At 66.1% G+C, this 56,144-nt stretch carries 53 protein-coding genes and 1 pseudogene (1 of these 54 running past the window's edge); 28 read left to right on the plus strand and 26 right to left on the minus strand.

What is annotated here, in order from left to right; all coding sequences use genetic code 11:
- Positions 1-35 precede the first annotated feature (35 nt).
- From H3O04_RS04505 to H3O04_RS04515, 3 genes are all read left to right on the plus strand, one after another.
- Positions 36-749 (plus strand): PadR family transcriptional regulator, encoded by a 714-nt coding sequence (locus H3O04_RS04505; protein WP_124477382.1) that lies wholly within the window; start codon positions 36-38, stop codon positions 747-749.
- A 38-nt stretch (positions 750-787) separates the two neighbouring features.
- Positions 788-1,609, plus strand: a complete 822-nt coding sequence (locus H3O04_RS04510; protein WP_011548733.1) for a siderophore-interacting protein — start codon at positions 788-790, stop codon at positions 1,607-1,609.
- Positions 1,610-1,758: 149 nt separating this feature from the next.
- Positions 1,759-1,992, plus strand: a complete 234-nt coding sequence (locus H3O04_RS04515) for a hypothetical protein (protein ID WP_011548734.1) — start codon at positions 1,759-1,761, stop codon at positions 1,990-1,992.
- A 35-nt stretch (positions 1,993-2,027) separates the two neighbouring features.
- On the opposite strand, the gene H3O04_RS04520 is transcribed toward H3O04_RS04515, so the two are convergent.
- Complete coding sequence (locus H3O04_RS04520) at positions 2,028-2,609, minus strand: undecaprenyl-diphosphatase (RefSeq protein WP_023478020.1); 582 nt, start codon at positions 2,607-2,609, stop codon at positions 2,028-2,030.
- Positions 2,610-3,041: 432 nt separating this feature from the next.
- Between H3O04_RS04520 and H3O04_RS04525 the strand changes: the two genes are divergently transcribed.
- The 4 genes from H3O04_RS04525 to H3O04_RS04540 are packed head-to-tail and all read left to right on the plus strand — an operon-like array spanning position 3,042 to position 6,359.
- Entirely contained in the window at positions 3,042-3,782 is a 741-nt protein-coding gene (locus tag H3O04_RS04525; RefSeq protein ID WP_011548736.1) for an acetoacetate decarboxylase, read from the plus strand.
- A gap of 52 nt (positions 3,783-3,834) precedes the next feature.
- A complete protein-coding gene (locus H3O04_RS04530; RefSeq protein ID WP_006480179.1) occupies positions 3,835-4,620 on the plus strand; it encodes a 3-hydroxybutyrate dehydrogenase in 786 nt (261 codons plus the stop codon).
- Complete coding sequence (locus H3O04_RS04535) at positions 4,617-5,834, plus strand: patatin-like phospholipase family protein (protein ID WP_023476140.1); 1,218 nt, start codon at positions 4,617-4,619, stop codon at positions 5,832-5,834. The genes H3O04_RS04530 and H3O04_RS04535 overlap by 4 nt, the downstream gene beginning before the upstream one ends.
- Before the next feature lie 60 nt (positions 5,835-5,894).
- Positions 5,895-6,359: a hypothetical protein gene (locus H3O04_RS04540; protein WP_124476349.1), complete on the plus strand. Its 465-nt coding sequence runs from the start codon at positions 5,895-5,897 to the stop codon at positions 6,357-6,359.
- Between the two features lie 32 nt (positions 6,360-6,391).
- On the opposite strand, the gene H3O04_RS04545 is transcribed toward H3O04_RS04540, so the two are convergent.
- Positions 6,392-7,276, minus strand: a complete 885-nt coding sequence (locus H3O04_RS04545) for a LysR family transcriptional regulator (RefSeq protein WP_027808505.1) — start codon at positions 7,274-7,276, stop codon at positions 6,392-6,394.
- A 121-nt stretch (positions 7,277-7,397) separates the two neighbouring features.
- Here H3O04_RS04545 and argC point away from each other — a divergent pair, with 121 nt between their 5' ends.
- Positions 7,398-8,339 (plus strand): N-acetyl-gamma-glutamyl-phosphate reductase, encoded by a 942-nt coding sequence (argC, locus tag H3O04_RS04550; protein WP_124592042.1) that lies wholly within the window; start codon positions 7,398-7,400, stop codon positions 8,337-8,339.
- Between the two features lie 64 nt (positions 8,340-8,403).
- Here the strand turns inward: argC and H3O04_RS04555 are convergent, their stop codons facing one another.
- Positions 8,404-9,327 carry a LysR substrate-binding domain-containing protein gene (locus tag H3O04_RS04555; RefSeq protein ID WP_011548741.1) on the minus strand — a complete coding sequence of 308 codons (924 nt, stop codon included), beginning with the start codon at positions 9,325-9,327 and terminating at the stop codon, positions 8,404-8,406.
- Positions 9,328-9,442: 115 nt separating this feature from the next.
- On the opposite strand from H3O04_RS04555, the gene H3O04_RS04560 reads away from it, so the two are divergent.
- Complete coding sequence (locus H3O04_RS04560; RefSeq protein WP_006480184.1) at positions 9,443-10,528, plus strand: tartrate dehydrogenase; 1,086 nt, start codon at positions 9,443-9,445, stop codon at positions 10,526-10,528.
- Between the two features lie 236 nt (positions 10,529-10,764).
- On the plus strand, positions 10,765-10,968 hold the full coding sequence (locus H3O04_RS04565) for a hypothetical protein (protein ID WP_185714687.1): 204 nt from the start codon (positions 10,765-10,767) through the stop codon (positions 10,966-10,968).
- A gap of 36 nt (positions 10,969-11,004) precedes the next feature.
- On the opposite strand, the gene H3O04_RS04570 is transcribed toward H3O04_RS04565, so the two are convergent.
- The 4 genes from H3O04_RS04570 to H3O04_RS04585 all read right to left on the minus strand — a co-directional run bounded on the left by H3O04_RS04570 (position 11,005) and on the right by H3O04_RS04585 (position 14,957).
- Positions 11,005-11,484, minus strand: coding sequence for a nuclear transport factor 2 family protein (locus H3O04_RS04570; RefSeq protein ID WP_023476144.1), 480 nt, complete (start codon positions 11,482-11,484; stop codon positions 11,005-11,007).
- A gap of 64 nt (positions 11,485-11,548) precedes the next feature.
- A complete protein-coding gene (locus H3O04_RS04575) occupies positions 11,549-12,154 on the minus strand; it encodes a TetR/AcrR family transcriptional regulator (RefSeq protein ID WP_202587231.1) in 606 nt (201 codons plus the stop codon).
- A gap of 561 nt (positions 12,155-12,715) precedes the next feature.
- Complete coding sequence (gene tdh, locus H3O04_RS04580) at positions 12,716-13,744, minus strand: L-threonine 3-dehydrogenase (protein WP_202587218.1); 1,029 nt, start codon at positions 13,742-13,744, stop codon at positions 12,716-12,718.
- Between the two features lie 13 nt (positions 13,745-13,757).
- Positions 13,758-14,957, minus strand: coding sequence for a glycine C-acetyltransferase (locus H3O04_RS04585; protein WP_023476145.1), 1,200 nt, complete (start codon positions 14,955-14,957; stop codon positions 13,758-13,760).
- Positions 14,958-15,115: 158 nt separating this feature from the next.
- On the opposite strand from H3O04_RS04585, the gene H3O04_RS04590 reads away from it, so the two are divergent.
- The 3 genes from H3O04_RS04590 to H3O04_RS04600 all read left to right on the plus strand — a co-directional run bounded on the left by H3O04_RS04590 (position 15,116) and on the right by H3O04_RS04600 (position 17,368).
- The gene (locus H3O04_RS04590; protein ID WP_012339069.1) at positions 15,116-15,727 is read left to right on the plus strand and encodes a helix-turn-helix domain-containing protein; all 612 of its coding nucleotides are present in this window, start codon (positions 15,116-15,118) and stop codon (positions 15,725-15,727) included.
- Between the two features lie 141 nt (positions 15,728-15,868).
- Positions 15,869-16,246, plus strand: a complete 378-nt coding sequence (locus H3O04_RS04595; protein WP_023476146.1) for a DUF2471 family protein — start codon at positions 15,869-15,871, stop codon at positions 16,244-16,246.
- 102 nt (positions 16,247-16,348) lie between these two features.
- The gene (locus tag H3O04_RS04600) at positions 16,349-17,368 is read left to right on the plus strand and encodes a tyrosine-type recombinase/integrase (protein ID WP_011548750.1); all 1,020 of its coding nucleotides are present in this window, start codon (positions 16,349-16,351) and stop codon (positions 17,366-17,368) included.
- A gap of 135 nt (positions 17,369-17,503) precedes the next feature.
- Here the strand turns inward: H3O04_RS04600 and H3O04_RS04605 are convergent, their stop codons facing one another.
- Positions 17,504-18,685 (minus strand): DNA-binding protein, encoded by a 1,182-nt coding sequence (locus tag H3O04_RS04605; RefSeq protein WP_124592039.1) that lies wholly within the window; start codon positions 18,683-18,685, stop codon positions 17,504-17,506.
- 1,826 nt (positions 18,686-20,511) lie between these two features.
- On the opposite strand from H3O04_RS04605, the gene H3O04_RS04610 reads away from it, so the two are divergent.
- Positions 20,512-21,879, plus strand: coding sequence for a replication initiation protein (locus H3O04_RS04610; protein WP_006480193.1), 1,368 nt, complete (start codon positions 20,512-20,514; stop codon positions 21,877-21,879).
- A gap of 92 nt (positions 21,880-21,971) precedes the next feature.
- On the opposite strand, the gene H3O04_RS04615 is transcribed toward H3O04_RS04610, so the two are convergent.
- Together H3O04_RS04615 and parA are read right to left on the minus strand one after the other, a co-directional pair.
- The gene (locus tag H3O04_RS04615) at positions 21,972-23,033 is read right to left on the minus strand and encodes a ParB/RepB/Spo0J family partition protein (protein WP_023476148.1); all 1,062 of its coding nucleotides are present in this window, start codon (positions 23,031-23,033) and stop codon (positions 21,972-21,974) included.
- A 23-nt stretch (positions 23,034-23,056) separates the two neighbouring features.
- The gene (parA, locus tag H3O04_RS04620) at positions 23,057-23,719 is read right to left on the minus strand and encodes a ParA family partition ATPase (protein ID WP_006480195.1); all 663 of its coding nucleotides are present in this window, start codon (positions 23,717-23,719) and stop codon (positions 23,057-23,059) included.
- Positions 23,720-24,705: 986 nt separating this feature from the next.
- Between parA and arsC the strand changes: the two genes are divergently transcribed.
- Positions 24,706-25,062 carry an arsenate reductase (glutaredoxin) gene (gene arsC / locus H3O04_RS04625; protein WP_027808888.1) on the plus strand — a complete coding sequence of 119 codons (357 nt, stop codon included), beginning with the start codon at positions 24,706-24,708 and terminating at the stop codon, positions 25,060-25,062.
- Positions 25,063-25,207: 145 nt separating this feature from the next.
- Here arsC and H3O04_RS04630 read toward each other — a convergent pair whose 3' ends face one another.
- Together H3O04_RS04630 and H3O04_RS04635 are read right to left on the minus strand one after the other, a co-directional pair.
- Positions 25,208-25,426, minus strand: coding sequence for a zf-HC2 domain-containing protein (locus H3O04_RS04630; RefSeq protein WP_124476343.1), 219 nt, complete (start codon positions 25,424-25,426; stop codon positions 25,208-25,210).
- A complete protein-coding gene (locus tag H3O04_RS04635) occupies positions 25,404-26,003 on the minus strand; it encodes an RNA polymerase factor sigma-70 (protein WP_023476151.1) in 600 nt (199 codons plus the stop codon). Before H3O04_RS04635 ends, H3O04_RS04630 begins: the two co-directional genes overlap by 23 nt.
- Before the next feature lie 368 nt (positions 26,004-26,371).
- On the opposite strand from H3O04_RS04635, the gene H3O04_RS04640 reads away from it, so the two are divergent.
- Positions 26,372-26,926, plus strand: a complete 555-nt coding sequence (locus H3O04_RS04640; RefSeq protein ID WP_006480199.1) for an NADPH-dependent FMN reductase — start codon at positions 26,372-26,374, stop codon at positions 26,924-26,926.
- A gap of 67 nt (positions 26,927-26,993) precedes the next feature.
- Here H3O04_RS04640 and H3O04_RS04645 read toward each other — a convergent pair whose 3' ends face one another.
- A complete protein-coding gene (locus H3O04_RS04645; protein WP_043887498.1) occupies positions 26,994-29,243 on the minus strand; it encodes a hybrid sensor histidine kinase/response regulator in 2,250 nt (749 codons plus the stop codon).
- A 471-nt stretch (positions 29,244-29,714) separates the two neighbouring features.
- On the opposite strand from H3O04_RS04645, the gene H3O04_RS04650 reads away from it, so the two are divergent.
- The 3 genes from H3O04_RS04650 to H3O04_RS04660 are packed head-to-tail and all read left to right on the plus strand — an operon-like array spanning position 29,715 to position 31,640.
- Positions 29,715-30,083: a response regulator gene (locus tag H3O04_RS04650; RefSeq protein WP_011548759.1), complete on the plus strand. Its 369-nt coding sequence runs from the start codon at positions 29,715-29,717 to the stop codon at positions 30,081-30,083.
- On the plus strand, positions 30,076-30,702 hold the full coding sequence (locus H3O04_RS04655) for a chemotaxis protein CheC (RefSeq protein ID WP_011548760.1): 627 nt from the start codon (positions 30,076-30,078) through the stop codon (positions 30,700-30,702). Before H3O04_RS04650 ends, H3O04_RS04655 begins: the two co-directional genes overlap by 8 nt.
- Positions 30,699-31,640 carry a GGDEF domain-containing protein gene (locus tag H3O04_RS04660; protein WP_200160590.1) on the plus strand — a complete coding sequence of 314 codons (942 nt, stop codon included), beginning with the start codon at positions 30,699-30,701 and terminating at the stop codon, positions 31,638-31,640. Before H3O04_RS04655 ends, H3O04_RS04660 begins: the two co-directional genes overlap by 4 nt.
- Positions 31,641-31,655: 15 nt before the next feature.
- Here the strand turns inward: H3O04_RS04660 and H3O04_RS04665 are convergent, their stop codons facing one another.
- Positions 31,656-32,540, minus strand: a complete 885-nt coding sequence (locus H3O04_RS04665; protein WP_074804902.1) for an alpha/beta fold hydrolase — start codon at positions 32,538-32,540, stop codon at positions 31,656-31,658.
- A 191-nt stretch (positions 32,541-32,731) separates the two neighbouring features.
- On the opposite strand from H3O04_RS04665, the gene H3O04_RS04670 reads away from it, so the two are divergent.
- From H3O04_RS04670 to H3O04_RS04690, 5 genes are all read left to right on the plus strand, one after another.
- Positions 32,732-33,064: a hypothetical protein gene (locus H3O04_RS04670; protein ID WP_006480205.1), complete on the plus strand. Its 333-nt coding sequence runs from the start codon at positions 32,732-32,734 to the stop codon at positions 33,062-33,064.
- Positions 33,065-33,322: 258 nt separating this feature from the next.
- A complete protein-coding gene (hpnD, locus tag H3O04_RS04675; protein ID WP_012339078.1) occupies positions 33,323-34,171 on the plus strand; it encodes a presqualene diphosphate synthase HpnD in 849 nt (282 codons plus the stop codon).
- A 13-nt stretch (positions 34,172-34,184) separates the two neighbouring features.
- Positions 34,185-35,438: a hydroxysqualene dehydroxylase HpnE gene (hpnE, locus tag H3O04_RS04680; RefSeq protein ID WP_124476342.1), complete on the plus strand. Its 1,254-nt coding sequence runs from the start codon at positions 34,185-34,187 to the stop codon at positions 35,436-35,438.
- 12 nt (positions 35,439-35,450) lie between these two features.
- Positions 35,451-37,424: a squalene--hopene cyclase gene (gene shc / locus H3O04_RS04685; RefSeq protein WP_011548765.1), complete on the plus strand. Its 1,974-nt coding sequence runs from the start codon at positions 35,451-35,453 to the stop codon at positions 37,422-37,424.
- Between the two features lie 3 nt (positions 37,425-37,427).
- The gene (locus H3O04_RS04690) at positions 37,428-38,135 is read left to right on the plus strand and encodes a phosphorylase (RefSeq protein WP_202587219.1); all 708 of its coding nucleotides are present in this window, start codon (positions 37,428-37,430) and stop codon (positions 38,133-38,135) included.
- A gap of 113 nt (positions 38,136-38,248) precedes the next feature.
- Here H3O04_RS04690 and H3O04_RS04695 read toward each other — a convergent pair whose 3' ends face one another.
- On the minus strand, positions 38,249-39,280 hold the full coding sequence (locus tag H3O04_RS04695; RefSeq protein ID WP_043887500.1) for an MlaA family lipoprotein: 1,032 nt from the start codon (positions 39,278-39,280) through the stop codon (positions 38,249-38,251).
- The gene (locus H3O04_RS04700; RefSeq protein ID WP_023476159.1) at positions 39,273-41,906 is read right to left on the minus strand and encodes an MMPL family transporter; all 2,634 of its coding nucleotides are present in this window, start codon (positions 41,904-41,906) and stop codon (positions 39,273-39,275) included. The genes H3O04_RS04695 and H3O04_RS04700 overlap by 8 nt, the downstream gene beginning before the upstream one ends.
- A gap of 326 nt (positions 41,907-42,232) precedes the next feature.
- Here H3O04_RS04700 and H3O04_RS04705 point away from each other — a divergent pair, with 326 nt between their 5' ends.
- Positions 42,233-42,829, plus strand: coding sequence for an MlaC/ttg2D family ABC transporter substrate-binding protein (locus H3O04_RS04705; RefSeq protein ID WP_006480212.1), 597 nt, complete (start codon positions 42,233-42,235; stop codon positions 42,827-42,829).
- 354 nt (positions 42,830-43,183) lie between these two features.
- Here H3O04_RS04705 and H3O04_RS04710 read toward each other — a convergent pair whose 3' ends face one another.
- The 6 genes and pseudogenes from H3O04_RS04710 to glcF all read right to left on the minus strand — a co-directional run.
- Positions 43,184-43,828 carry a response regulator gene (locus H3O04_RS04710; RefSeq protein WP_011548771.1) on the minus strand — a complete coding sequence of 215 codons (645 nt, stop codon included), beginning with the start codon at positions 43,826-43,828 and terminating at the stop codon, positions 43,184-43,186.
- A gap of 31 nt (positions 43,829-43,859) precedes the next feature.
- A complete protein-coding gene (locus H3O04_RS04715) occupies positions 43,860-45,242 on the minus strand; it encodes a cache domain-containing protein (protein WP_202587220.1) in 1,383 nt (460 codons plus the stop codon).
- A gap of 149 nt (positions 45,243-45,391) precedes the next feature.
- Positions 45,392-46,957, minus strand: coding sequence for a sensor domain-containing diguanylate cyclase (locus H3O04_RS04720; protein ID WP_043887504.1), 1,566 nt, complete (start codon positions 46,955-46,957; stop codon positions 45,392-45,394).
- A gap of 558 nt (positions 46,958-47,515) precedes the next feature.
- Positions 47,516-49,690: a malate synthase G gene (locus H3O04_RS04725; protein WP_202587221.1), complete on the minus strand. Its 2,175-nt coding sequence runs from the start codon at positions 49,688-49,690 to the stop codon at positions 47,516-47,518.
- 39 nt (positions 49,691-49,729) lie between these two features.
- Positions 49,730-50,134 (minus strand): GlcG/HbpS family heme-binding protein, encoded by a 405-nt coding sequence (locus H3O04_RS04730; protein ID WP_023476164.1) that lies wholly within the window; start codon positions 50,132-50,134, stop codon positions 49,730-49,732.
- 135 nt (positions 50,135-50,269) lie between these two features.
- Positions 50,270-50,436 (minus strand): annotated as a pseudogene (gene glcF, locus H3O04_RS36775) (glycolate oxidase subunit GlcF); the annotation flags it as partial.
- Between the two features lie 72 nt (positions 50,437-50,508).
- On the opposite strand from glcF, the gene H3O04_RS04740 reads away from it, so the two are divergent.
- The gene (locus tag H3O04_RS04740; RefSeq protein WP_023476165.1) at positions 50,509-51,963 is read left to right on the plus strand and encodes a DEAD/DEAH box helicase; all 1,455 of its coding nucleotides are present in this window, start codon (positions 50,509-50,511) and stop codon (positions 51,961-51,963) included.
- 173 nt (positions 51,964-52,136) lie between these two features.
- A complete protein-coding gene (locus H3O04_RS04745; protein WP_023476167.1) occupies positions 52,137-52,520 on the plus strand; it encodes a hypothetical protein in 384 nt (127 codons plus the stop codon).
- Positions 52,521-52,558: 38 nt separating this feature from the next.
- Here H3O04_RS04745 and H3O04_RS04750 read toward each other — a convergent pair whose 3' ends face one another.
- Positions 52,559-53,500, minus strand: a complete 942-nt coding sequence (locus H3O04_RS04750) for a LysR substrate-binding domain-containing protein (protein WP_023476168.1) — start codon at positions 53,498-53,500, stop codon at positions 52,559-52,561.
- An 82-nt stretch (positions 53,501-53,582) separates the two neighbouring features.
- Between H3O04_RS04750 and H3O04_RS04755 the strand changes: the two genes are divergently transcribed.
- Complete coding sequence (locus H3O04_RS04755; protein ID WP_202587222.1) at positions 53,583-53,981, plus strand: nuclear transport factor 2 family protein; 399 nt, start codon at positions 53,583-53,585, stop codon at positions 53,979-53,981.
- A 215-nt stretch (positions 53,982-54,196) separates the two neighbouring features.
- Here H3O04_RS04755 and H3O04_RS04760 read toward each other — a convergent pair whose 3' ends face one another.
- The 3 genes in view from H3O04_RS04760 to H3O04_RS04770 are tightly spaced (at most 54 nt apart) and all read right to left on the minus strand, a layout consistent with a single transcriptional unit that may run on beyond the window.
- Positions 54,197-55,048, minus strand: a complete 852-nt coding sequence (locus H3O04_RS04760; RefSeq protein WP_027806696.1) for a carbohydrate ABC transporter permease — start codon at positions 55,046-55,048, stop codon at positions 54,197-54,199.
- Between the two features lie 21 nt (positions 55,049-55,069).
- Positions 55,070-56,014, minus strand: coding sequence for an ABC transporter permease subunit (locus H3O04_RS04765; RefSeq protein ID WP_202587223.1), 945 nt, complete (start codon positions 56,012-56,014; stop codon positions 55,070-55,072).
- A gap of 54 nt (positions 56,015-56,068) precedes the next feature.
- Positions 56,069-56,144 carry the end of an ABC transporter substrate-binding protein gene (locus H3O04_RS04770; protein WP_202587224.1) on the minus strand. Its footprint extends 1,187 nt past the window's final position, so only the last 76 of its 1,263 coding nucleotides appear in the window; its start codon lies beyond the right edge, outside the window; its stop codon occupies positions 56,069-56,071.

A 56,144-nucleotide genomic window follows, 5' to 3' on the forward strand; every position in this document is an offset into this window, starting at 1 on the left:
CTTTAGATATGTTTTACGACATATAGGACACGATCATGCGACACAACCCCTCCCGCGGCCATGCCCGATGCGACGGTCATGGTGCGCATGCCGGCCCTGACTGGTTCGCCGGCGTCTTGCACGCGATCGGCCGCCATCGCCGCGGCCACGACCCGTTTGGCGGTAGCGGCCCGTTCGGCGGCCGGGGCGGACGCGGCGGCTTTGGCGATTTCGGCGACGACGGCATGCCGCGCGGCCGCCAGTTCAGCTCCGACGATCTCCAGCTGCTGCTGCTCGCACTGGTGGCCGAACAACCGAGCCACGGCTACGAACTGATCAAGGCGCTCGACACGCGCTCGAACGGCTTTTACAGCCCGAGCCCCGGCATGGTGTATCCGGCGCTCACGTACCTCGAGGAAGTCGGCTTCGTCGCATCGCAGGCGGAAGGCAACCGCAAGCGCTATGCGCTGACCGACGCCGGCCGCGCGCATCTCGACGCCCAGCGCGAACGCGTCGACACGCTGTTCGCGCGCCTCACGCACCTCGCCCGCAAGATGGAGTTCATGCGCCGCGCGTTCGCCGGGGAATCGGCGGGCAACGAAGCGCAGGACGAATCGCAGGCCGGCTGGTTGCCGGAATTCGTCGAGGCCCGTCTCGCGCTCAAGCGCGCGCTGCTGCACAAGAGCGCCGCCGATGCCGACGAACAGCGCCGCATCGCGGCCATCATGCGCCGCGCGACGGCCGAAATCGAAGGCGGCGCCGGCGCGTGATGCGCGCCGCCCCGTCACCACCCAAGGAGAACGGATTGATGCAGAACACATCCGAGCGCACCGTGACCCGCGTGCGCCACACCCTCAAGTTCCGCCTGCTGCAGGTGCTGCGCGTGCATGCCGTGACGCCGCATCTGCTGCGCGTCACGCTCGGCGGCCCCGATCTCGCGGATTTCGAATCCGCATCGTTCGACGATCACGTGAAGGTCTTTTTCCCGCCGCCCGGCGCGGAACGCCCCGCGCTGCCGACGCTCGGCGCGAACGGCCCCGAGTTTCCGGCAGGCGAACCGAAGCCGGTCGCGCGCGACTTCACGCCGCGCCGCTTCGACCGCGCCGCCCGCGAACTCGATCTGGAATTCGTGCTGAACCATCCGGGCCCGGCATCGCAGTGGGCCGCGCAGGCACGCGTCGGCCAATGGCTCGGCATCGGCGGCCCGCGCGGTTCGTTCGTCGTCCCGACCGGTTTCGACTGGCATCTGCTGATCGGCGACGATACGGCGCTGCCGGCCGTCGCGCGGCGCCTCGAGGAATTGCCGGCCGGCGCGCGCGCGGCAGTCGTGCTGGAAGTCGCGGATCGCACCGCGCAGATCTCGTTCGATACGCGCGCCGACGTGCATGAAATCTGGCGCTTTCGCGCCGAAGCCGACGCGGCGGACGGCGACGTGCTGCTGAATGCCGTGCGCGATCTGCCTTTGCCGTCGTCCGGCGACGGCTACGTGTGGGCGGCCGGCGAAGCGCTGTCGATGCGCGCGGTGCGCCAGCACCTGACCGGCGAGCGCGGCGTCGACAAGTCGCGCATCCGCGCGGCGGCCTACTGGAAGCGCGGCGCGGCGGCCGTGCACGAAACGCTGGAAGACTGACCGGGAGCGCCCGCTCGACCGGCGGCCGAAACAATCGTGGCGCCGGCGCAGCGGCGGGCTTGGCACCGGCATCGCGGCTGGTATATATGTACGTCTGCGACGCCGCTGTCGGGCGACAGCCGCCGCAGCCCGTCCAGGAGCGCCCGGTCATGACAAAAGCAAGCCACGCTTCGCCTTTCCTTCGCCATCTGAAGATCGCCGGTTATTGCGGCCTCGCCGCGGTCGTCCTCGCGCTGTTCGTCGCGATGTGCGCGATCCTGAAGGAAAGCGCCCTCGACCGCGATGCCGCGCGGCATCCGGCCGATACGCCCGAACTGCACGACGCGAGCGACGGCCCGTCCGCCTCGGCCGAATCGGCCCGCACACCCGGCTCGCCCGGCTGACGGCGTCCCTGCCGCTGCGTTCCGCCTCGTTCCGCTTACGGCGCCTGCCGGCGTCCCATCACGACCGCATGCACCCAATCGCCGAGCCGTTCGAGCAGCGCGGTCACGCGTTGCCCGTACAGGTGCGCGGCCAGCGCGCCCACCGTGCCGACCAGCACGCCGCCCGCCATGTCGAACGGCCAGTGCACGCCCGCATAGATGCGCCCCCATGCGATCGCCACGGCCATCGCGGCCATCACGAAACCGGTGACCCGCGTCGTGCCGCCGAGCAGCAGGCCGACCGCCATGCTCCACGCGAACGTCATGTGATCGCTCGGAAACGAACTGTCCGGCGCGTGCGGAATCAGCTGCGTGCCGACGCCGGCCATGAACGGGCGCGGCGAGAACCAGACATGCCCGAGTACCTGCGCGAGCACGAGCGCCACGCAGACGCCGACGCCGGCTTCGATCGCCTGGCGCCGTGCGGGGCGCGCGCCGAAGATCCAGGTCAGCAGCAGCATCGCGGGCAGCGCATAGACGAGCCAGTCGGCGGCGAAGATCGCGAGGCGGGCGACGCCCGGGTGCGGTGCACCCCCGGCGTTGATGGCGGAAAAGAGGGCGAGATTGAGGTTCTGCATGAATCCGGTTGCGTGGGGCGTAAAAGATCGGCCGGTTACCCGGCAGTCGAACGATGCCAGGGCGTGGCCGCTTAAGCGGTGCTTAATGCGGCCGCCGCCCGGGCGAGGCCCGCGCGGCGAACGCACTTAGAGCCTGCACTGCAACACAAGTTCACACAATTGTCATATTCCCGCACGACCGTCTCCCGTAAAAGCTCACCACCTTTCCCGTAAAGACTCACCCGTTTCACATGAGGGCGTCATCGACGCCTGCGACCATCGCCCGGGCCGGCACGCCGTCCAGACCGTTTGTCTCATTCATCTCAATATTTACGCCGCAAATTATTCGAAATCGGCAACAATTAATTCCAGATGCGGCATCGCACAACGGCAACGCACAGGCATACGATTACGTCCACTCATCCACGAAGCGATCAACAACAAGGAGTCCGCATGAAACCCAGCGATGTCCGATCGAAAGCGTTTGCGATGCCGTTGACCAGCCCTGCATTCCCGATGGGCCCGTACCGTTTCGTCGATCGTGAGTTTCTGATCATCACGTACCGCACCGATCCGGACCGCCTCCGTGAAATCGTCCCCGAGCCGCTGCAGGTCACCGAGCCGCTCGTCCACTACGAATTCATCCGCATGGCCGATTCGACCGGCTTCGGCGATTACACCGAAAGCGGCCAGGTGATCCCCGTCGAATACGAAGGCCAGCCGGGCGGCTATACGCTCGCGATGTATCTCGACGATCACCCGCCGATCGCCGGCGGCCGCGAGCTGTGGGGCTTCCCGAAGAAGCTCGCGTCGCCCACGCTGCACGTGAACACCGATCACATCCTGGGCACGCTCGACTACGGCAAGGTGCGCGTCGCGACCGGCACGATGGGCTACAAGCACAAGGAACTCGACATCGACGAGCAGACGAAGCGGCTCGCCGGCCCCAATTTCCTGCTGAAGATCATCCCGCACGTCGACGGCACCGCACGCGTCTGCGAACTGGTGCGCTATTACATGCAGGACATCAAGATGAAGGGCGCGTGGACGGGCCCCGCATCGCTCGAGCTGGCGCCGCACGCGCTCGCGCCGGTGGCCGATCTGCCGGTGCTCGAAATCGTCGAAGCGCGCCACCTCGTCGCGGATTTGACGCTGGGCCTCGGCGAAGTCGTCTACGATTACCTGGCCCAGTAACACGTCCGCAGTCCTTTCTCCCTGTCAATCCTTTCACCACGGGAATTCGAACATGAGCAACCTGAATGGCAAGACCGCAGTCGTCACGGGCGCCGCGAGCGGCATCGGCAAGGAAATCGCACTCGAGTTGGCCAAGGCAGGCGCGGCCGTCGCGATCGCCGACCTGAACCAGGACGGCGCGAACGCGGTCGCCGACGAGATCAACAAGGCAGGCGGCAAGGCGATCGGCGTCGCGATGGACGTGACCAACGAGGACGCCGTGAACAGCGGCATCGACAAGGTGGCCGAAGCGTTCGGCTCGGTCGACATCCTCGTGTCGAACGCCGGCATCCAGATCGTCAACCCGATCGAGAACTATTCGTTCTCCGACTGGAAGAAGATGCAGGCGATCCACGTGGACGGCGCGTTCCTGACGACGAAGGCCGCGCTCAAGCACATGTACAAGGACGATCGCGGCGGCGTCGTGATCTACATGGGTTCGGTGCACTCGCACGAAGCGTCGCCGCTGAAGTCGGCGTACGTGACGGCCAAGCATGGCCTGCTGGGCCTCGCCCGCGTGCTGGCGAAGGAAGGCGCGAAGCACAACGTGCGCTCGCACGTCGTGTGTCCGGGCTTCGTGCGCACGCCGCTGGTCGACAAGCAGATTCCGGAGCAGGCGAAGGAGCTCGGCATCAGCGAAGAGGAAGTGATCAAGAAGGTGATGCTCGGCAACACGGTCGACGGCGTGTTCACGACGGTGCAGGACGTCGCGCAGACGGTGCTGTTCCTGTCGGCGTTCCCGAGCGCCGCGCTCACGGGCCAGTCGTTCATCGTTAGCCACGGCTGGTTCATGCAATGAAGCCGCACGCCCGCACCGAAAAGCAGGCCGTGGATGCGGCGGACCTGCACCACGAAGCCGGCGCGCCGGCCGCTGCGCGGTCGCTGCCGTACGAAACGATCGCGCTCGTCCTGCAGGGCGGCGGCGCGCTCGGCGCGTACCAGGCCGGCGTGTTCGAAGGGCTGCACGAGGCGGGCATTCCGCTCGACTGGATCGCGGGCATCTCGATCGGCGCGCTCAACACCGCGCTGATCGCCGGCAATGCGCCCGAGCATCGCGTCGAGCGCCTGCGTGAGTTCTGGGAAACGATCTGCCAGCCGGCGTTCTTTCCCGCGATTCCGGCCGCGTTCGAATTCGCGCTGTTCAACAGCATCGACCAGGTGCGCACGTTCTTCACCGCGTCGCAGGCCGCGAGCGCGATGATGCAGGGCCAGCAAGGGTTCTTCGTGCCGCGCTTCCCGCCGCCGCTGCCGGGCGTGGCCGATCATCCGCAAAAGATCAGCTGGTACGACACGTCGGCGCTGCGCACGACGCTGCTCAAGCTGTGCGATTTCGACCGGATCAATTCGGGCGAGACGCGCGTGTCGGTCGGCGCGGTCAACGTCGGCACCGGCAACTTCGTGTACTTCGACAACTCGCGCATCCGTCTCGCGCCCGAGCATTTCATGGCGTCCGGTGCGTTGCCGCCCGCGTTCCCGCCCGTCGAGATCGACGGCGAGTATTACTGGGACGGCGGTGTCGTGTCGAACACGCCGCTGATGGAAGTGCTGCGCGCCCGGCCGCGCAGCGACACGCTCGCGTTTCAGGTCGATCTGTGGAGCGCGCGCGGGCCGCTGCCGCGCACGATGGCCGACGTGGCCGAGCGCACGAAGGACGTGCAGTATTCGAGCCGCACGCGTTTCGTGACCGACACGCTGCAGCGCGAACAGCGCTACCGCAACGTGCTGCGCCACGTGCTCGAACAGGTGCCGGAAGAGCAACGCAAGAACGACCCGTGGTGCGTCGAAGCCGAAGCGATGTCGAGCGGGAAGAAGTACAACATCCAGCACCTGATCTATCAGCAGAAGGCGTACGAGCATCACTACAAGGACTATCAGTTCGGTCTGTCGACGATGCGCGACCACTGGTCCGCGGGTCTCGACGACATCCGCAAGACGCTCGCGGTGAAGGACGGCCTCGCGCTGCCCACCAACGACGCGGGCTTCGTCACGCACGACATTCACCGCCGCCGGTAATGCCGTGTGCAACGGGCCGGTGCGCTGCCTGCGCCGGCCCGTCCTCCTTTCCGATTCGACATGCCGATTTTCATTGCGCTATTCGCGCTCATCGCCCTCGGATGGGGCGCCGTTCACCTGTTTCACGTCATCGCCGCGCAGTTCGGCCAGCCGGTCGCGATCGCGGCCGCCGTGCTCGCCGCCGCACTCCTGATCGCACTGATCGCGTGGTGGCTCAAGCGCCGCCGCGACATCGCACCCAACACGAAGGAAGCAGGCTGGACGCATATCGTGCATCTCGCGTGGGGCGAGTTGCGCGTGTCCACGACGCAAGGGTTGCTGTGGCTGTCGCATGACAGCGCGGACGGCCGCTATACGCTGTCGCAGCTCGACGGCTGCGAGGCCGCGTCGATCGACGGCCGCTGGCATCTCGTCGTGCGCGTGCGCGACGCCGTGCGCGGCGAATGGAAGCTGCCGATGATGGACAAGCGCGATGCGCAGCGCTGGGCGCGCGTGCTCACGCTGGCGAAGGGCAACCGGCTCTGAACGCGCGTGCGGGCCAGCCGCACGACGGCCCGCTATCGCGCGCCGAGCGCCCGCAGCGCATCGAGCACGTGCTGCGTCGCCCGTTCGACCGGGCCGGCCCGATGGGCGATCCCCAGTTCGCGCCACAGCGCCGGACGTAGCGGCCGCATGACGATGCGCGCATCCGGCAGCGGGGCGCCCGCCTCGTGCGGCAGCAGCGTCGCGCCGTACCCCGCGGCGACCAGGCTCTTGATCGCATCGTTGTAGTTGAGTTCGATCCGCGGCACGGGCCGGTGACCGCCGAGCGCGAACCATTCGGTCGTGAGCCGCGACAGGCGCGTCGTCGCATCGTTGAGAATCAGCGGCCGCGCGGCCAGATACGCCGGCGTCACACGGGCCGGAAGCGGCCAGTCTGCGGGCAGGAAAGCCATCACCGGGTCGCGGCGCCACGGGCGGATCGACAGCCCCGCGACCGGCGCTTGCGGCAGCGCGACCAGCCCGACGTCGAGCGTGCCTTGCGCAATGCGCGCCAGCGTGTCCTGCGACGTGAGCACCGCGATCTGCACGTCGATATCCGGATGCTGCGCGCGCAGTCCGGCCACCGCCTGCGGCAGCAGATGCGCGATCGCGCCGGTCGACGCGCCGAGACGCACGCGCCCGGTCAACCCCTGCACCTGCCGCTGCACGTCGTCCAGCGTCGATTCGACTTCCGCCAGCAGACGCCGCGCCCGCTCCACCAGCACTTCACCGATCACCGACGGGCGCACATTGCCGCGCGTGCGCGACAGCAGCGGCGCGCCGACGCGGCTTTCCAGCTCGGCGACATGCAGGCTGACGGTCGGCGGCGCGAGATGAAGCCATTGCGCCGCCGCCACGAAGGAGCCCTGGTCCGCGATCGCGACCAGCGTACGCAGGCGGTCCAGACTGATCTCGCGCATCACACACCTCTCGTTCAGGAAAGCTGAATCAGACGATCAGCAAATTCAACTTTTCCTATTCTAGGCGTTCGGTGGACGATACGGTTTCCCACGACGACCGAACGCGACGAGCACGACCATCATGAGTTTCCCCACTGTCTTCATCGACGGCGACCAGGGCACGACCGGGTTGCAGATTCACGCGCGTCTGCGCGACCGCACCGACGTGCGGCTGCTCACGCTTCCCGCCGCCGAACGCAAGGACGCGGCGCGGCGCGCCGATGCACTTAATGCATGCGATATCGCGATCCTGTGCCTGCCCGATGCGGCCGCGCGCGAAGCGGTCGACTTCATCCGGAACCCGGCGGTACGCGTGATCGACGCGAGTTCGGCCCATCGCACGCAGCCCGACTGGGTCTACGGCTTTCCCGAGATGGCCGACGGACACGCGTACAACATTGCGCATGCGAAACGCGTGACCAATCCCGGCTGCTATCCGACGGGCGCGATCGGCCTGCTTCGCCCGCTGCTGCAGGCCGGGCTGCTGCCGCGCGACTACCCGGTGAGCATCCATGCGGTGTCCGGTTATTCGGGTGGCGGGAGAGCCGCCGTCGACGCATTCGAATCCGGCGACGCCGCGGCACGCGCGTTGCCGCTGCAGGTCTACGGCCTCGCGCTCGAGCACAAGCACGTGCCCGAGATCCGGCAGCATGCGGGGCTCGCGCACCGCCCATTCTTCGTGCCGGCCTACGGTGCCTATCGGCAAGGCATCGTGCTCACCATTCCGATCGAGCTGCGCCTGCTTCCGGCTGGCGTGACGGGTGAGCGGCTGCATGCGTGTCTCGCGCACCACTACGCGGACGCCCGTCACGTCGACGTGATGCCGCTCGCGGACGCACGCGCGGCAACGCATCTCGATCCGCAAGCGCTGAACGGCACCAATGATCTGCGGCTCGGCGTGTTCGTCAACGCGAACGGCGGGCAGGTGCTGCTGTCCGCCGTGTTCGACAATCTCGGCAAAGGGGCATCCGGCGCCGCCGTGCAGAATCTCGACCTGATGCTCGGCGCGCGACACGCGGCGTGACGCTCCGCAGGCATCGTCGACGATGCCTGCGCACGCCCCCGTAAAAGCTCACCTTTAGCCGGTTTCAGGCCGTATCGTCACCCGCCGCGGCATTCAGGCCGGCCAGCGTCTCCACCAGAAAATCCACGCACACGCGTACCTTCGCCGACGCCGCGACGCGTTCCGGGTACACGGCCCAGATGTTCGCGGGCTGCGTCGCGTCCGGCAGCACGCGACACAGTTCGCCGCGTTCGATCAGCGGCCCGGCCTCCCAGATCGAGCGCAGCACGATGCCGCGTCCGGCCAGCGCCCATTGCACGGCCACCTCGCCATGGTTCGTCGACAGCGCGCCGCCAACCTTCACCGTGACCGTTTCCCCGCGCACGTTCAGCCGCCATACGCCGAACGGATGATCGCGCTCCTTGATCGCGAGACAGTCGTGCGATGTGAGATCGGCGAGCGAGCGCGGCGTGCCGCGTCGGGCGAGATAGTCGGGCGACGCGCACAGCACGCGATGGTTCGTGGCAAGGCGGCGCGCGATCAGATGATCGGCGATCTCGTCGCCGATGCGCACGTCGAGGTCGTAGCCTTCGCCCGCCACGTCGACGAGCCGGTCGAACAGATCGAGCCGCACATTCAGTTGCGGATAGCGCGCGCTGAAGTCGAGCAGCGCCGGCGCGACGACGTGCCGGCCGAAGCCGAAGCTGCTCGACATGCGCAGCGTGCCGCGCGGCACCGTGCGCGTGGTCGACACGTCCTCGACGAGATGATCGACGTCGTCGAGAATCTTTTCGGCGCGCGCGAACACGCGTTCGCCGGCGTCGGTAACCGTCATGCGGCGTGTCGAGCGATGCAGCAGGCGCGTGCCGAGCTGCGCCTCGAGCATCGCGACGCGCTTGCTGACGTACGCGGGCGACACGGCGAGCTGCTCGGCGGCCGCGCTGAAGCTCGCGAGGCGGACGACCAGGCTGAACACGCGCAGGTCGTCGAGGTTCGGCGATTTATTCACGATTCGTGGAAAGTCGATTAACTTTTGAGCGATTTTAATCCATATGGAAACAAATAGAATGACATGACGGGCCCCTGCCTTCCCGGCAGCCGGCCAACCAGCCAAGGAGATTTGCATGACCGACAGGACTTACAGGATTGCCGTGATTCCCGGCGACGGCATCGGCCGCGAAGTGATGCCCGAGGGCCTGCGCGCGCTCGCCGCCGTGACCGCGCGCTTCGGCGTGCGCTTCGACTTCGTCGAGATCGACTGGGCGAGCTGCGACTACTACGCGCAGCACGGCACGATGATGCCGGACGACTGGAAGGCGCAGCTGTCGGGCATGGACGCGATCCTGTTCGGCGCGGTCGGCTGGCCGGCGACGGTGCCCGATCACATTTCGCTGTGGGGCTCGCTGCTGAAATTCCGCCGCGAATTCGACCAGTACATCAACCTGCGGCCCGCGCGCCTGTTCGACGGCGTGCCGTCGCCGCTCGCCGGCCGCCGCCCGGGCGACATCGATTTCATGATCGTGCGCGAGAACACCGAGGGCGAATATTCGTCGGTCGGCGGCACGATGTTCGAAGGCACCGAGCGCGAAGTCGTGATGCAGCAGTCGATCTTCACGCGGCACGGCACCGAGCGTGTGCTGAAATTCGCGTTCGAGCTCGCGCAGCGGCGCGCGAAGCGCGTCACCGTCGCGACCAAGAGCAACGGCATCGCGATCAGCATGCCGTGGTGGGATGCGCGCGCGGCCGAGATGGCCGAACGCTATCCGGAGATCGCGGTCGACAAGCAGCACATCGACATCCTGTGCGCGCGCTTCGTGCTGCAGCCGGACCGCTTCGACGTCGTCGTCGCGTCCAACCTGTTCGGCGACATCCTGTCGGATCTCGGGCCGGCCTGTACGGGCACGATCGGCATCGCGCCGTCGGCGAACCTGAACCCCGACCGCACGTTCCCGTCGCTGTTCGAACCCGTGCACGGTTCCGCGCCCGACATCGCGGGGCAATACATCGCGAATCCGGTCGCGATGATCTGGTCGGCGGCGATGATGCTCGACTTCCTCGGCAACGGCACGGGCCGCGAACGCGAAGCGCACGATGCGATCGTCGCCGCGATCGAGGACGTGCTGCGCACGGGGCCGCGTACCCGCGATCTCGGCGGCAATGCGGGCACGCAGGAAGTGGGCGAGGCGATCGCCGCGCGGATCGCAGGGTGAAAGGTGAGGGTCGTGCCCGGCGCTGGCGCCGGGCGGCCCTTCGTGAATCGGTCTGCGGTGAACGATACACGATGCGGTTGCGCACGTGTGCCGACTTTGACGATGCGGCGGCGGTGAACATCGAGCGGTGAGCAACGCCCTATCGCAACGCGCACTGCTTGCGCGATTTTTCGTTGAAAGTCGAAAGATGATTCGATCGGTGAGTTGCACGTCGCGCTCACACACACCGATCGGCAATGCACGATCGCTTCGATGCGATCGGTGAGATGCATCACGCAGGAAAGCACACCGCTGCGCGTCCACATCTGCGCCGCTTTACCCGTGCGATGTCGCGTCGATCCGTTCAACGCACCCAGTTCGACGCGACATTTCACCTCGTCCCGAAAAATCTCACCTTCAGCAGGCAGCTCCCGAATTTCCTCACCATTGAACCTGAGTGATGCGTTCGCCGATCCGTTGAACGCGTGCGCGCATCATCACAGCCCGAGATCGGACAGCCCCGGATGATCGTCCGGACGACGGCCGAGCGGCCAGTGATAAAGACGGTCCGCCTCGCGAATCGGCAGATCATTGATGCTCGCGTGGCGATGCGCCATCAGGCCGTTTTCGTCGAACTCCCAGTTCTCGTTGCCGTATGAACGGAACCAGTTGCCCGCATCGTCGTGCCATTCGTACGCAAAGCGCACCGCGATGCGATTGCCGCCGAACGCCCACAGCTCCTTGATCAGCCGGTAGTCGAGTTCGCGCGCCCACTTCCGCTGCAGCAGCCCGACGATCTCGTCGCGGCCCGTCACGAATTCCGCGCGATTGCGCCAGTGGCTTTGCGGCGTATAGGCGAGCGACACGCGTTGCGGGTCGCGCGTGTTCCACGCGTCCTCGGCGGCGCGCACTTTCTGGCGCGCCGTGTCGAGCGTGAAGGGCGGAACGGGCGGACGAACTTCAGGGGAAGCGGACATGGGTTGCTCCTGTTCAGGGTTCTGGCCGCGAATGCACGCAGCCGGTTCGGATTCGCTGCGTCGGCTACCGCGAGGCGGTATCGAGCAGCAGTTCAGCCGTCGCGCGCGCATCGCGCGCGGCGTTTGCATCGCCACTGACGAGCGCCACGCCGATCGCGCCGTCGATCAATACGAGCCACTGACGCGCGAGGCGCGCAAGCCCGCGGCGCTCGATGCCGGTTTCGTCGGCATAGGCGTCGAGGCGCTCGCGCACGAATGCCAGCAGGCGCGCCTTGTGCATGCGGGCGACGACGCGCACGGGATCGTCGGCGTCGGGTATCTCGCCCGACGCGTTCAGGAATGCGCAACCGTGGAAGCCGGGCTGCCCGAACCAGTCGCGCAGCACATCGAACATGCCGAGCAGTTGCGCGCGCGGCGCCTTGCCGCGTGCCAGCGTGCCGTCGACGAACCAGCGCATCCAGCGCTCGTCGCGCCGTTCGAGCGCGGCGACCACCAGTGCTTCTTTCGATTCGAAATGCGAATAAAAGCTCTTTCGCGCCGCGCCGGATCGCTTGACGATCGCGTCGACACCGGTCGCATGGATGCCGCCGGAATAGATCAGCGCTTCGGCCGCGTCGAGCAGCCGGTCGCGAACGCCCGGTTCGCCGGAGGAGTCGAGAAGTGTGTTCATGGGGTTTACGGTAGAACGATCGTTCTCCGCCGTCAATACCCCGATGGAGAGACCCTGCCGGTGGGAAGGCTGAATCGTGCCTGGAGCGCCGGCTCGCCTCGTTGGGTCGTCAGCTCGATCCGCGCTGATTGAATGGTGAACGGACCAAGTAATGGTCTGCGCACCAATCAACGCCGATCGATGTCGATCGCATCGCCTATCAGTGAGGCGTAACGCTGTGTGCGGCTCACGGTTGATGTCCCGATTCAGCGCGATGTCGCATACGGCGGCAAGCAAACGCTCGCCTGCCAGGCGAAGCAGGGAAGTGCGTGGAAGAAGGGAAAAGCAGGCGCCGAATGGCGTGACGAGAAGAAGCGAAGTGGCTACCGACCGGTGAAGCGAACGTGAAATCGCCATTCACCGATGCGGGATCGCGCGGCGATTCGGCACGCACACACAGCTCCCGAATAATCTCACCTCAAGCGCTGAATCACGCGTTCCGACGCGCAACGATGTGCGTGCAAACGAAAACGGGGCAGGCGGCGATCGCGCCGCACTGCCCCATCTCGACACTCACTCGACTCAGGCCGTCCAGTCGAGAATCACCTTGCCGCTTTCGCCGGACAGCATCGCGGCGAAGCCTTGCTCGTAATCATCGGCCGCGAAGCGATGCGTGATGATCGGCGACAGGTCGAGGCCGCTCTGCAGCATCGCGACCATCTTGTACCAGGTCTCGAACATCTCGCGGCCGTAGATGCCCTTGATCTCGAGCCCCTTGAAGATCACCTGGTTCCAGTCGATCGCCGTCTGCGCGGGCGGGATGCCGAGCAGCGCGACCTTGCCGCCGTGGTTCATCGCCTCGAGCAGGCTCGTGAACGCGCTCGGCACGCCCGACATCTCGAGCCCGACGTCGAAGCCTTCGGTCATGTGCAGGTCGGCCATCACGTCGCGCAGCGACTCGCGCGCGACGTTGACCGCGCGCGTCGCGCCCATCTTGCGTGCGAGTTCCAGCCGATAGTCGTTGATGTCGGTGATGACGACGTTGCGCGCGCCGACGTGCTTCGCGATCGCGACGGCCATGATGCCGATCGGGCCCGCGCCGGTGATCAGCACGTCTTCGCCGACGAGGTTGAACGACAGCGCCGTATGCGTCGCGTTGCCGAACGGATCGAAGATCGACGCGAGATCGTCGGAGATCTCCGGCGGGATCTTGAACGCGTTGAACGCCGGAATCGCCAGGTATTCGGCGAATGCGCCTTCGCGGTTCACGCCGACGCCCACCGTGTTGCGGCACAGATGCCGGCGCCCGGCGCGACAGTTTCGGCAGAAACCGCACGTGATGTGACCTTCGCCGGACACACGATCGCTGATCGCGAAGCCGCGCACTTCCTGCCCCATCTCGACGATCTCGCCGACGTATTCATGGCCGACGTGCATCGGCACCGGAATCGTCTTCTGCGCCCAGTCGTCCCACTTCCAGATATGGATGTCGGTGCCGCAGATCGCCGTGCGGCGGATCTTGATCAGCACGTCGTTGTGGCCGACTTCGGGACGCTTCACGCGCGTAAGCGTGAGGCCGGGGCCGCGTTCGAGCTTTGCCAGTGCTTTCATGGTCGCGCCTCCGTCAGATGATGCCGAGCGACTTGCCGACGCGCACGAATGCGGCGACCGTCTGGTCGATCTGTTCGGGCGTATGCGCGGCGCTCATCTGCGTGCGGATGCGCGCACGGCCGCGCGGCACGACGGGGAACGAGAAGCCGATCACGTAGACCCCTTCGCCGAGCAGTTTGTCGGCCATGTTCGTCGCGAGCTGCGCGTCGCCGAGCATCACCGGGATGATCGGATGCGCGCCGGGCACGAGCGTGAAGCCGGCTTCGGTCATCTGCTTGCGGAACCGCGCGCCGTTCTCGCGCACGCGCTCGCGCAGCTTCGCGCCTTCGTCGCTGCCGAGCAGCTCCAGCACCTTCAGCGACGCCGCGGCGATGCTCGGCGTGAGCGTGTTCGAGAACAGATACGGACGCGAGCGCTGGCGCAGCAGCTCGATCACCTCGCGACGCGCGGCGACATAGCCGCCCGAGGCACCCCCGAGCGCCTTGCCGAGCGTGCCCGTGATGATGTCCACGCGACCTTCGACGCCGCAGTGCTCGGGCGTGCCGCGGCCGTGCGTGCCGATGAAGCCGACCGCATGCGAATCGTCGACCATCACGAGCGCGCCGTAGCGATCGGCGAGATCGCAGATGCCTTTGAGATCGGCGATGATGCCGTCCATCGAAAACACGCCGTCGGTCGCGATCAGCTTGTGGCGCGCGCCCGCGGCGTCGGCTTCCTTGAGCTTCGCCTCGAGGTCGGACAGATCGTTGTTCTTGTAGCGAAAACGCTTCGCCTTGCACAGGCGAATGCCGTCGATGATGCTCGCGTGATTCAGTTCGTCGCTGATCACCGCGTCGTTCTCGTCGAGCAATGTTTCGAACAGCCCGCCGTTCGCGTCGAAGCAGCTCGAATAGAGGATGCTGTCCTCGGTGCCGAGAAACGTGGCCAGCGCGCTTTCCAGTTGCTTGTGGACGGTTTGCGTGCCGCAGATGAAGCGCACCGATGCCATGCCGAAGCCGTCCTGGTCGAGGCCGGCCTTCGCCGCGTCGATCAGGCGCGGATCGTTCGCCAGACCCAGATAGTTGTTCGCGCAGAAATTGAGCACGCCGGCACCGCCGGCGAGCCGCACGGCTGCCGCCTGGGGACTCGCGATCTCGCGCTCGGTCTTGTAAAAACCGTCCGCGCGGATCTGGTCGAGCGTCCCGCGCACCTGGGCGAGAAAGGCATCACGCATCGCAAAGCTCCTGACAGGGTTTCGCATTCCGCAGCGCACCGCTCGTGGCGGCGCGACGGCCTGCTACTGTTATAGTCGGTCGTTCGGTTGACCGCATTTATCCGATATTCCGAACTAGAATTCGAAATATCGAACAACTCTAAGCGAACGGAATCCAAATGGCAAGTTCCTCCGGATCGCGGCGCCCGGCCGCCGATGCCGCCCCGCAGCCGCCGGCCGCGACCCCGCCGCGTGTGGGCGAGCAGATCCAGCGCCTGCGCAACGAGCGCAAGCTGACGCTCGATGACTTGTCGCGCGCAGCCGGCGTATCGAAATCGATGCTCTCCGAGATCGAACGCGACAAGGCCAACCCGACCATCGCCGTGGCATGGCGGCTGACGAACGCGCTCGGCATCACGCTCGACGAATTGTTCTCGCAGCCGAAGACGCCCGAGACGATCCGCGTGGACGGCCCGCACGACATTCCGACGCTCGCCGGCCACGACGGCCGGTACCAGTTGCGCGTATGGGGCCCGATCGACCTCGCCGGCAAGTTCGAGTGGTACGAGCTGACGCTGCCGGGCGGCGGCGCACTGGTATCGAACGCGCACGAACCGGGCACGCGCGAGCACCTCACCGTGCTGCAGGGCGCAATGGAAATCGAGGCCGCCGCGGCGAGCAGACGCCTGAAGGCAGGTGACACCGCGCGTTACCCGGCCGATGAGCCGCATGCAATCCGCAACCCCGGCAAGGCAGAAGCGCGGGCCTTGTTGATCGTGATCCATCGCTGACGGCACGGGTAGTCGGCCAAAAGGTCAGTTGCAGGCCAGTTGCGGAAAGCACTGTATGTTTGTACAGTATACGGACATTCCGCCATGCATGGGCCGGAGCCGGCGCACCGAGGCGCCCGCTCCGGTCGACAGGAGCCTGCAATGACAGAAGAACAAGATTTGGCCGCGCTCAGCTTCAAGGCTGCCGCGCATGACCTCGAATTGATCGTTCGCCATATCGCCGGGCGCTACATCCGTCAGCGCGTGCCGCTGACGTGGCGCCTGCTGCACGCAATCGAAGCCGAGGCGCTCGCCGATCTCGGCTTTGCGAGCCGGCACGACGCCGGCATGCGTCAACTGTTCGAACGGCCGTCGGACATGACGTTTCCCGAGACCGACGATCCGATCGACTTCGGGCGCTCGAACGCGCTGCCCGCGGTCTTTTCATTCGCCGTTCTCGCGTACGAAGCCGCGGCAACGACACACGATACCGTGCGTCCGTCGCGCCCTCACCGCCCGTCCAAGGCGTGGGGCGACTGACGGCTCAACCGCGGCCGCCGCGCAGGGCGGCCGCTTCACCCTTTTGCTGCCCGAGACGTTGCGGAAAGGGCTACCATATACGCAACTAACGGAATTAATACCATGTCCCTTCCCGCCTCTCCCGACACCGCCGCCCCGCCGGAAGAAAAGGACCTGTTCGACCGCGATGCGTCCGACTGGGTTCTTTCGCCCGAAGCCGCGTTCGACGCATGGCTGGCAATGCAGGACTATCGTCGCTCGTCGGCCGATGTCTATCGCGCGCAATGGGGCGCGTTTCTCGCGTGGATGCGCGCGCATCAAAAGAACCTGGCGACGGTCGATACACCGACCATCGCGAACTTCGTCGGCGAGTTGCCGATCAAGAAAACGCAGCGAATGCGCTATCTGCGGCTGATCGAGCGCGTGCTCGACCATATTCGCCGCACCGAATATGCATCGACCAATCCGGCCCGCTTCATTGCTCAGGATGGCGAAGCGACCTGGCGCAAGGCCCGCGACAACGAACCGACCGGTTTCCTCACACCGGCGGAACGCGCGACGTTGCTCGCGTATCTGTTTTCGCCGATCGGCGTGTCGGGTTCCGCGTACTGGAAGGAGCGTCGCGACCGCGCACTCGTCGCCGCATTTCTCGGCGCCGGCATCAAAACCGGCGAAGCGCGCGCGCTTACGATTAGTTGCATCAATACGAGCAACACGTCGCTGCGGATCGAATCGACGCATCCGGATTACGCACGCGAAACTCATCTGGCCTCGTTCGCGATCGCGTTGCTGGAAGCCTGGCTCACCGAACGCAAACGCCAGGAGATTCCGGGGGAGCTCGTCTTCCCCGCGTCGCACGCCGGACGGCCGATGCACAAGGCGACGATGCTGCGCGCGATCGACGCGATCGTCGAATCGGCCGGGCTCACGTCGTCGCGCACTGCACGCACCAGCCCGCAAACCTTGCGCAATACCTACGCGGCGGAACTGTTCGAGCACGACGTGCCGCCCGAGCGGGTCGGCAAATGGCTCGGCTTCATGCGGCCGATCTCGTCGAATCGCCTGCATCGCGCGTGGAAAAACTGGCGCGACGGGCTGGCCGACAGCAACGGTGACGCGTCCGACCGCGACGAAACTCACTGATCAGGAAACGGCTGCTCGCGCGACGCGATCCGTGAGCAGCCTTGCGTGGCGCAGCCTCACCGTTTCACAGCTCCCGAAAAACCTCACCTCAAGCTTCCCGAATCATCTCACCTGTGCGCATCGCCGGCTTCCCGGTCAGGTTTGCGCAAAACGGGCGACGGCTTCGAAGCGGGACGGCCACGCGCCCGAAGCGTGCTCGCACTCAGGGCACGCGACTTCAAAACCCTCGTCGCCATGTGACAGCTCCGGTTCGCCGTCGCAATGCGGGCACCGCGTCGGCGCCGGAATCTCCTGATCCAGCGAGGTGCCGATTGCGGCATACGCGTCCGCGTCCAGTTGTCCGGCATCGGCCAGGCGCCGCAGCAGCGCGGCGATTTCCGGATTCATCCCGCGGTTCGCGCGCAACGAATTCACGTCGCGCGTGGCGCGTTCCAGTTCGTCGCTCTGGCTGCGCAACTGTTCCTCGAGCCGATCAGCACGCGCCTTGGCAGAACTCAACTGCTGCAGGAAATCGAATTCCTTGCGCTGAACGTCGCGCAACCCGCTCTGGTAGGTCGACGCCATGCTGCGCAATGAGTCCAGTTCGACCAGCATCGGCTTGACGCGGCGTTCGGCTTCGGCCACCGCATCCTTGATTTGCTGCGCGTAGTGCTCGGTGCGCTGTTGCAATTCGGCTTGCAAAGCATCGATGCGGTCGCGCAGCGCGGCGTTCTGTGCCTGTTCGGCATCGATGCGGCCGGCGGCCGCGGCCAGCTCCTTTTCGAGTCGGGCGACTGTGGTGAGCAAGGTTGCTTCGCTTGCCGAACCGTGGGTCGTTTGCGACGCGAGCTGAACTTCGAGTTCGGTCACCCGCGCCTGCAATTGCTCGTTTCTCGCTTCACCGCGCGCGAGCGCACCTTCAAGCGTTTCCTGGCGGATGGTCGCGTCGCGCAAGCGCTGTTCGGCGTCGGCCATGTCGGCGCGAACCTGTTCGCGGTCGGCGTCGAGGCTGTCGCGCGCCGCTTTCAATGCCTCTTCATAGAGTGCGCCGAGCAACGCGCCGGCTTTTTCCTCGACGGCTTTCGGGATCGCCGCGCCGTCGAGCCGGATCTTGGAGGCGGAACGGATGCGTTCCCAGAAATGGTCGATGTCTTTCGGGATGTCGCTGGCGCTGCCGGTCTGGGTGAGATCGCGGACGTTGGCGGCCGACGGCCGAATGCCGAGATCGAAAAACAGCCGCTTGCATGCGTGCAGCGACAATTCCTGGCGCCGCGCACCGCTTGCACGCAGCGATTCCAGTTCTTCCCGAATGACTTGACGCATTTCGTCCAGGGTCATGACCACGCTCACAGACAATGAATTGTGGCAATCATAACGAAATACGTATTACTTGATACTTTTTTCGAGGGTCTGTTGTGAATTTACGTCGTTTTGCACAGAAACCGGATCAGGGAGCCGATCTTGCCGAAGGTGAGCCGGAATTCCGTGAAACAAAGCGAAGAAAGTTAGCCAAGTCCTTGTCGCATAAGTATTTTTCAGCGGACCCCGAATTTTGGCCTTTGTTTCACATGACAGCGGAGCTGTTTGCCCGTGGGTGTTCTGGGGTTGAGGTGTCTGTGGAAAACTCGTCAGCCCGATGTCTTGAGAGTATTAGAAGTAAACACCCTTGAACCCTTAGTTAAAAACGTTAACGCCACGGCACAGCCTTATGGTGCAAGGCTCTCCGGCCGACAAGGTGAAGTTTTACGGGAGCCAAGGTGATCTTCTGCGGGAGCTGACGTGATGGGGTTCAGGGAGCTGCGTGAGCCGTTGCAGGAAGGGTCGTGAGCGGATTCGGGATCACAGTAAAACACACGTTTTCCTAAAGGTGAGGGTTTTCGGGGCCACACAGCCGCAGAAGCCGCGCTGTGCCTGACTTCACAGTTTTCTGCCTGTGCAGACATAGGTGAGAATTTGCAGGACCTGCTTCGCGCCCCGATTCTGCCCATCTTTTGGGCAGATTTGGCGAAAGGTGAGGTTCCACGGGACTCCACGGGAATTTGCCGTGAGGATTTCCGGGAAGTGGACGCCATTTTGCACAGCAAAAGTGCTCTCCTGGGCCTGTGATGCCCCAAAGGTGAGACTTTTCGGGAGGGAAATCCGGGTTTTCCTGCCCCGTTCGCCTTAAGGTGAGCTTTTTCGGGGCATGGATCACAGGCTCCGACTTGGCTTACAGGTGAGGTTTTCCGGGAGACGTATTTGCTGAAAAAATGGTCAAAGGTGAGGCTTTTCGGGACCTGTGACTGGCGGAATTCGTCCAAAAAGCCCGCCAGGACTGGAAGAAATCTCGTTTTTGCTGTGCCACTTTTTGGCACAGGTGAGAATTTTCGGGGGGCGACATACGGTTGTCGTATGAAGGATACCCGTCGAAAGGTGAGGCTTTTCGGGGGGCTCCTGGCGATGCACAGCCAAATGCCTTCTGTGCATAAGTATCGGAAGAGATTGGGATTTTTGATACCGCGGCGGTTACGGTGAGATTTTTCAGGAGCCATTTCCGTACCCGTTGCAGTGCCGCATTTTTGGGTTGAGGTGAGTGTTTTCGGGAGGCATTGGCAGCCGGTCGCCCGTGTGTCGGGCCTTCGTCGGCACCCGGACGAATCAACATGCTGTGCTTGAGGTGAGCATTTTCGGGACCGGATACGATTGGCGCGCTGTACAATGCGCGCCCGGTCCGGCCAAATAGGCACCGATCGGGTCGCGCGTGCCGGTTTCGACCGCGCTTTTCCATGTGTCGAAGCCAAATCGATATCTCGGCGAGCCGCGCCTGTACATGCATACAGGCCGATCGGCACAGTCGGAAAAAGGTACGGTGAAGTGCAATCGCGGCCCTGTGTCGAACTCACGTCTGCGCAGTCGCAAAATTACGACAAATCGAAAGGTGAGCCGATACGGGAGCCAATTTCGCACGTGTCGTGCACAGGTGAAATTCTGTGAATCGGCGCATGCCGCGGCACGTCTGGAAGAGCCCGGAACACCGCACTGGCGGACCGGTGAGCATTTTCGGGAGCGGTTCGGGTGAGTGCCGTTTTGCCGGCGCGCTTCACCGGCTATGGTGAGCATGTCGCTCTGGACGCACATCACCGCAGGCGCTATCCTTCCGGGAAACTTCTCCTCCGACCCGACGTATGGCCACGACGAAGCGCGCCAAGAAAACCGATGTGGATGTGGTGAGTGCCAGTTCAGCCGAATTGCGAAAGGCCGTCGAGGCGATCGCCATTCAGCCGAAGAGCGGCAAGATCACGCTCCTCACTCGCAAGCTGTTCAATGTCCTGCTGGCCGTCGCGCAGCAAGCCGACGACTCGGGCGATACATATCGCGCGCTGCTGTCGGACATCGTCGCGAACTCTGCTTTCGATTCGAACGACACCGCATTGGTGAAGGAACACCTGCGCCGCATGGTGTCGGTGCAGGTCGAATGGAGCACGGGGACGTCGAGTCAGAAGCCGGGCCGCAAGTGGGGGATTTCCACGCTGATCGCCGATGCGGAAATTCTCGAGGACCCGACCACCCGCCGCGTGTGGGTCGAATTCTCGTTCGCGCCGAAGATCAAGAAGAAGCTGCTCGACCCGGTCCAGTATGCGCGGCTGAGCCTGCAGTTTCAGAGCCAGTTGCGCAGCAGCGCCGGTCTCGCGCTGTACGAGATCTGCGTGCGCTACCTGACGAACCCGAGTCATCTGACGATGCGCGAGCCGTGGGAATGGTGGCGGCCGATCCTGTCAGGCACGCCCGACACGGAAGCCGGCGACGAAGCGAAGCGCGAGTACAAGTACTTCAAGCGCGACTACCTGCGTCCCGCGATCGCGGAAGTCAACGCGGTCACCAACATCTTCGTCGAGCTGATCGAGCACCGCGAAGGGCGTCGGGTGGCCGAGATCCAGTTCCGCGTGACCGAGCGCAAGCAGCCGATGCTCGCGCTCGACGAGCACCCGAACGTGTTCGACAGCACGCTGGTCGACCGGATGGTGAAGCTCGGGATCCCGCTGAAGGAAGCGCAGACGCTCTATGCGGACAGCGAGGAAAACCGGATTCGCGCCGCGTTGCAGATGACCGAGCAGCGGATGCGCAGCACGACGCTGCCGCCGGTGCGGAGCGCGCCGGCGCTGTTCAAGGACGCGCTGAAGAAGGGTTATGCGCCGCCGGTGGAGTCGGTCGACGCGCTGCCGGCCGGCACGCCTTCCGCGAAGGTTGCGGCTGCGCAGCCGGACGATCTGAAGGCGCGCCTGCTGAGCGAGTTCGCAGCGTTCCGCCGCAAGGAAGCGAAGGTGCTGTACGAAGAGCAGGGCGACGCGGAGCGCGAAGTGGCGCGCGAGTCGTTCGAGTCCGAGGCGTTGCCGACGATGGGCTCGCATCTGCGCGACGACTGGCGCAAGCGCGGCCTCGATTCCAAGCTGGCCGAGACGGCCTTTTTCGACTGGCTGGCCCAGAAGACCTGGGGCGAGCCGACGGATGGCGACCTGTTGTCGTTCACGCTGAACCAGTCGCGGGCCGCTTGAGGCCCGCTCAGGCCCGCTGACGGGCCACCGCCGGTCCCCACCCCCGATCGGGCAGGGCCGGCGGCCTCACCAGGCCTTGCCGGCCGTTTCCCTTACTCCGACAACAGCATTCGCTCGAGCTGCTCGAGGATCGCGTCGCGCTTGTCCTTCGGGAGGCCACGCAGGCGCAGTTCGATGCGGTCTTCGCCATACGACTTCAGGTCGCCGACCGACTTGCCGCCAAGCTTGATCTCGAGACGCTGCGCATAGCGCTGACGGCCCGCGGCCTTCGGCGTCTCCTGCGCCGCGACGCGGCCCTTGACGATGTCCGACACCTGGCGCGTGCTGAGATCGTCCGACACGATCTTGTTGATCAGCCGCAGCGTGGCCTCGGTGCCGCGCGCATTGTGATAGCGGCCGACCTGATACGCCATGTTCGACCCGAAGCGATCGGGACGCGCGACCATTTCCTGCATGATCGCTTCCGGCAACTTGCCGATCGACAGCGCGACGGCCACCGTCGACTCGTCGAGGCCGAGATGCTCGGAGAGCTCCTTCTGGCTCTGGAAATGCTTGTCGTCGAGGAAGCGGCGCCACACGACTGCGTTGTCGAACACCGTCTGCGAATCGCGCTGAACGTTGAGGTCGTAGCCGAGCTTGTAGCTCTGGATGCCGATCGGCACGTCGATCACGATCGCCTTGACCGACTCCTTGTTCGCTTCCTTCAGCGCCCGCACGCGGCGGCCACCGTCGCTGACGAAATACGTGCCCGGATTGTCGTAATCCGGAATTACGTGGATCGCCTGCTGCTGCCCCTGCTTCGCAAGGTTGACCGCGAGTTCGGCAATCGACGATTTCAGATAGAAGTGCCGCGGGTTGAACGGGCTGTGCTTGATGGACTTCAGCGGCAGTTCGATCACCTGCCCGGGCGCATAGCGATTCTCGAGACGCCACGCGCGGTATTGCGGCGATTCGTCGATGGACGGATCGATCGCGAATTCCGGAGCAGGCGGCGGTGCGATGTCCTTCTTCGCGGATTTGGTCGGCACCGGGGTCGGCGTCTCGGACTTGACGATGCCGTCGATCGCATTGAGCCGATCAAGCGCGGTGCGCTTCTCGCTCGTCGTGATATCCGGGCGCGCTTGGAATCCTTTGGCGAATTGGGAGGGTTTCATGTGACTCCTTTATGCGCATAAAGTCAGGGCAGCATGGCGACGATTTCGTCGGCACATGCGCGAATTTCGGCGGCGGCCAGCTTGCCGCCGCGATCGTTCATTTGCAGCACGGTCTGACCGAGCGCCATCGCCTGCTTGTACGCTTCCCGAGTCGGGATCTGCGTCTTCAGCAGCGGGAAGCCGAGTTCTTCGAGTGCACGCTTGAGCTCGCGGGTCAGCATGCGCTTCTCTTCGGTCTTGTTCAGCAGGAAGACCGCGCGGAGGTCTTCGTTCATCACCTGCGCCTGCTGAATCAGTTTGACCAGCCCGACGCTCGACCAGTAATCGGCCGGCGACGACGATGTCGGGATCACGGCAATCGATGCGGCCAGCAGGACGACGCCGGACACTTTTTCGGTGATCGACGGCGGGCAGTCCACGACGATGATGTCGTAGTCGTTGATGAACTTCTTGATCTCGCGATGGATCTGGCCGTCGGCTTCGGCAAGATTGACGACCGGAAACGGGATGCCGTTGTCGCTGTCGCCGGATGCGCTCGACCAGTGAACCAGCGTGTTTTGACGGTCTGCGTCGATGACGAGGACGCGCTTCCCTTTTTCATGGAACGCGGCGCCGAGATGCATGGCAATCGTGCTTTTGCCGACGCCACCTTTTTGTTGAGTGACTGCAATGATTTCCGCGGCCAATTTTCACTCCTGTTTTGGTCGTTGGAATTCTACAGGACGATATTTGAATTTCAATGAAATTGTCGTTCAACAACTACGCGTTGGCCATTCGGACTATCGGTTTATGCGCATAAACGGGATGGTGGAGATTGGATTGCTGGTTGGGACGGCGTGTGGGAGATGGCGAGACTGATGTAGAGCGGTCGATGCAGTGCTCGATGGTGGATCTCTCGTGCTCCAACGCCGGGGCGGTTCGTCGCGGCGATGTCTCGGTGTGCTGCCCTCTCGCTGGACGCGGCGAGTGGCCGAGGAGCCGGAAGTTTGTGCGCATAAAGTCCGCGGCGATCGGGGTGATCGACTTCGTGGCTGGAGCGCTCGGGATACGCCACAGAGAAGTGTGTTCTGCTGGCCGGAGGCAGACGCACGGCCACGAGGCACGTCGTTGAACGTGTATGCATCGAGGCAACGTTCCGTTTGCCCACAGCGTTTATGCGCATAAACCGGACGCAACGATGGCCTGCAGTGGAGGGCAAGGCAGAGACCTGGCCTACGTCAGGCGCGCAATGATGTTGGGACGATAGCCTATCGATACGACCGTCGTCCGGTGCCGTATCCCTGTCGACATACGTCTACGCCTGGAGCCGCATCTCACCTCGCCTGACAATCACAGGCTTTATGCGCATAAACCGACCCCAAGTGTCCCGCGATCCCCGCTCTCTTTTCGCCGCCCGAGACAGCCCTCACGAGACATTAGGCGGGCTAATCGCAAGTCCCTGTCTCCATGAAGCCATTGCCTGCCCGCACTTTATGCGCATAAACAACCACTCGCTCAGGTGTGTCCCACGACATCAAACACTCGCCGTCTCGCGATCACGACGCATCACTAAACCGAATCGCGCCAGCGACCCACTGCCACGAGGAAAGCCACACGATCTCAGCTGCCCCGCCCGCCGAGCCTCCCACGCAGACTGGCTACAATACAGGGCTCCACCATCCAGGCTTGAATGATGATCACGATCTACCACAACCCCCGATGCTCGAAGTCCCGCGAGACGCTTGCGTTGGTCGAGTCGCTGAATACGGCCGGCGCGCCGCTGAACGTCGTCGAGTATCTGAAGACGCCGCCGACAGTCGAGGAGCTCGAAACGCTGCATCGGCAACTCGGCCGTCCGGTCCGCGACATGCTGCGCGACGGCGAGGAGCCGTACAAGACACTGAACCTTGCCCGTGCGGACCTGACCGACGCTGAAGCCTACGCGGCGATCGTCGCTCATCCGATCCTGCTGCAACGCCCCATCGTCGTGTACCGCGGCAAGGCGGCTATCGGTCGTCCGCCCGAGTCGGTGAAGGCGTTGTTCGAATAATTCTTGCCCGGCGTATTTTTCTTATTGCATCAACGCGGCCTGGCCCAGCCCTGCACACGTAAACAACGGCAATCCAGACCGACGCGACCGTCAGGCTGCCCGCGCCGCCACCCGCCCCCGGAACGATATGTCGCCACCGCGGCGTCTAGCTTTTACCGGAAGACGCCCCATCATCATCGTCCGGCTCCCGCCCCGCCGCCGCCTTCGCGGCCATCCGCAACAGCGAGATCTGCCCACGATAGGCGCGGCATCCACTGCAGGTCGGCAGATGCACGCGCACCTGCAGGCGCTCGTGCAGCGTCAGATGCCGATCGAGCGCATCCGACAGCAGGCGTGTCACGTCAGTACATTTCCCCGGCAGCATCTTCGGTCGTCAGTCCTTTTTCGCTCAGACAGGTTCGCAGGCGCGTGCGCGCCCGGTACAGCAGCACGCTGCAATGATTCGTCGTCAGCGTCAATTCGTTGCAGATGTCCGCGATCTCGACATCGAGGAATTCGCGCATCATGAACACGCGTCCGATCTGCTCCGGCAAATGGTCGAGGCACACCTGGAACAGCGTCCAGAACTGCTGTTGCTGCAACAGCGTGTCGGGCTTCGGCCACGGTCGCGGTTTCGCATGCGCGGCCCAGTGTCCGTTGTCCTTGAACAATTCGCGATCGAGTATCGATTCGCCGTCGAGTTCCGCATCGAGCGCGGTCAGGCTCACCATCCGCTGCCGTGCGCGCAGCACGTCGATCAGCTTGTTGCGCAGGATGCCGAACACCCAAGTCTTGTGGGCCGACAGCCCGGCGAACTCGCCGGCATGCGACCACGCGGCAGTCAGCGCTTCCTGCACGGCGTCTTCGGCCGCGTCGGCATCGCGGAGCTGGAGTCGTGCGAAGCGCAGCAGGTCGTGCCGCAGTTGCGCGAGATAGGCGGGGTCGTCGTGTGCGGACAGCATGGGTGAATGGCGGTGTCTCGAAGCGATCGCGCGTGCATCACGGAGCGGACGCATCGCGGTGCGTGCAGCTTACTGGGCGCGGTCTCCGCCTGCAACGCAATGTTCCGTCACGAATTCGCGGAACCGGCTGCCGTGCTGCGCTATGCTTGCCGAACCCCGTCTCGCGCGTCGCCGGCGATGCGCGTCGGGTAATCTGTAACGTCAGAACATAACGGTCGAGTTATCCACAATTTCTGTGGAAAACCTTGTGGAAAGTCGGCCGGACGGCCCCGTGGGACGGCTCGCGGGCTGGCTTGCCTATAAACAGACCTTTGTCGCCCATTCGGAAGCAATCGATCCGATTCCTCACTCACCGGAAGGAGAATGCCATGTCCTATCGTATTGCGGTCGTCGTCGGCAGCCTGCGTCGCGCTTCGACCAACCGCGCGCTCGCGCACGCCGTGATCTCGCTCGCCCCCGCCGATTTTTCGTTCGAGTTCGTCGAGATCGGCGAGCTGCCGCTGTACAGCCAGGACTACGACGCGGATTTCCCGGAAGTCGCGAAACGCTTCAAGCAGTCGATCGAAGCCGCCGACGCGCTGCTGTTCGTCACGCCCGAGTACAACCGGTCGATTCCCGGCGTCCTGAAGAATGCGCTCGACTGGGGCTCGCGCCCGTGGGGTTCCAACTCGTGGTCGGGCAAGCCGGGCGCGGTGCTCGGCACGTCGCCGGGCGCGGTGGGTACCGCGCTCGCGCAGCAGCACCTGCGCAACGTGCTCGCGTACCTCGACGTGAAGACGCTTGGTCAGCCCGAGATGTTCATCAAGCACGACCCGGCGCGCATCGACGATCAGGGGCAGATCGTCAGCGAGGACACCCGCAAGTTCCTGCAGGGCTTCGTCGATCGCTACGCGAGCTGGGTGCGCTTGCTGAAATCGGCCTGACCTCGTTGGCCTGACCGCCGCCGCGCGCGCTCACGCCGTCGCGGCGGCGCCCCCAACCAAGAGCGGATCACGCACCGGCGTGTCGTGCGTCGCGCGCTTCGCGGATGCCCTGCAGGATCTCGTCGAGCAGCGCGATGTCGAACGGCTTCGACAGCACGCGGACGTTGACGGTGCGCGTACGGTCGAGCTCCTCCGCATAACCCGTGACGAGAATCACGGGCAGCTTCCCCGGCCGCTTTTCGACCGCTTCTGCCAGGTCGATGCCGTTCAGGCGGCCCGGCATGTGGATATCCGAAATCACGAGATCGAACGCGTCGTTCGCGGCGGCGCCTTCGATCAGGCGCAACGCGTCGTCGGCGGTGGGCGCATAGGTCACGCGATGACCGAGCAGCGACAGCAGCGCTTCCGTGCCGGCCGCGACTTCGTCGTTGTCCTCGACCAGCAGTACGTGCAGACCGGCGAGCGCGCCGTTGCCCGCGTCGTGCGCGACGGCTGCCGGCCGCGCGACGACGTCCTCGGCCCGCGCGCGCGGCAGGTACAGACGCACCGACGTCCCCGCGCCGACCGCGCTGTCGATCGTCGCGAGGCCGCCCGAGCGTTCGCAGAACGCGAATACCTGCGGCAGGCCGAGCCCCGTCCCCATCCCCTGCGCCTTCGTCGTGAACAGCGGCTCGAACGCACGGGCGAGCACGTCGGGCGCCATGCCCGAACCCGTGTCGTCGAGCGAGATCTGCACGAAGTCGCCGGTGAGCGGGAAGCCGTCCTCGCGGCGCAGCGTGACGTTGCGTGCGCCGACCGTGAAGCGTCCGCCGGTCGCCATCGCGTCGCGCGCGTTGACCGCGAGGTTGATCACCGCGAGCTCGAGCTCCGCGACATCGACGCGAATCGGCCAGACGCCCGGCTCGATCGCGACGACCAGCGACGACTTCGACCCGAGCGACGTCTTCAGCAGTTCGCGGCACGTGCCGACCCATTGCCCGATGTCGATCGTCTCGTTGTGCAGCGGCTGCTTGCGCGCGACGCCGAGCAGCTGACGCGTGAGCGACTGGCCGTTCTTCAACGCGCGCTCGATCGCGCCGAGCTCCTTGTCGAGATGCTGGACCCCGCGTCGCCGCGCGATCTGCACGTTGCTCGAGATGATCATCAGCAGGTTGTTGAAGTCGTGCGCGACGCTGCCGACGAGATTGCCGAGCGCCTGCATCTTGCGCGACTGCCGGTACGCCGATTCGATCGAGCGCCGCATCGACGCTTCGGCCTGCCAGCGGTCCCACGCTTCCTCTTCCGCCTTCAGCCGCTTGAGCGACAGCCAGATCACGGACCACAGCGCGACCGACGGCGCGAACATCGAGATGAACAGCACGCTCAGGTGTTCGTACCATTCATGCCAGATCGCCGACGTGCGGTACGCGCAGGTCACGTAGACGGGATAGCTGCCGACCTGGCGATACGCGACGATCTCGCTGCTCGCGCCGTCGTGGCCCACGCGCACCACGCCCGCGCGCGGATCGTTGCGCGGGTTGCCGAACGTGACCGAGCGATCGGTGTGCGCGAGCGACGGCGGCGGCGGATACGACGCGATCACCGCGCCGTCCGAGCGCGCGAGCGCCATCGTCATCGGCGTGCTCGCGCCGCCGAGCAGGTCGCGGTAGAACGCATTGAAATACGACGACTTCAGCGCGATCGACACCATGCCGGCGAACGAACCGTCGCTATGGCGTCGCGCGACGCCGGTGTTGAAGACGGGAATGTTCTCGAGCTTGAGCGGCCCCATCATCAGCCGCGAGATGTGTTCGATGACCTTGCCGTCGCGGATGCCGGCGAAATCGTCGCGGTTCGCGATCGACGCATAGGGCGCCGGATAGTAGAGGCTGTTGGCGAGCAGCATCCCGCTTGCGCCGAAGATCGACACGGCGGCCACCTGCGGATAGCCGCCGCCGATCGTGTTCAGCGCTTCGTGGATGTCGGACTCCTTGCTGCGCACGGTCGCGTCGTCCATGTCCTGCACGAGGTCGACGATGCGCGCATCGAGCGTTTCGCTCAGGTCGAACACCTTGAGCGCGTGTTCCTCGGCGACCCGCACCGTGCGCATCGTCACGTCGCTCGCGGCGGCCTCGCGCGCCTTCAGGTCGTTGTACGCCATCACCACCACGTAGATGCACGGCAGCACGATCGCCGCGACGAGCAGCACGATCAGCGTCACGCGGCGCACCGCGAAATCGTGCTCGGGTGCGCCGGACGCGTAGCTGCCGTCATCCTGCCAGTCGTCGGCGGGAGAAGGGGCAGGGGCGCGGGAGTCGGCAGGCCGTTCGGACGTCATCGAGGAAAGCGGGTGAGGCAGAGGTGTCTGCCATCATAAACGAGTTGCGGCGGTCCGCCGTGCGGTGCCGTACGGGCGCAAACCTGTCGTATATGACAGAGGTAAACCGTCAGATTGAAAACGCGACGAATCCGGCAGCGCAAACGTACACAAGGAAAAATTTTGCGTGCTTATCTCGAAAATGGTCGCGGCTGTTTTCGGAATCACGCGCGATCGGACCGATTCTGTTCGAAATGGTGAAAATGGCGAGTTGCATCGCCTCCGGTTTACTCCGAGAATCGCGCCTTGCTTTCCCTATGACAGATACATGCGCCCGTCGGCGATTGCCGCGCGGTGCGTCGCGCGCACCTGCGTCGCGGCGCGCGTGCCTGGTCGCAAGGCGGTTGGCCGCGCCCGAAACGCAAGGCACTAAAGAAGAGCGCCGCGCGGTCGTTAACGCGAGAGAGACCATTCCGTATACCGCATCGCCCCATGCCTTTGCCGATTGTAATTGCCGACGATTCGCTGCTCGCTCGCAAACTTCTGACAAAGGCGCTGCCGGGAGACTGGGACGTTGACGTCGCGTATGCAGCGAATGGTCGCGAGGCCTTGGCGCTCTATCGTGACGGCAAAGCTTCCGTGATGTTTCTGGACCTGACGATGCCCGACATGAGCGGATATCAGGTCCTGGAAACACTGCGCCACGAAGATCTGAACACGTTCGTGATCGTGGTATCCGCCGATATCCAGCCGCAGGCGCAAGCACGCGTGCGTGAATTGGGCGCGATCGCATTCGTTGCCAAGCCCGTGACGTCGGAGGCATTGCTGCCCATTCTCAAGGAGTATGGGTTGTATGCCTGAATCGGTGTTCACGGCGGAGCAACGCGACGCGTTGCAGGAAATCGCCAACCTTGCAATGGGCCGCGCCGCCGCGCGGCTGGCGTTGTTGCTCGGGCATTTCATCGAGTTGTCGGTGCCGCGCGTGCGCGTCGTGAAAGCGGCCGACGCGGGCGACGCGCTGCGCGAGATGACGGGCATCCACGACAACGTGACCGCCGTGCGCCAGGGCTTCCGTTCCGACATCAAGGGCGAGGCGATCGTGCTGTGCCGCACGGCGGGTGTCGCGCGGCTCATGTCGGTCGTCGACCGCACGTTCGGCGACGGCGTGTACGGCGGGATGGCGACGCCGGACGAGATCGTGTTCGACGTCGCGAACGTGCTGATGGGCGCCTGCGTCGCGTCGATCCTCGACGAACTCGGCCGCAAGCCCGTGTTCTTTCCGCCGGGGCTGCTCGGTGCGAACGTGTCGTTCGACGACGTCTTCCAGCCGAACGAACTGGGGTGGAGCGTCGCGCTGCTGCTCGAGGTGAACTTCGGGCTCGAGGACCACACGTTCCGCGCGCATTTCGTGATGCTGATGGCCGAGGATTCGATCCGGCTGATGGGCGACGCGCTCGACGCGTTGCTGTCCGCGCTATGACGGCCGCCGCCCCGTCGCTGAGCGACCTCGTGATCGAGCGGGTCGGCTTCGGCCTGTTCGTGCTCGACCGATCGATGACCGTCCTGATGTGGAATCGCTTCATGCAGGACCACAGCGGCATCCCGGCCGCCGACGTGATCGGCCGCAACATCTTCGACCGCTTTCCGGACCTGCCGCGCGCGTGGCTGTCGCGCAAGCTCGAGAGCGTGTTCCAGCTTGGCAGCTTCGCGTTCAGCTCGTGGGAGCAGCGGCCCTACCTGTTCCGCTTCGAGCATGACCGGCCGATCACGGGCGGCGTCGACTACATGCAGCAGGACTGCACGTTCATGCCGCTCACGCGCGGCCGCGACGTCGAGGCCGTGTGCGTGACGATCTCGGACGTCACGCACGTGAGCGTGATGCAACGAGAGCGCGAGGAAGCGGTCGCGAAGCTGCGCGAACACGCGAACCGCGACGGGCTGACCGGCATCGCGAACCGGCGCTTCTTCGAGGCGCGGCTCGGCGACGAATTCGCGCGCTGGCAGCGCTACGGCGGCGACCTGTCGGTGCTGCTGTTCGACCTCGACCACTTCAAGACGATCAACGACCGCTTCGGGCATGCGGCGGGCGACGCCGTGCTGCGCGAGACCGCGCGCCGCGTCGCGTCGATCGTGCGCGCGCAGGATACGTTCGGGCGTTTCGGCGGCGAGGAATTCGCGCTGCTGCTGCCGTGCACGAATCTCGACGAGGCGATGCGGGTGGCCGACAAGGTGCGCGAGGCGATCGGCAGCATGCCGGTCGATGCGGAGGGCGTCAGCGTGCCGGTCACGGCGAGCGTCGGCGGCACCTGCGCGAAAGCCGGCGCGCTGACCTGCGACGTACTCGTCAACGAGGCCGACGCCGCGCTCTATCGTGCGAAGCGGCTCGGGCGCGATCGGTCGGTCGCGTACGCTGACTGACCGCGCCCGCCCCCCTCAGCTTTTCGCGATGTCGGCGAGCACGCCGGCCAGCACGGCCGGCTGCGACACGAACGGCGAATGGCTGCTGTCGAGCTGGTGTACGTGGGTCGGGTTGCCGGGCGCGAATGCGTCGGCTTCGTCGATGAAGCGCTGCTGCAGCGCGGGCAGGATCACGCGATCCTGCAGGCACTTGACGTAGTGACGGTCGATCGCACCCCAGCGGGCGGCGGTCGTCGGGATCGCGGTCGCGAACGGCGCGGCCGGCACGTCGCAGCTCATCAGGTTCGCGACCGCATCGAAGTCGGCCTGCGGCACGTCTTCGTACAGCGCGCGCTTCATCAGTTCGCGATACGCGGCATCGCCGCTGTGCGGATCGACGCGCAGCGCACCGGCCACGCGCGGGCTCGCGAGCATCAGCGGGCCGAGCAGCTCGCCCTTGTTTTCCGGCGCGCGCACGTAGTCGAGACCCGGCACGCCCGACGCGGGCATGAAGGCCGCGAGATAGACGATCTTCGCGATCTTTTCCGGCGCACGTTCGGCGGCCGCCGTGATCGCGAGGCCGCCCATGCTGTGCCCGACCAGCACGACCTTGCCGCGGCCGAGCGCGTATGCGTCGTCGACGGCCTGCATCACCTGCGTCGCGTAATCGTCGAGCGTCGTGTTCGCGACCGGCGACGGCTCGGCGCCGAACGCGTCCTTGTCGAGCGGCCGGGCGAGGTACGACGCGGGAAAGCGCGCATGGATGCCGTGCGCGGGCAGGTCGCGCGCGATCGACAGGTAGCCGCGCGCGGCCAGCGCGGCCGCCAGGTGGGCGTAGCACCACGCGCCATGCCACGCGCCGTGCACGAGCACGAAAACGGGATGATCGGACTGCGGGTTGGCGGTGTCGTTCGTCTCCATGGTGTCCGTATTTTTTCGAGAAAGGTGTCATCTTAGACGAACCCGCCGCCATCGAAACGCGCTCGCGCGGCGCGTCTCCCGGGTGGCAACGATCCGCCCCTTTTGTGTCGCGCAGGCCACATTTCGTCCATATCTGATTTGAATTTGTGCCGAAGCACGCTAATTTGTTGCTTTACTCGCGATTGCGCCCCATGAACGTCGACTATCTCTTCTACCGGAAGCCGAACAAACCCGGCCCCTATTCGCTCGACGACCTGGGCGACATCGCGCCGCCGATCGGCCCTGGCGACCTGGTGCGCGCGGGCATCGCGCGCGTGTTCGAGCAGATCGACTGGCAGGAATCGCCCGACGTGCCGGGCGCGTGGTTCGGTACGGGCGGCGCGGTTTTCCAGTTCACCGCCGAACCCGACGGCCGCGTGACGAGCTTCATGGGCTCGCGCCTCGAGCGCCGCTCGATGCTGCAGCTCACACGCGAAATGGGGCTCATCGCACTCGATCTGCAGCGCGACATCGTCTACGGCTGACGCGCCGCGCGACGCCCATTCGCCGAGGCCGGCCGCGCCGCCCTCTCCAGGGCGCTCAACACCCCGCCACACATGGCGCGTGTCCGCCATCGAACTTCAAAGATTGCTATACTTTCGGCCAATTCCGGCTTCCGGCCGGTAATTTGTGCCTGTCTGCGTCGATCGTTCGCCTATCCCGCACGCATTCGACGCCCTGACCATCCCAGCCGGGCATGGCTTCTTCAATCGCCCCGCGTGGGTGTCTCCGTGGAGCTCGTCTTGGCCGTTTCCCATTCCGTCGTGGACGAACAAGAAACCGACGCCGCTGCCGTCACATCGGGCAGTTCTTTCTATCTGGCGATGCGCATCCTGCCGGCCGTGCAGCGCGATGCGATGTTCCAGGTCTACGCGTTTTGCCGCGCGGTCGACGACATCGCCGACAGCGACCTGCCGCGCGCCGAGCGCAACGCGGGCTTGAATCGCTGGCGCGCGGACATCGACGCCTGCTTCGCCGGTCGCCCGCCGCGCCACCTGGTCGCGCTCGATCGCGAGATTCGCGCGTTCAACCTGCAGCGCGACGATTTCCACGCGATGATCGACGGGATGGCGATGGATGCGGCCGAAGATATCTGCGCGCCCGACGAGCCGACGCTCGACCTCTTCTGCGATCGCGTGGCGAGCGCGGCCGGCCGGCTGTCGGTGAGGATCTTCGGGATGCCGGAAGCCGAAGGGATCACGCTGTCGCACCACCTGGGCCGCGCGCTGCAACTGACGAACATCCTGCGCGACATCGACGACGACGCGGCGATCAACCGGTGCTACCTGCCGCGCGAGCTGCTCGCGCGCGAGGGCATCGCGATCACCGATCCGGCGACGATCGTGCGCGATCCGGCGCTGCCGCGCGTGTGCGCGACGCTCGTCGAGCGTGCGCTCGAGCACTTCCGCCAGGCCGACGCGGTGATGGACACCTGTCCGCGTGCGCAGGTGAAGGCGCCGCGCATCATGTCGGGCGCGTATCGCTGCATTCTCGAGGCCGCGATCGCACGCGGCTTTGCCGCGCCGCGCGCGCCGCTGCGCAAGCCGAAGGCGCGCATGCTGATGATTGCCGCGCGTTACGCGCTGTTCTGAGTCGACCGAGGCGATGCCCAGAACCGTCCACGTGATCGGCGCAGGACTCGCGGGCCTGTCGGCCGCGGTCGAATTGCAACGTCGCGGGCGCCGCATCGTGTTGCACGACGCGCATGCACACGCGGGCGGCCGCTGCCGCTCGTGGTTCGACGGGACGCTGAACACGACGCTCGACAGCGGGCTGCATACGGTTTTCGCGGGGCAGCCCGCGACGCAGCGCTACCTGCGCGCGATCGGCGCGGTCGATCAACTCGCGGGGCCCGCGCTGGCTGAATTCCCGGTCGTGGACGTCGCGTCGCAGCAGCGCTGGACGCTGCGCTTCGGCAACGGTCGCTGGCCGTCGTGGCTGTTCGATGCCGCGTCGCGCGCGCCGGGCACGACGCCGCTCGACTACCTCGCGCTCGCCCCGCTCGCGTTCGCCCGCACGGGACGCTCGCTCGCGCAGACGATGCGATGCGACGGCGTGCTGTGGGATCGCTGGCTGCGGCCGTTTTTCCTCGGGGTGCTGAATATCGAGCCGCGCCACGCGAGCGCCGAGCTCGCGCGCGCCGCGCTGTGCGGCGCGTTTGCCGCGGGCGGCCCCGGCTGCCGCCCGCTCGTCGCGCGTCGCGGGCTCGGCAGCGCGTTCGTCGAACCGGCGCTGCGGATGCTGCAGTACGGCGGCGCGCAGATCCGCCTGAATTCGCGGCTCGACGCGTTCGAATTCGGCGCGCACGGTAATGCGGTCGATGCGGTGTCGATCGGCGGCGAGCGCATCGATCTCGCGCCGGGCGACGCGGTCGTGCTGGCCGTGCCGCCCGAGGTCGCGCAGCCGCTCGTGCCCGAACTCGCGGCGCCCGACACGTTCAGCGCGGTCGTGACCGCGTATTTCGCGGTCGACGCGTCGACCGGCAATCCGCTGCAGACGACCGTCGTCAACGGCGTCGTCGATGCGGTGCGGACCGGCGACGGGCTGCTCGCGGCGACGATCCGCGATGCGGGCCGCTGGCTCGACATGCCGCGCGACACGCTCGCGCGGCGCATCTGGGAAGACGTCGCGCGCGTGAGCGGCGCGAACCCGGAAACCATTCCCGCGTGGCAGCTCGTCGTCGAGCCGCGCGCGGGCTTTGCGGCGGTGCCGTCGCAGGAAATGAAACGTCCGGCCGTGCGTACGCGCTGGACCAATCTTGTACTCGCGGGCGACTGGATTGCCACCGGCTTGCCCGCCACGATCGAGGGCGCGATCCGTTCCGGCCAGCTGGCCGCGGACGTGCTCCAGACGCAATAAAGAGAGGGACCGATGAACGATCTCACCGAAATGGCTACCTTGTCGGCCGGCGCCGTGCCGGCCGGCGTCGACGCGGCTGTCGCGCGTGCGACCGACGCGCTGCTCGCCGCGCAGCAAGCGGATGGCCACTGGGTCTACGAACTCGAGGCGGATTCGACGATTCCCGCCGAATACGTGCTGCTCGTCCACTATCTTGGCGAGACGCCGAACCTCGAGCTCGAACAGAAGATCGGCAAGTATCTGCGCCGCATCCAGCAGGCCGACGGCGGCTGGCCGCTGTTCACCGACGGCGCGCCGAACATCAGCGCGAGCGTGAAGGCGTATTTCGCGCTGAAGGTGATCGGCGACGACGAGAACGCCGAGCACATGCAGCGCGCGCGCCGTGCCATCCATGCGATGGGCGGCGCCGAGATGTCGAACGTGTTCACGCGCATCCAGCTCGCGCTGTACGGTGCGATTCCGTGGCGTGCGGTGCCGATGATGCCGGTCGAGATCATGCTGCTGCCGCAGTGGTTCCCGTTCCACCTGTCGAAGGTGTCGTACTGGGCGCGCACCGTGATCGTGCCGCTGCTCGTGCTGAACGCGAAGCGTCCGCTCGCGAAGAACCCGCGCGGCGTGCGCATCGACGAGCTGTTCATCGATCCGCCCGTCAATGCCGGGCTGCTGCCGCGCCAGGGCCATCAGAGCGCCGGCTGGTTCGCGTTCTTCCGCGTGGTCGATCATGCGCTGCGCGCGGTCGACGGCCTGTTCCCGAGCTATACGCGCGAACGGGCGATCCGTCAGGCCGTGTCGTTCGTCGACGAGCGCCTGAACGGCGAGGACGGCCTCGGCGCGATCTATCCGGCGATGGCCAACGCGGTGATGATGTACGACGTGCTCGGCTATGCGGAAGATCATCCGAACCGCGCGATCGCGCGCAAGGCGCTCGAGAAGCTGCTCGTCGTGCACGACGACGAGGCGTATTGCCAGCCGTGCCTGTCGCCCGTATGGGATACGTCGCTCGTTGCGCATGCGCTGCTCGAGACCGGCGATGCGCGTGCCGAGGAAGCCGTGCTGCGCGGCCTCGAATGGCTGCGCCCGCTGCAGATTCTCGACGTGCGCGGCGACTGGATCTCGCGCCGCCCGAACGTGCGGCCCGGCGGCTGGGCGTTCCAGTACGCGAACGCGCACTACCCTGACGTCGACGATACGGCCGTGGTCGTGATGGCGATGGATCGCGCGCAAAAGCTCAAGCAGTCGGACACGTATCGCGAATCGATGGCGCGGGCGCGCGAATGGGTCGTCGGCATGCAGAGCAGCGACGGCGGCTGGGGCGCGTTCGAACCGGAAAACACGCAGTACTACCTGAACAACATCCCGTTCTCCGATCACGGCGCGCTACTCGATCCGCCGACGGCCGACGTGTCGGGCCGCTGCCTGTCGATGCTGTCGCAGCTCGGCGAGACACCGTTGAACAGCGAGCCGGCGCGCCGCGCGCTCGACTACATGCTGAAGGAACAGGAGCCGGACGGCAGCTGGTACGGCCGCTGGGGGATGAACTACGTGTACGGCACGTGGACGGCGCTGTGCTCGCTGAATGCGGCCGGCCTGACGCCGGACGACCCGCGCATGAAGCGCGCCGCGCAGTGGCTGCTGTCGATCCAGAACAAGGACGGCGGCTGGGGCGAGGACGGCGACAGCTACAAGCTGAACTACCGCGGTTACGAGCAGGCGCCGAGCACGGCGTCGCAGACGGCCTGGGCGCTGCTCGGCCTGATGGCGGCCGGCGAAGTGAACAACCCGGCCGTGGCGCGCGGCGTCGACTACCTGGTCGCCCAGCAGAACGAAGAAGGGCTGTGGGACGAGACGCGCTTCACGGCAACGGGCTTCCCGCGCGTGTTCTACCTGCGCTACCACGGCTATCGCAAGTTCTTCCCGCTGTGGGCGCTGGCGCGCTACCGCAACCTGAAGCGCGCGAATGCGACGCGCGTGACGGTCGGGATGTAACGCGTGGCGACGACGCAGCACGACGGCGTATTGCCCATCATCGCGGTGACCGGTATGGCGTTCGAGGCGCGCATCGCGCGCGGCGACGGCGTCGAGGCCGTGTTCGCCGCGCGGGCCGACCGGCTCGAGCGGGCGCTGACCGAGGCGACTTCGCGCGGTTGCGCGGGCATCGTCAGCTTCGGCACGGCGGGCGGGCTCGCACCGGATCTCGTGCCCGGCGCGCTCGTGATCGCGAACGCGATCGACGGGCCGTTCGGTCGCGTGGAGACCGATGCGGGCTGGAGCACGCGGCTCGTCGCCGCGCTGCACGACACGCCGGTGTGGGCGCGCGTCACGCGCGGCACGATCGCGGCCGTCGGCGCGCCGGTCGTCAGCGAACAGGACAAGGCGGCGCTGCATCACGCGAAGGGCGCGCTGGCCGTCGACATGGAGTCGCATATCGCGGCGGCCTTCGCGGCCGCACGCGGCGTGCCGTTCGCGGTGTGCCGCGCGATCGTCGATCCGGCGTGGCGCACGCTGCCGAGCGCAGCGACGGCCGGCCTGCGCGACGACGGCAGCACGGCGATCCTGCCGATCCTGCGCGAACTGCTGAAGCAGCCGTCGCAGCTCGGGCCGCTGCTGCAAGTTGCCAGCGATGCGCGCGCAGCGCGCACGACGCTGATTCAGGCACGGCATGCGTTCGGACGGGCGGGCGCGATGCGGATCGTTTGAGCGGCATTCGCCGCTGCCTTCTCCCCGCCTTTCGGTCTGCCATTTCGCGCGGACAAAAAAAGAGCGCTGCATGATGCAGCGCTCTTTGCTTTTGCGCGGCCGCCGTGGCGGCGTTACTGCGCGGCGGGACGGCTCGCGGGCAGCGTCGGCATCGCCGGCGCGATCGGCGCGCCATTGGCAGCCGGCGCCGTCGTCGCACCGGCCGACGCAGCTGCAGGTGCAGCAGCCGACGCAGCGACCGGCGCAGCAGCAGGCGCACTCGCCGGCATCGCACTATCCGCACCCGGATCGTCGTATTGCGGCAACCCCGGCGCGGCCGGCGCGTTGTTCGGCGCCGCGCCCGATGCGCCGCCCGACTCGCCCGGATCCTCATAGTTCGGCAAGCCGCCCGGCGTGGTCGGCGTGGCCGCCGGCACCGCGCCGGCTTCACCCGGCTCCGCGTAGTTCGGCGCGGCGGCCGATGCCGACTGGCCGTGATACGTGAGCGACTTGCGCTGCTGCAGGTACGCGTCGCGCACGAACGAATACGGATCGAGCGCGGCCTGCTTCAGCAGGTCGGTCGCGCCGAGCAGGTCCGAGCGTGCGCTGATGAACTGCGCGATGTACATCGGATTGCGCGCGGCCGGCTCGATGTAGTTCAGCAGGTTGAAGCGCACGTCCACCGCGCGGCCGACGCCGTCGCGGATCGTGCTCGGCCCGAACACCGGCAGAACGAGGTACGGGCCGGACGGCATGCCCCAGCGCGCCATCGTCAGCCCGAAATCCTGGTGATGCTTCGGCAGCCCGGCCGGCGTCGCGATGTCGATCAGGCCGGCGACGCCGAACAGCGAGTTCATCGCCACGCGCATCAGATCCTGCGTCGCATCGGTGATGCGCAACTGCAGCAGGTTGTTGGCCATGTTGCCGAGATCGCCGAGGTTCGAGAAGAAGTTGCTGATCGCGGTGCGCACCGGCGTCGGCGTGACTTTCTGGTAGCCCTTCGCGATCGGCTGGGCGATGTTCGTGTCGACCGTGTCGTTGAACTTGTACATCGCCCGGTTCATCGGCTCGAGCGGGTCGTTGGGGTTGCGGTTCGGTCCCGTCGCGCAGCCGGTCAGCATCGCGCTGGCGGCGACGGTCGCCGCAATGATTCGCACCTTATTCATTGATTCCTTGCGATTGGTTCTTGGCGCGTTTGACGCGCGGTTTGCCCATCAGGACGGGCTGGAACACCACGGCGCCGATCAGCGTACAGGTCAGGGCCAGCGCGAGCAGCTTGCCCATGCTCGACGTGCCCGGATGGTGCGACAGCCACAGGCTGCCGAAGGCGGTCGCTGTCGTCGCGGCGCTGAACAGCACGGCGTGCGTAAGGCTCGAATGCAGCAGCCCCGTCTGCCCCGCGCGCCACGCCATCACGAAATACACCTTGAACGCGACGCCGACGCCGAGCATCAGCGGCAGCGCAATGATGTTCGCGAAGTTCAGCGACATGCCGAGCACGACGCACATCTCGAGCGTCACGATGCCCGACACGAGCAGCGGCACCAGCGTGCGCAGCACGTCGCCGAAGCGGCGCAGCGTGACCCACAGCAGGACCGTGATCGAGATGATCGACCACAGCGCCGCATGCAGGAACGCGTTGATGATCGTGTCGGCCGAATGCAGGATCGAGATCGGCCCGCCGGTCGCACCCGGTTCCGCGGCCTTCACGGCCTTGGCGAAACGGCGCAGCATCGTGTCGTCGTTCGGATCGACGCCCTTCGGCACCTTCGGCGAGATCTGCACGAGCGCGTGGCCGTCCGGCGCGACCCAGTCGCGCACGATCTGCGGCGGCAGCGATTCGCGCGTGATGTCCTGCGGCTGCAGCAGCGCGGCGAGCTGGTTGAGCGCGATGCGCAGCGTATCGGAGAACGCGCGCTCGGCCCGGTCGCGCGTCGCGCTGTCGGCGGCGGCGAGCTTCGCGAGCGACGCGGACAGATGCTGCGCGGCGGCGGCGCCCGGGCCAGGGTGATCTTCGGCTGCATAGCCCAGCAGGTCGGACACGCGCTTGAGCGCGGCCACGCGTTGCGCGTCGGTCGCGGGCGGCGCGGCCGGCTGCGTCAGCGCGGGCAGCAGTTCGCTCGCGGCCGTGGCGATCGCCGCACGCTTGGCCGGCTGGTCGGCCGGGATGAAGGTCGACAGCGTGGTCGTGCGGCCGACTTCGGGCAGCGCGTCGAGCCGCTTCGCGGCCGCCTCGGCCTGCGCGAGCGACGGCGCGAGCAGCGTGACGTCGTTGACGGCGGCTTCCGGCGAATCCTTCAGCGCGAGCAGCGTCGCCATCGATTCGCTGTTCGGGTCCTTCAGGTGCAGCGGGTTGAAGTCGAAATGCAGGAAAGCGAGCAGCGGCAGCGCGCCGATCACGACCGCGAGCGTGCCGATCAGGATCGGCTTGCGATGGCGATCGAGGTAATCGTCGACCGGCGCGAGCCACGGGAAGCCCGGCGTCTTCGATTCGCCCGGCGGCGCGAACAGGCGCAGCAGCGCGGGCAGCAGCGTGAGCGTGGTCAGCAGCGCGACGAACATCCCGACGCCCGCGATCAGGCCGAGCTCGGACACGCCGCGATACGCGGTCGGGATGAACGAGAAGAAGCTCGCCGCGACGGCCGCGGTGGCCAGCGCGAGCGGCATGCCCATCGAATGCGCGGCGCCGATCAGCGCGTGATCGATGCGCTCGTCGCGGAAGCGCTCCTCGCGGTACTTCACGCCGTACTGGATCGAGAAATCGACGCCGAGGCCGACGAACAGCACCATGAACGCGACCGAGATCATGTTCAGCGAGCCGACCATCGCGAGGCCGAGCGCGGCCGTCACGACGAGGCCGACGAACAGCGTGACGAGCACCGAGCCGATCATCCGCTTCGAGCGCAGCGCAAGCCACAGGATCACGAGCACGGCGAGCAGCGTGAGCACGCCGTTGAGCGCGGCGCCGTCTTCCACCGACGCGAATTCGTCGTCGGCGAGCGGCTGCTCGCCGGTCAGGCGCACGGCCGCGCCGTAGCGCTTTTCGAGGTCGAGCGAACGGGCCGCGTCGCGGATCACCTGGCTCGTTGCCGCGCCGGCCTTCAGCGCGCCGTAGTTGACCACCGGTTGCACGGTGACGAACGCGCGCGCGGGCTGCCGCGCCGCGTCGTTGTCGACCAGCGCGCGCCACGAAAACGCGGCCGGCTTGCCGGCCAGCACGTCGTCGACCGTCGCGGCGCTGCGCGCGAGCAGCTTCGCCATCGCAGGCAGCTTCACCTGGCCGGTCAGCAGCGGCTGGCCGAGCGTGGTGGACAGCGTGGTGGCGAGCCCGGTGAGGCTCGGGTTCTTCGCGAGTTCGTTGACGAGCGGGCGGGCGCTCGCGAGCTGCGCGGTCGTATCGGAGACCTCCTGCGGCGACAGGAACAGCAGCCCGTTGTGCTCGAAGAACGGCCCGCCGCCCGGTTCGGCGACCGGGCCGATACGGCCGGCATCGGCGTCCTTGCGCAGCGCTTCGGTGAGCGCATGCGCGGCGGCAGTCGCGAATTCGGGCGCGGGTGCCTCGACGACGGCGAGGATCGTGCCGTTGCGTTGCGGGAACGCGTTGTCGACCGCCTTGCTCAGTGCGGCCCATTGCGGCTCCGCATCGACGAGCTTGCTGATGTCGGTGTTGATCTTGAAATGCTGCGCGACGTAGACGCCGCTGAAGGCGGCGATGACGAGCGACAGGACGACGACCCAGACGGGGCGGCGCACCGACCACGCAACGAGTCGGACGATGAGAGATGTCACCATGTGGCGGTGGGGAGCGGCTGGCTAGGGCAAAGTAGCCAAGTATACCGGCGCGGCGCGGCGACGGTCGTGACGTTGCGGAGAATCGGGGCGGGAAGGATATTTGCTACCGGCGTGGCAATCGGATCGCGCGGCCGGTCCATTTGTATGGGGATATTTACATAATCGCCGCGGCGATGCGTCGACACGCCGCCAAGGGCCTGTGACAAACGGCGCTGAAAGGTAACAGTCGGTCACCGGGCGGCAACGGGGCGTCAGGCCCGGTATACTTTGCTCCACCGGCCGATGCAAAGAGCCGGCCGTTTTTTCCCATCGAGTGCGAAATTCGTATGAAACGTCATCTGTTTGCTTTCGTCGCGGCGGCCGCCGTGTCGGTTTCCGCTTTCGCGCAGAGCGCGCCGGTCGATGTCGTCCGCACGGCGGTCGAGGGTACCGTCAATGCGATGAAGGCCGATCCGGCCGCGCGCGGCGGCGACATGGCGAAGATCACGCAGGTCGTCGAGCAGCGCTTCCTGCCTGTGACCAACTTCGAGCGCACGACCCGCATCGCGGTCGGCGACGCGTGGAAGCAGGCCACGCCGCAACAGCAACAGGAGCTGTACAAGCAGTTCCGCTTGCTGATGACGCGCACCTACGCCGCGTCGCTCGCGCAGCTCGGCAACCAGGACGCGAAGTTCTCGTTCAAGCCGGGCGGCGCGTCGGGCGCGGACGCGCTCGTGCAATCGACGGTGACGACGCCGGGCGACAGCCAGTCGGTCGGCTATCGTCTCGGCAAGGTCGGCAACGACTGGAAGATCTACGACATCGACATGTCGGGCGCGTGGCTGATCCAGGTCTATCAGGGGCAATTCAAGAGCCAGCTCGCGACGGGCGGGATCGACGGCCTGATCGCGTATCTGCAGAAACACAATTCGCGGACGAACTGACGGCTGTTGCGCGTAGTTCGGATGCATGGAAGGCGCCTTCGGGCGCCTTTTCTATTCGTAGGTCGGCCGAGCGGTGGAGAGGGGGCGACTCCTGCGCGATGCTGACTGAGCGAATCGGATACGAAGCGAGAAAAAACAGCATCGTAGGGGCGATCAAAGTGGCCAAGGAGCACAGTACCTTCTGCCGTGTCGCCCGTCGCCGCCCTATTCTTCAGCCCGCGAAGGCAAATCCGAGCACGGTGCTCGTTTCGGCAAGCGAGAGGATTCCATCGCCCCCAAGGTGAGGTCGATTGGACAAGTATGAAATTCGAGGGTGATGTGCGCGTCCCGGCGCGCCATCCGGGCGTGCTTGCTCTATCGCCGCCGATGCTCGACCGCGAACTTGATCAGCTCGGCCTGCCCTTCGATCTCCAGCTTGCGCTTCAGGTTGAGCCGATGCGTCTCGACCGTGCGCACCGACAGCCCCGTCTGTTGCGCGATCTGCTTGCTCGACAGCCCTTCGGCCAGCGCGTCGAGGATGTCGCGCTCGCGCGGCGTCAAGCGGTCCAGCGGCGACGCGGTCGCGCTGGCCTGGATCATCCGCGCGGCCAGCCCTTCGCTGAAGAACGTCTGCCCGGCCAGCACCGCGCCGATCGCGCGGACGATCTCGCTCGCGGGCGAATCCTTCAGCAGGTAGCCGCTCGCGCCGGCGCGCACTGCCTGCGTCACGTATTCGATGTTGTCGTGCATCGACAGCATCAGCACGCGGATGCCCGGAAACCGCTCGTGGAATACGCCCGCGAGCGTGATGCCGTTCATTCCGTTCATGCCGACGTCCATCAGCGCGAGATCGGGTTCGAGCGACTCGGCGAGCGCGAGCGCCTCGTCCGCGTTGCCGGCCTCGCCGACCACCGACAGGTCGGCCGCTTCCAGCCGCATCCGCAAGCCGTCGCGCACGAGCGGGTGATCGTCGACGAGCAGCAGTCGGGCAGCGGGCCGGGCGGTATCGGGGGCGCTCATGCGTGAAAGTCTCCTGTGATGGGGTGCGTCGTCACGCCGCGCCGGGCAGCGGCACGCTCGCGGCGACGATCGTGTGGCCGACCTGCGACGTGATCGTCAGCGTGCCGCCGAGTGCGTCGAGGCGTTCGCGCATGTTGCGCAGGCCGATGCCGCGGCGCGCGTCGGCCTGCGAGCGTTCGGCGTCGAAGCCGCAGCCGTTGTCGGCGATCGTCAGCGTGACGGCGTGCGCGCCGACGTCGAGCGTGACGGCCGCGCGCGACGCCCGCGCATGATGCACGATGTTGCTCAGCGCCTCCTGCGCGATCCGGAACAGCGCGGTGTTGACGGCTTCGGGCAATGGCTGCGTGCCGCTGTGCGCGACCTGCGTATAGCCGATGTCGATGCCGCTTTCGGCGCCGAGTTCACGCACGAGTTGCTCGAGCGCGGCCGCGAGGCCGAGATCGTCGAGCATCGATGGCCGTAGCGCATGCGAGATGCGCCGGACTTCGCGCAGCGTGTCGCCGAGCCGCCCGACGCCCGACGCGAGCGCCTGCTCGGCTTCGGGCACGCGGGACGTGCCGCGCTCGAAGCGTGCGAGCGCCGATTCGAGCATCAGCTTCGCGGACACCATCATCTGGCTGATCCCGTCGTGCAGTTCGCGCGACAGCCGCGCGCGCTCCTGCTCCTGCGATTCGACGACGCGCTGCGCGAGCAGCTTGAGCTTCGCATCGGCGCTGCGCGACTCGCTGACGTTCAGCACCAGCGCGCACACGGCGATCGCCGCCGCGCCGGTGAGCGCGATCGCCGTGAGCCAGCTCATCGTGCGTTCGATGTTCGCGGACGCGCGCGCGTCGATGCGCTGCAGCGCGGTGTCGACGTCGTCGAGATAGATGCCGGTGCCGACCATCCAGCCCCAGCGCTCGAGCGCGACGACATAGCCGAGCTTCGGCGCGACGCGGCCCGTCGACGGCCGCTGCCAGGCGTAGCGCACGTAGCCGCCGCCGTGCGACGCCGCGCCGATCAGTTGCTGGATCGTCAGCGCGCCCTGCGGGTCGCGCATCGACCAGAAGTTGTGGCCGACGCGCTCCGGCTCGCGCGGATGCATCAGCGAATTGCCGTGCAGGTCGTACACGAAGAAATAGCCGTCGGGGCCGAAATCCATCTTCTGCAGCATCGCGAGCGCCTGCGTGCGCAGCAGCGCATCGTCGCGCGCATTGCGGCCGCTCGCGTCGTAGAGCGGCATGATCGCGCTCGTCGCGAGCTCGACGTAGTGTTTCAGCTCGACTTCCTTGCTCGACAGGTACGCAGCCTGGATCGTCGCGTGCTGCGTGCGCGCGAGCGACGTCGCCTGCTGGCGCACGCCGAAGCCGATGCCGGCGATCGCGAGCAGGAACGGCACGATGGCCAGAAGGAAGATCTTTGCCTTGAGTCTCATGGTGGTGCGAAGCGGCCGCGAACGGGTGCGGCCGGTCAGGCGCGGGCTGGCCGCGCGCATCGGCCGCGCGGCGGCGCGGTGGCGTATCGAGCCGATATTGTCGGTGATTTTGCACGCGGACGGCGGCGGCCCAGCCGTTGCCCGTACGCTCAGGCCTGCCGCGATTCGAGATCGTCCGGCGACGTGGCCGCCTGTACGACGATGCGGTTGCGCCCGCCTTCCTTCGCCCGGTACAACGCCTCGTCGGCCAGCTTCAGCGCGGCCTGGATGTTGTCGTCGCGCTCCGGATAGCTGGTCGTCACGCCGATGCTCACCGTCAGCCGGCCGACTGTGCCGGCGTCGTGCCGGATGCCGAGATCGAGGATGCCCGTGCGGATCGTTTCGGCGATCGTCACCGCGCCGTCCGTGTCGATATCCGGCAGCACCACGACGAATTCCTCGCCGCCGTAGCGCGCCGCATAGTCGGCCGGCCGACGCAGGCAGCCGGCGATGCAGTGGCCGACCGCGGCGAGTGCGTCGTCGCCGGCCTGGTGGCCCTGCGTGTCGTTGTAGTGCTTGAAGTAATCGACGTCGATGAACAGCAGCGACAGCGCATGTTGCGAACGTGCGGCGCGGCGCCATTCGCGCGCGAGCGTGACGTCGAGCATCCGGCGGTTGTCGAGGCCCGTCAGGCCGTCGGTGCGCGCGAGCGCCTGCAGCTCGGTTTCCGCGCGGTGGCGCTTGCGCAGCTGCACGTCGAGCAGCAGCGACAGGCCGACGAAGCCGATCGCGAGCAAGACCATCGCGGAGCCGATCGGGATCGCACGGTCGTACCACGCAGCGTAGGTGTCCGCTTCCGAGCGCGCGACCATGACGATGAGCGGCAGGCCGTCGAGGTGCCGGAACACGTACAGGCGCCGCACGCCGTCGATCGATGCGGTATCGGCGAAGCTGCCTTCGCTGGCGGTCATGAACTGCCGGAACGTGCTCGCGCGGCTGATGTCGCGGCCGACGATCTTGGGGTCGTACGGCTCGCGCGCGACCATCTTGCCGTCCGTGTTGATCAGCGCAACCGAACCGCGATCGCCGAGCGACAGGCGCGAGAACAGGTTCTGGAAATATTCGAGCCGGATCGACATCACCGCGACGCCGCCGAACGACCCGTCGGGCCGCGTGATCCGCCGGCTCAGCGCGATGCTCGGCGAGCCCCCGCGCAGGCGGGAATGATACGGATCGCTGACGTACAGGCCGACGTCGGGGCGGTCGCGGTGCACGGTGAAGTACGGCTCGTTGCCGAAGTTGGCCTTGCGCGGCACGTCGCTCTTGCCGTCGACCGCGATGTCGCCCTTCGCGTCGAGCACGTAGATGCCGCCGAGGTACTTGGCCGTCGTCGCGCGGTCGAACAGCACCTGGCGGCGCAGCGGCATCGGCAGCCTGGTGACTTCGGGGTCGTTCGCGCCTTCGACCACCGCCTGCAGCGACAGCGAATAGATCTCGATGTTGCGCTCGATGTCCCACGACGCCATCAGCGCGAGGTTTTGCTGCATGCTGCGCGAGCGGTCGCGCGCATCGATACGGCCTTCGTACAGGACGATCCCGCACAGGAGCAGCAGGATCAGCGCGATCAGCAGCCCCGTATAGAAGATCAGGTGCGGCAGGAGGAACCGGCGCAGATGAGCGGCGACACGGCTCGTCAGGCCGGATTCGCTGGGCATTGCGTAGTCGGTTTCGGCCATGGTCCGTGGATCGGGGGCATCGTCGCCGGGCGGCGGATCGATGCGATTGTTCGTATGACTACCGGTGGCGATCCGGTGCGCAGCCCTGCCCGTGCCAGCCCTCCGTTCAGCGGAGAAAACGGGCACCGATTATCGACGATCGCGGCCGGATAAACCCTATATTCATAGGTAAACGTCTACTGCAATTCGACGATCCGATGAATCGCGCGATGCGAATTCCACGGAGTATAACGCGCGTGTTTGCGTGCGCGAAAAATGTTGCGCCGGGTTGATCGGGGTCAAATTATGGTGTAATCCCGGACTTGCAAATATCGGGGGAAGCGTTGCCCCGCAAGGCTTTGCGGCGCGGCGGAAGGCGGGGCGCCATACGGCCGCGGAAACGGCGAATTAACGATCGGCGGACCGTCGCACGCGAAAGCCGGCGATAGGTGCCGATTATCGGTTTCAACGATCGGGTGAACACGAATATGAAAAACGGGCAGCCGTGAGGCTGCCCGTTTCGCCAGGCCGGTGTACAACCGGCGCCCCCGCATGCGGGACGCGCCCGCCTGCGCAGGTTTATGCGCCGTGCTGCTGCGCCTTGAACGCGAGCCGGAACCGATGCAGCAGCGGCTCGGTATAGCCGCTCGGCTGCGACGTGCCTTGCAGCGCGAGCGCGCACGCGGCCTTGAACGCGGTCGACTGGTCGTAGCCGGGCGCCATCGGGCGATAGTTCGGATCGCCGGCGTTCTGCTGGTCGACGACGCGGGCCATCCGCTTGAACACGTCGAGCACGAACGCCTCGGTGATCACGCCGTGGCGCAGCCAGTTCGCGATGTGCTGGCTCGAAATGCGCAGCGTCGCGCGATCCTCCATCAGGCCGACGTCGTGGATGTCCGGCACCTTCGAGCAGCCGACGCCCTGTTCGACCCAGCGCACGACGTAGCCGAGGATGCCCTGCGCGTTGTTCTCGACCTCGCTCAGGATCTCGGCCTCGCTCCACGCGGCACGCTCGACGACCGGCACGGTCAGCAGCCCTTCGAGCAGCGCGTCGCGCTCGCTGGCATACGGCGTTTTCTCGAGTTCCTGCTGGACGGCCTGCACGTCGACGAGGTGGTAGTGCAGCGCGTGCAGCGTCGCGGCGGTCGGCGACGGCACCCATGCGGTGTTCGCGCCGGCGCGCGGATGCGCGATCTTCTGCTCGAGCATCGCATGCATCAGGTCCGGCATCGCCCACATGCCCTTGCCGATCTGCGCGCGGCCGCGCAGGCCGGCCGACAGGCCCGCGAGCACGTTGTTGCGCTCGTACGACTGGATCCACGCCGACGACTTCATGTCGCCCTTGCGGATCATCGGGCCCGCTTCCATCGCGGTATGCATCTCGTCGCCGGTGCGGTCGAGGAAGCCGGTGTTGATGAACGCGACGCGCGCGGCCGCCGCCGCGATACACGCGGCGAGGTTCACGCTGGTGCGGCGTTCCTCGTCCATGATGCCCATCTTCAGCGTGTTGCGCGGCAGGTTGTACAGATCTTCGATGCGTGCGAACAGCGTGTCGGCGAACGCGACTTCGGCCGGGCCGTGCATCTTCGGCTTCACGATGTAGATCGAGCCCGTGCGCGAATTGCGCTTCGCCTTCAGGTCGTGCAGCGCGCACAGCGTCGTGACGACGCCATCGAGAATCCCTTCCGGAATCTCGTTGCCGTCGCGGTCGAGCACCGCGCCGTTGGTCATCAGGTGGCCGACGTTGCGCACGAACAGCAGCGAGCGGCCGTGCAGCGACAGCGTGCCGCCGGCCGGCGTCGTGTACTCGCGATCGGCGTTCAGGCGGCGCGTGAAGGTCTTGCCGTCCTTCGCGACTTCCTCGACCAGCGTGCCCTGCATCAGGCCGAGCCAGTTGCGGTAGAGCTGGACCTTGTCGTCGGCGTCGACCGCCGCGACCGAATCCTCGCAGTCGATGATCGTGCTGACCGCGGCTTCGAGCACGACGTCCTTCACGTTCGCGAGATCGGCGCGGCCGATGGGCGTCGACGCATCGATCTGGATCTCGAGGTGCAGGCCGTTGTGCTTCAGCAGGATCGCGGACGGCGCATCGGCCGCACCCTGGTAGCCGACGAATTGCGCCGGCTGCGCGAGCGCGACGTTGCCCTGCGCGGTTTCGACCGCGAGCTGGCCGTCCTGCACGCGGTAGCGCAGCGCGTCGCGGTGCGAGCCGCTCGCGAGCGGCGCGGCGTTGTCGAGCACGTTGCGCGCGTAGTCGATCACGCGCTGGCCGCGCGTCGGGTTGTAGGCCGCGGTGCGTTCGGCGCCGCCGTCTTCCGGCAGCGCGTCGGTGCCGTACAGCGCGTCGTACAGGCTGCCCCAGCGTGCGTTCGCGGCGTTCAGCGCATAGCGCGCGTTCGACAGCGGCACGACGAGCTGCGGGCCGGCCTGCGTGGCGATCTCGCTGTCGACGTTCGCGGTGGCTGCCGCGACGTTCGACGGGACCGGCACGAGGTAGCCGATTTTTTCGAGGAACGCGCGATACGCGGCATGGTCGCGTACCGGGCCGGGGTGCGCGCGATGCCACGCGTCGAGTTCCTGCTGCAGGCGGTCGCGTTCGGCGAGCAGCTCGCGGTTGCGCGGCGCGAGGTCGTGCACCAGGGCCGAGAAACCGCTCCAGAACGCGGCTTTGTCGATGCCGGTGCCCGGCAGCGCTTCGTTTTCAATGAACTGGCTCAGCGCTGGCGCGACTTGCAGTCCTGCTTGGTCGATCATCGTGATTCCTCCCGGGGAAAATGCGCGCGGTTTGGCTGGTTATTCCGCGACGCTCTGTGTACCGGCGCGGGCGATCTGCGCGTCCTGTTCGGACTTTACGCCAGACACACCGATCGCGCCTGCGATCCGGCCGCCGACCGTGACCGGCACGCCGCCTTCGAGCAACCCGGACAGCGGCGCGCTCAGAAACGCGGTGCGGCCACCGTTGATCATATCTTCATACGCCTTCGTCTCGCGACGGCCGAGCGCCGCCGCGCGCGCCTTGTCCTGCGCAATGGTGCTGCTGGCCGGCGAGGCGCCGTTCAGCCGCGCGAAGGCGAGCAGGTGGCCGCCATCGTCGACGACGGCGATCGACACGGCCCAGCCGTGGTGTTCCGCTTCCGCGCGGGCGGCGGCGAGCATGCGCTCGGCATCGGCCAGTTCGAGTTCGGGTTTCGTTTGCATGGCGTTCCTCCGGAAACGGCGGTCGGTTGACCAGCCGGTTGTCGACGAGCTCGATCCATTGGCGCACGGGCGTGCGGCCCGCGTCGTGCAGATGAGTCTGACAGCCGACGTCGGCGGTGACAATCGATTCCGGCTGCGTGCGGGCGCGCTGACGCGACCCGCCTTGTCCGCATAGACGGGGTCGGAGCGCAGCAGGTCGCCGTATTCCTTCACGAACGCACCGCAGCCGCTCGCGTCAGTACGATCGCTTCCGCGCCGGCTGCGATCGCGGGCCACCACGCGTCGACGTTGCGGCTCGAACGAGGGACGTGAGCGGACGGGGCTTGGCTCGCCCGGTAACCGCTAGAATTGCGGTTTTAGCCCGGAACACGTCCATGTCTTTTGCCTCGCTTGGCCTGATCGAGCCGTTACTGCGTAATCTGCAGGGCCTCAATTACCAGACACCCACGCCGGTGCAGGCCAAGGCGATTCCTGTGGTGCTCGGCGGCAAGGACGTCATGGCCGCGGCCCAGACCGGCACCGGCAAGACGGCCGGTTTCGCGCTGCCGCTGCTGCAACGGCTGGTGCAACACGGCCCGGCGGTATCCAGCAACCGCGCGCGCGTGCTGGTGCTGGTGCCCACGCGCGAGCTGGCCGAACAGGTGCTGCAAAGCTTCGTCGAGTACGGCAAAGGTCTCGATCTGCGATTTCTGGCCGCCTACGGCGGAGTGAGCATCAATCCTCAGATGATGAAGCTGCGCAAGGGCGTGGACGTGCTCGTTGCCACGCCGGGCCGCTTGCTCGACCTCAATCGCCAGAACGCGGTGCAGTTCGATCAGGTGCAGACGCTGGTGCTCGACGAAGCCGACCGCATGCTCGATCTCGGCTTCGCGCGCGAACTCGACGCGGTCTTTGCCGCGTTGCCCGCCAAGCGGCAGACGCTGTTGTTCTCGGCCACGTTCTCCGACGAGATCCGCAAGATGGCGGCCGGCATTCTGCGCAGCCCGGTCGATATCAGCGTCAGCCCGCCCAATGCCACGGCCAGCAAGATCAAGCAGTGGGTCGTGCCGGTCGACAAGCGGAACAAGCCCGACCTCTTCATGCACCTGGTGGCCCAGAACAGGTGGGAGCACGCGCTGGTGTTCGTCAAGACCCGCAACGGCGTCGACTATCTGGCGCTCATGCTGGAGAAGGCCGGCTATGCGGTCGATACGATCCACGGCGACAAGCCGCAACCCGCGCGTTTGCGCGCGCTGGAGCGTTTCAAGACGGGTGAAGTACAGATGCTGGTCGCCACCGATGTGGCGGCGCGCGGGCTGGATATCGACGATCTGCCGCTCGTGATCAACGTCGATCTGCCGATCGTCGCGCAAGACTACGTGCACCGTATTGGCCGGACCGGACGCGCGGGCGCGAGCGGCGTGGCGGTATCCCTCGTGTGCGCCGACGAAGCGCCGCAACTCGCCGCGATCGAAGCGCTGATCCGGCAGACGCTGCGGCGCGAAGAAGAGCCGGGTTTCGAAGCCGAACACCGCGTGCCGGAAACCAGCGCGACGGGCGAGATCATCAAGAAACCGAAAAAGCCGAAGAAGCCGAAGGTGCAGCAAGCTGCGCCGGTCGGCAGACAGGCGCAGCCGGGCAAGAAGCCGCCTACGCAAGGTGGCGAAGGCAAGCGCAAGCCCGTGGCGCAGCATGCGAAGCCCGCCGTCGGCACGGGAACGGACTACACCATCGGGAGCCCGTTCAGCGTGCAGAAGCCGCGCAGCAAACCGGCGGGCAAGGCGGCGGCGGGGAAGCCGGCCGGCAAATCGGCGGGTGGTCGGGGCAAGCCCGGCAAACCGTCCAGGTAGCCCGAACCCTTCCCGTTCAAGGCGCCTGACAGGATTGATTCGTCCGATACGATGAACGAATACGAGCGGTTCGGAACAGCGCAGCCGGTTTTCTCGTGAGCGACCTGAAACCGCCCGCGACAAGGGCTTCCCGGCGTGACCGACGATGTGCGATGACTGAAGTGAGAGAGGCAATGACGACGACATTCGACGAGGCGACAACGGCGGCGATCGCCGCGTTTGCCCAACTGGATTTGTACACGGCCGTGCAAGCGATGCGCGCCGAGGCGGATTACGACCACGAACGAGACCAGTGGATCTCGCGCTATATCGACGAGCACGGCGGCGGCGCGGACGATGCGGAATACGACGCCTTGCACGCGCGGGCCCAGGCAACGCCGGAATACGCGGAGTTCGTCGATGGGGTTCGGCGGGAAATCCTGGCGTACTTCGGCGTGACCGACGATCAACTGGACTGCATGGTCGTGCTGCGCGAGGACGACAGCGACGAGCTGTGGGCGGAAGTCAACCGGCAGCGGAGCGCGCTGGGAACCGGCGAAGTGCGCGGGGATCTCTGACCACGGGTGACCGTGGTGCCTCGACTCCCGCCCATCAATCAGTCTTCTCGCGCAAGTCGTAGCAAGACCTCGGCGAGCGCGCGGATTTTCGGTTGTGCCGCCCGTTGGGGCGGATAGACGAGGAAGTAGGACAGGCCGTCTTGAGCCACATCCTCGAACGGTGTCACCAGCGATCCGGCACGGAGCCGGTCTCTCGCCATTCGCGGGTCGCCGATGGCAATGCCGTGTCCTTCCGTCGATGCCGCGAGCGTCAATTCGAGGGTATCGAATACGAGTCCGCGTCCGGCGTCGATCTGGCGTGCCCCGACATGATCGAGCCAGCACCGCCACTCTGCGTGGCTCGGCCCGGGATGCAGCAAATCGACCTGCGCGAGATCGGCAACGGATCGCAGTGAGGGTGCCAATGCGGGCGCGCACATCGGCGTGAGCCTCTCGGAGAACAGCGGTATCGCCGCCATGCCGGTCCACTGTCCCGTGCCGCGCACGACGATGGCATCGACGTCGGACGTCGTGAAATCCGGCGTATCGTCCGCAGATGTCGAAATACGAAGCTCCGTGCCGCTCATCGCGCGATGAATGTCCGGCAGCCGCGGGAGCAGCCAGCGGACGGCGAACGTGGACGGCAACTTCAACGTGAGCACCGAAGTCGCCCGTGCATGAACGTCCGCGTGCCGGACCAATTGCGTGAGCACGTCGACCGCGACCGTCAGCAGTGCATTGCCTTCTGCCGTCAACGTCAGGCCCGATACGTGGCGCACGAAGAGCGCGCATCGGTAATGCGTTTCCAGCTGCTGTATCTGGCGGCTGACCGCACCTTGCGTGCGGCATAGATGATCCGCAGCCTTGCTGACGCTGCCCAGCTGTGCCGCGGCGACGAACGACTGAATCGCCGCCAGCGGCGGGAGCGGCCGCGTCAGGTCGGCCAGCGGGTATGCATGCGCGGCATACCCGGGTTGCAAATTTTTCGATTGTTCGGTCATCGGGGCGTCGCTATCGTGCGTGTACCGGATGCCCTGTTCTTGCGAGTGAACGGGGTCGTCAACGAATGATCGGAGGATAGTTTTGGACTCAACGTCGGAATCACTCCATACGCAACAGGTTCGCGCTTACCTTCGAGAACTGGAGCGAGGCGATGTCGGTGCGATCTGTGCGTTATTCACGCCGGACGCGCAGATTTTCTCGCCATTTCTCGGCTGGATGCAGCCTGAGCCCTTCTTTTCGAAGGTCGCCGCCGCGTCGGAAGACAGCAGGATTACACCGATCGACATCTGCGTCAGCGCAACCGGGGCTCCACGTGCGACAGGTTACTTCATCTACGACTGGGCCTTGAAAGACGGTTCGGTGGCGCGCTTCGAGTGCGTCGACGTGTTCGAGTTCGACATCCAGGGGCTCATCGAACGGATGATCATCGTCTACGACACCCATCCGATTCGCAGTACGGTCGGCGACAAGTACGCGTAGCCGAATCGATGTCGAGCAAAGTGGCGCCCAGACGTCCAGGCGCGTCGAAACCGCCAGCAAGCTGCGCATCTAATCGGTTGACGGCGTTGAAGCCTGGATGGCGGGCCAGGCTCGCCAACCGACATCGCCCCGATCCGCAAAGCATGAAAAAAGCCCGCCGAAGCGGGCAACCTCACGATGCGGAGGGGGAGATTCGAAACGCGGGCGGCGCGCGTTCAGCCTTTCGTCGCGCCGAACGTGAGCCCCGCGACGAAATGCTTCTGCATCGCGAAGAACATCGCGACCGACGGCAGCGCGGCGAGAATCGACCCGGCGGATACGAGATTCCACGAAGTCGTCCATTGCCCCTTCAGCGCCGCGACACCCGCCGTGATCGGCGCGGCCTCGTCGCCTTGCGTCAGACACAGCGCCCAGAAGTAATCGTTCCACACGAACGTGAACACGAGAATCGCGAGCGCGGCCAGCGCCGGCCGGATCAGCGGCAGCACGATGCGCCAGAACACCGTCCATTCGCCCGCGCCTTCGATGCGTGCCGCCTCGATCAGCTCGAACGGCAACTGCTTGATGAAGTTGCGCAGGAACAGCGTGCAGAACCCCGTCTGAAACGCGACGTGGAACAGGATCAGCGCTTCGACGGTGTTGAACACGCCGAGCCGCAGCGACAGGTCGCGCACCGGAATCATCAGCACCTGCACCGGCACGAAATTGCCGGCGACGAACGTGCCGAACAGCGCGGTATTGCCGCGAAACCGGTAGGTCGCCAGCGCGAAGCCGGCCATCGCCGCGAGCGCGATCGAGCCGATGACCGACGGCACCGTGATCTGCACGCTGTTCCAGAAGTAATGCAGCATCGGCGACGTCGTCAGCGCGTCGCGATAGTTCTCGATCATCGAGAAATGCCGAGGCCAGCCCCAGTAGTGGCCTTCGACGAGCTCCTCGGTCGAGCGCACCGACGTGACGAACACCGCGATCATCGGCAGCAGCCAGATCACGAGCGCGACGGGCAGCGACAGCTTGTACAGCCGGCGCGATATCGGCTTCCAGTGGGCAACGGGTGTCGGAAACATGATGAGTGGGCTCCCGGAAGGTCACTGTTCGTTGCGCAGCATCCGGCGCAACTGGAACACGATGTAGACGAGCATGATCGCGAACAGCACGACCGCGATCGATGCGGAATAGCCGAGCCGGTAGTACTTGATCGCCTGGTCGTACATGTAATACGCGAGGACGGTCGAGCTTTCGAACGGGCCGCCGTCCGTCATCACCGAGATCAGGTCGAAGCTGCGCAGCGCGCCGATCACGGTGACGACGATCGCCATGAAGGTGGTCGGCCGCAGTTGCGGCAGCACGACGTGCCACAGCAGCGCGAAGCCGCGCGCGCCTTCCATCCGCGCGGCTTCGATCTGTTCCGGGTTGACCGACGTGAGGCCGGTCAGGTACAGGATCATGCAGTACGCCGTTTGCGGCCACAGCGCGGCGAACACGATGCCGAAGGTCGCATAGCGCGCGTCGCCGAGCACCGGGATGCCGTGCCCGGCGATGAGCGCGAGCAGTCCGAAGGTCGGATCGTAGAACCACGAGAAGATCAGCCCGACGACCACGCCCGACAGCACGAACGGCGCGAAGAACAGCGACTTCACGAGCCGGATGCCGCCGACCGCCTGGTTCAGGTACAGCGCGAGCGCGAGGCCGAGCGGCGGCGCGAGCATGAACAGCACGAGCCAGATCACGTTGTTGCGCAGCGCCGTGTAGAACGTCGGCGCATGCAGCAGCTCCGCATAGTTCGCGAGACCGACGAAGGTGCGCTCGGTCATTCCGTCCCAGTTGTACAGGCTCAGCGACAACGTCGACAGGATCGGCCAGATCACATAAATGGCAACCATCGCGCAGGCCGGGACGAGAAAGAGCCACGCGGCGCGCCGTTGCCGCCGCAAGGCGGGCGACGGGCGGCGCGCGGGCAGCGCGCTGGCGGATGAGCCGCGCGGCGGCGGCGCGGTGCCGGCGGGCGGGGGGGACGTGATCGGACTGGACACGGCAAGCCTCCTGAACGGACACGGCGGCGCGCGGCCGCCGGTTGGGTCACGTGGTCACTTCTTGTAGATCCGCTTGCGGGTCTGTTCGAGTTGCGCGAGCACCGTATCGAGCTGCGCGGGATTCGCGAGG

The sequence above is a fragment of the Burkholderia sp. KCJ3K979 genome, from assembly GCF_016759955.1.
GTDB classification, from domain to species: domain Bacteria; phylum Pseudomonadota; class Gammaproteobacteria; order Burkholderiales; family Burkholderiaceae; genus Burkholderia; species Burkholderia orbicola.

Bases quoted from the DNA above. Each gene is read 5' to 3' on its own strand.
- H3O04_RS04575 (WP_202587231.1), bottom strand. From the start codon at position 12,154: ATGAACACACTTCTCGACTCCTCCGGCGAACCGGGCGTTCGCGACCGG.
- H3O04_RS04645 (WP_043887498.1), bottom strand. From the start codon at position 29,243: ATGACGTCCGAACGGCCTGCCGACTCCCGCGCCCCTGCCCCTTCTCCC.
- H3O04_RS04610 (WP_006480193.1), top strand. From the start codon at position 20,512: ATGGCCACGACGAAGCGCGCCAAGAAAACCGATGTGGATGTGGTGAGT.
- H3O04_RS04740 (WP_023476165.1), top strand. From the start codon at position 50,509: ATGTCTTTTGCCTCGCTTGGCCTGATCGAGCCGTTACTGCGTAATCTG.
- H3O04_RS04615 (WP_023476148.1), bottom strand. From the start codon at position 23,033: ATGAAACCCTCCCAATTCGCCAAAGGATTCCAAGCGCGCCCGGATATC.
- H3O04_RS04715 (WP_202587220.1), bottom strand. From the start codon at position 45,242: ATGAGACTCAAGGCAAAGATCTTCCTTCTGGCCATCGTGCCGTTCCTG.
- H3O04_RS04665 (WP_074804902.1), bottom strand. From the start codon at position 32,540: ATGGAGACGAACGACACCGCCAACCCGCAGTCCGATCATCCCGTTTTC.
- shc (WP_011548765.1), top strand. From the start codon at position 35,451: ATGAACGATCTCACCGAAATGGCTACCTTGTCGGCCGGCGCCGTGCCG.
- H3O04_RS04630 (WP_124476343.1), bottom strand. From the start codon at position 25,426: ATGCTGCCGGGGAAATGTACTGACGTGACACGCCTGCTGTCGGATGCG.
- H3O04_RS04725 (WP_202587221.1), bottom strand. From the start codon at position 49,690: ATGATCGACCAAGCAGGACTGCAAGTCGCGCCAGCGCTGAGCCAGTTC.
- H3O04_RS04695 (WP_043887500.1), bottom strand. From the start codon at position 39,280: ATGAATAAGGTGCGAATCATTGCGGCGACCGTCGCCGCCAGCGCGATG.
- H3O04_RS04595 (WP_023476146.1), top strand. From the start codon at position 15,869: ATGACAGAAGAACAAGATTTGGCCGCGCTCAGCTTCAAGGCTGCCGCG.
- H3O04_RS04515 (WP_011548734.1), top strand. From the start codon at position 1,759: ATGACAAAAGCAAGCCACGCTTCGCCTTTCCTTCGCCATCTGAAGATC.
- H3O04_RS04705 (WP_006480212.1), top strand. From the start codon at position 42,233: ATGAAACGTCATCTGTTTGCTTTCGTCGCGGCGGCCGCCGTGTCGGTT.
- tdh (WP_202587218.1), bottom strand. From the start codon at position 13,744: ATGAAAGCACTGGCAAAGCTCGAACGCGGCCCCGGCCTCACGCTTACG.
- H3O04_RS04655 (WP_011548760.1), top strand. From the start codon at position 30,076: ATGCCTGAATCGGTGTTCACGGCGGAGCAACGCGACGCGTTGCAGGAA.
- arsC (WP_027808888.1), top strand. From the start codon at position 24,706: ATGATCACGATCTACCACAACCCCCGATGCTCGAAGTCCCGCGAGACG.
- H3O04_RS04505 (WP_124477382.1), top strand. From the start codon at position 36: ATGCGACACAACCCCTCCCGCGGCCATGCCCGATGCGACGGTCATGGT.
- H3O04_RS04540 (WP_124476349.1), top strand. From the start codon at position 5,895: ATGCCGATTTTCATTGCGCTATTCGCGCTCATCGCCCTCGGATGGGGC.
- argC (WP_124592042.1), top strand. From the start codon at position 7,398: ATGAGTTTCCCCACTGTCTTCATCGACGGCGACCAGGGCACGACCGGG.
- H3O04_RS04535 (WP_023476140.1), top strand. From the start codon at position 4,617: ATGAAGCCGCACGCCCGCACCGAAAAGCAGGCCGTGGATGCGGCGGAC.
- H3O04_RS04565 (WP_185714687.1), top strand. From the start codon at position 10,765: ATGCACGATCGCTTCGATGCGATCGGTGAGATGCATCACGCAGGAAAG.
- H3O04_RS04600 (WP_011548750.1), top strand. From the start codon at position 16,349: ATGTCCCTTCCCGCCTCTCCCGACACCGCCGCCCCGCCGGAAGAAAAG.
- H3O04_RS04635 (WP_023476151.1), bottom strand. From the start codon at position 26,003: ATGCTGTCCGCACACGACGACCCCGCCTATCTCGCGCAACTGCGGCAC.
- H3O04_RS04560 (WP_006480184.1), top strand. From the start codon at position 9,443: ATGACCGACAGGACTTACAGGATTGCCGTGATTCCCGGCGACGGCATC.
- H3O04_RS04520 (WP_023478020.1), bottom strand. From the start codon at position 2,609: ATGCAGAACCTCAATCTCGCCCTCTTTTCCGCCATCAACGCCGGGGGT.
- H3O04_RS04650 (WP_011548759.1), top strand. From the start codon at position 29,715: ATGCCTTTGCCGATTGTAATTGCCGACGATTCGCTGCTCGCTCGCAAA.
- H3O04_RS04545 (WP_027808505.1), bottom strand. From the start codon at position 7,276: ATGCGCGAGATCAGTCTGGACCGCCTGCGTACGCTGGTCGCGATCGCG.
- H3O04_RS04720 (WP_043887504.1), bottom strand. From the start codon at position 46,957: ATGGCCGAAACCGACTACGCAATGCCCAGCGAATCCGGCCTGACGAGC.
- H3O04_RS04590 (WP_012339069.1), top strand. From the start codon at position 15,116: ATGGCAAGTTCCTCCGGATCGCGGCGCCCGGCCGCCGATGCCGCCCCG.
- H3O04_RS04700 (WP_023476159.1), bottom strand. From the start codon at position 41,906: ATGGTGACATCTCTCATCGTCCGACTCGTTGCGTGGTCGGTGCGCCGC.
- H3O04_RS04640 (WP_006480199.1), top strand. From the start codon at position 26,372: ATGTCCTATCGTATTGCGGTCGTCGTCGGCAGCCTGCGTCGCGCTTCG.
- H3O04_RS04605 (WP_124592039.1), bottom strand. From the start codon at position 18,685: ATGACCCTGGACGAAATGCGTCAAGTCATTCGGGAAGAACTGGAATCG.
- H3O04_RS04530 (WP_006480179.1), top strand. From the start codon at position 3,835: ATGAGCAACCTGAATGGCAAGACCGCAGTCGTCACGGGCGCCGCGAGC.
- H3O04_RS04745 (WP_023476167.1), top strand. From the start codon at position 52,137: ATGACGACGACATTCGACGAGGCGACAACGGCGGCGATCGCCGCGTTT.
- H3O04_RS04760 (WP_027806696.1), bottom strand. From the start codon at position 55,048: ATGTTTCCGACACCCGTTGCCCACTGGAAGCCGATATCGCGCCGGCTG.
- H3O04_RS04570 (WP_023476144.1), bottom strand. From the start codon at position 11,484: ATGTCCGCTTCCCCTGAAGTTCGTCCGCCCGTTCCGCCCTTCACGCTC.
- H3O04_RS04585 (WP_023476145.1), bottom strand. From the start codon at position 14,957: ATGCGTGATGCCTTTCTCGCCCAGGTGCGCGGGACGCTCGACCAGATC.
- H3O04_RS04730 (WP_023476164.1), bottom strand. From the start codon at position 50,134: ATGCAAACGAAACCCGAACTCGAACTGGCCGATGCCGAGCGCATGCTC.
- H3O04_RS04525 (WP_011548736.1), top strand. From the start codon at position 3,042: ATGAAACCCAGCGATGTCCGATCGAAAGCGTTTGCGATGCCGTTGACC.
- H3O04_RS04670 (WP_006480205.1), top strand. From the start codon at position 32,732: ATGAACGTCGACTATCTCTTCTACCGGAAGCCGAACAAACCCGGCCCC.
- hpnE (WP_124476342.1), top strand. From the start codon at position 34,185: ATGCCCAGAACCGTCCACGTGATCGGCGCAGGACTCGCGGGCCTGTCG.
- H3O04_RS04710 (WP_011548771.1), bottom strand. From the start codon at position 43,828: ATGAGCGCCCCCGATACCGCCCGGCCCGCTGCCCGACTGCTGCTCGTC.
- H3O04_RS04660 (WP_200160590.1), top strand. From the start codon at position 30,699: ATGACGGCCGCCGCCCCGTCGCTGAGCGACCTCGTGATCGAGCGGGTC.
- H3O04_RS04510 (WP_011548733.1), top strand. From the start codon at position 788: ATGCAGAACACATCCGAGCGCACCGTGACCCGCGTGCGCCACACCCTC.
- H3O04_RS04750 (WP_023476168.1), bottom strand. From the start codon at position 53,500: ATGACCGAACAATCGAAAAATTTGCAACCCGGGTATGCCGCGCATGCA.